This is a genomic window from Polaromonas sp. P5_D5, from assembly GCF_054049435.1.
Genome location: NZ_JBFUMJ010000001.1, coordinates 449,878 through 503,527, shown reverse-complemented (window position 1 = coordinate 503,527; position 53,650 = coordinate 449,878). Strand labels below are relative to the sequence as shown.

At 62.8% G+C, this 53,650-nt stretch carries 55 protein-coding genes (1 of these 55 cut by a window edge); 20 read left to right on the top strand and 35 right to left on the bottom strand.

What is annotated here, in order from left to right:
• Positions 1 to 47 precede the first annotated feature (47 nt).
• The gene (locus tag ACXJKE_RS02420; protein ID WP_457278976.1) at positions 48 to 2,636 is read right to left on the bottom strand and encodes an FtsX-like permease family protein; all 2,589 of its coding nucleotides are present in this window, start codon (positions 2,634 to 2,636) and stop codon (positions 48 to 50) included.
• 194 nt (positions 2,637 to 2,830) lie between these two features.
• On the opposite strand from ACXJKE_RS02420, the gene ACXJKE_RS02415 reads away from it, so the two are divergent.
• On the top strand, positions 2,831 to 3,802 hold the full coding sequence (locus ACXJKE_RS02415) for a threo-3-hydroxy-L-aspartate ammonia-lyase (protein WP_457278975.1): 972 nt from the start codon (positions 2,831 to 2,833) through the stop codon (positions 3,800 to 3,802).
• Positions 3,803 to 3,831: 29 nt separating this feature from the next.
• On the opposite strand, the gene ACXJKE_RS02410 is transcribed toward ACXJKE_RS02415, so the two are convergent.
• The 4 genes from ACXJKE_RS02410 to nudK all read right to left on the bottom strand — a co-directional run bounded on the left by ACXJKE_RS02410 (position 3,832) and on the right by nudK (position 7,379).
• Entirely contained in the window at positions 3,832 to 4,479 is a 648-nt protein-coding gene (locus ACXJKE_RS02410) for an ABC transporter ATP-binding protein (RefSeq protein ID WP_457278974.1), read from the bottom strand.
• Positions 4,476 to 5,450: a tRNA (adenosine(37)-N6)-dimethylallyltransferase MiaA gene (gene miaA / locus ACXJKE_RS02405; protein WP_457278973.1), complete on the bottom strand. Its 975-nt coding sequence runs from the start codon at positions 5,448 to 5,450 to the stop codon at positions 4,476 to 4,478. Before miaA ends, ACXJKE_RS02410 begins: the two co-directional genes overlap by 4 nt.
• Positions 5,428 to 6,669, bottom strand: a complete 1,242-nt coding sequence (locus tag ACXJKE_RS02400) for a multidrug effflux MFS transporter (protein ID WP_457278972.1) — start codon at positions 6,667 to 6,669, stop codon at positions 5,428 to 5,430. Before ACXJKE_RS02400 ends, miaA begins: the two co-directional genes overlap by 23 nt.
• Before the next feature lie 62 nt (positions 6,670 to 6,731).
• Positions 6,732 to 7,379, bottom strand: coding sequence for a GDP-mannose pyrophosphatase NudK (gene nudK / locus ACXJKE_RS02395; protein ID WP_457278971.1), 648 nt, complete (start codon positions 7,377 to 7,379; stop codon positions 6,732 to 6,734).
• Between the two features lie 95 nt (positions 7,380 to 7,474).
• Between nudK and ACXJKE_RS02390 the strand changes: the two genes are divergently transcribed.
• A complete protein-coding gene (locus ACXJKE_RS02390; protein WP_457278970.1) occupies positions 7,475 to 8,233 on the top strand; it encodes a DeoR/GlpR family DNA-binding transcription regulator in 759 nt (252 codons plus the stop codon).
• A gap of 43 nt (positions 8,234 to 8,276) precedes the next feature.
• Here ACXJKE_RS02390 and ACXJKE_RS02385 read toward each other — a convergent pair whose 3' ends face one another.
• The 4 genes from ACXJKE_RS02385 to mutL form a co-directional block, all read right to left on the bottom strand.
• Positions 8,277 to 8,636, bottom strand: a complete 360-nt coding sequence (locus ACXJKE_RS02385) for a hypothetical protein (protein ID WP_457278969.1) — start codon at positions 8,634 to 8,636, stop codon at positions 8,277 to 8,279.
• Positions 8,637 to 8,663: 27 nt separating this feature from the next.
• Complete coding sequence (locus ACXJKE_RS02380) at positions 8,664 to 9,995, bottom strand: ammonium transporter (RefSeq protein WP_457278968.1); 1,332 nt, start codon at positions 9,993 to 9,995, stop codon at positions 8,664 to 8,666.
• A 106-nt stretch (positions 9,996 to 10,101) separates the two neighbouring features.
• Positions 10,102 to 11,052: an alpha/beta hydrolase gene (locus tag ACXJKE_RS02375; protein WP_457278967.1), complete on the bottom strand. Its 951-nt coding sequence runs from the start codon at positions 11,050 to 11,052 to the stop codon at positions 10,102 to 10,104.
• Positions 11,053 to 11,084: 32 nt separating this feature from the next.
• Positions 11,085 to 12,995 (bottom strand): DNA mismatch repair endonuclease MutL, encoded by a 1,911-nt coding sequence (gene mutL / locus ACXJKE_RS02370; protein WP_457278966.1) that lies wholly within the window; start codon positions 12,993 to 12,995, stop codon positions 11,085 to 11,087.
• A 165-nt stretch (positions 12,996 to 13,160) separates the two neighbouring features.
• On the opposite strand from mutL, the gene ACXJKE_RS02365 reads away from it, so the two are divergent.
• The 3 genes from ACXJKE_RS02365 (at position 13,161) to ACXJKE_RS02355 (ending at position 16,488) form a co-directional block, all read left to right on the top strand.
• Positions 13,161 to 13,799, top strand: coding sequence for a hypothetical protein (locus ACXJKE_RS02365; protein WP_457278965.1), 639 nt, complete (start codon positions 13,161 to 13,163; stop codon positions 13,797 to 13,799).
• A gap of 57 nt (positions 13,800 to 13,856) precedes the next feature.
• Positions 13,857 to 14,510, top strand: a complete 654-nt coding sequence (locus tag ACXJKE_RS02360; RefSeq protein ID WP_457278964.1) for a DedA family protein — start codon at positions 13,857 to 13,859, stop codon at positions 14,508 to 14,510.
• Between the two features lie 127 nt (positions 14,511 to 14,637).
• Positions 14,638 to 16,488, top strand: coding sequence for an AMP-dependent synthetase/ligase (locus tag ACXJKE_RS02355; protein WP_457278963.1), 1,851 nt, complete (start codon positions 14,638 to 14,640; stop codon positions 16,486 to 16,488).
• On the opposite strand, the gene ACXJKE_RS02350 is transcribed toward ACXJKE_RS02355, so the two are convergent.
• The 5 genes from ACXJKE_RS02350 to ACXJKE_RS02330 form a co-directional block, all read right to left on the bottom strand.
• Positions 16,472 to 17,728 carry an ROK family transcriptional regulator gene (locus ACXJKE_RS02350; RefSeq protein WP_457278962.1) on the bottom strand — a complete coding sequence of 419 codons (1,257 nt, stop codon included), beginning with the start codon at positions 17,726 to 17,728 and terminating at the stop codon, positions 16,472 to 16,474. The two genes, ACXJKE_RS02355 and ACXJKE_RS02350, sit on opposite strands and share 17 nt — an antisense overlap.
• A complete protein-coding gene (locus tag ACXJKE_RS02345; protein WP_457278961.1) occupies positions 17,725 to 18,177 on the bottom strand; it encodes an RbsD/FucU family protein in 453 nt (150 codons plus the stop codon). Before ACXJKE_RS02345 ends, ACXJKE_RS02350 begins: the two co-directional genes overlap by 4 nt.
• 146 nt (positions 18,178 to 18,323) lie before the next feature.
• Positions 18,324 to 19,133, bottom strand: a complete 810-nt coding sequence (locus tag ACXJKE_RS02340) for an ATP-binding cassette domain-containing protein (protein WP_457278960.1) — start codon at positions 19,131 to 19,133, stop codon at positions 18,324 to 18,326.
• Complete coding sequence (locus ACXJKE_RS02335; RefSeq protein ID WP_457278959.1) at positions 19,133 to 20,089, bottom strand: ABC transporter permease; 957 nt, start codon at positions 20,087 to 20,089, stop codon at positions 19,133 to 19,135. Before ACXJKE_RS02335 ends, ACXJKE_RS02340 begins: the two co-directional genes overlap by 1 nt.
• An 85-nt stretch (positions 20,090 to 20,174) precedes the next feature.
• Positions 20,175 to 21,164 (bottom strand): substrate-binding domain-containing protein, encoded by a 990-nt coding sequence (locus ACXJKE_RS02330; protein WP_457278958.1) that lies wholly within the window; start codon positions 21,162 to 21,164, stop codon positions 20,175 to 20,177.
• A gap of 129 nt (positions 21,165 to 21,293) precedes the next feature.
• Between ACXJKE_RS02330 and ACXJKE_RS02325 the strand changes: the two genes are divergently transcribed.
• The 3 genes from ACXJKE_RS02325 (at position 21,294) to ACXJKE_RS02315 (ending at position 24,239) form a co-directional block, all read left to right on the top strand.
• Positions 21,294 to 22,307: a PfkB family carbohydrate kinase gene (locus ACXJKE_RS02325; protein ID WP_457278957.1), complete on the top strand. Its 1,014-nt coding sequence runs from the start codon at positions 21,294 to 21,296 to the stop codon at positions 22,305 to 22,307.
• 118 nt (positions 22,308 to 22,425) lie between these two features.
• A complete protein-coding gene (locus ACXJKE_RS02320) occupies positions 22,426 to 23,748 on the top strand; it encodes an SRPBCC family protein (RefSeq protein ID WP_457278956.1) in 1,323 nt (440 codons plus the stop codon).
• 29 nt (positions 23,749 to 23,777) lie between these two features.
• Positions 23,778 to 24,239, top strand: a complete 462-nt coding sequence (locus tag ACXJKE_RS02315) for an aromatic-ring-hydroxylating dioxygenase subunit beta (protein ID WP_457279778.1) — start codon at positions 23,778 to 23,780, stop codon at positions 24,237 to 24,239.
• A 65-nt stretch (positions 24,240 to 24,304) separates the two neighbouring features.
• On the opposite strand, the gene ACXJKE_RS02310 is transcribed toward ACXJKE_RS02315, so the two are convergent.
• From ACXJKE_RS02310 to tsaE, 3 genes are all read right to left on the bottom strand, one after another.
• Positions 24,305 to 24,520: a glycine zipper 2TM domain-containing protein gene (locus tag ACXJKE_RS02310; RefSeq protein ID WP_457278955.1), complete on the bottom strand. Its 216-nt coding sequence runs from the start codon at positions 24,518 to 24,520 to the stop codon at positions 24,305 to 24,307.
• Between the two features lie 190 nt (positions 24,521 to 24,710).
• Positions 24,711 to 26,102: an N-acetylmuramoyl-L-alanine amidase gene (locus tag ACXJKE_RS02305; protein WP_457278954.1), complete on the bottom strand. Its 1,392-nt coding sequence runs from the start codon at positions 26,100 to 26,102 to the stop codon at positions 24,711 to 24,713.
• Entirely contained in the window at positions 26,099 to 26,587 is a 489-nt protein-coding gene (gene tsaE / locus ACXJKE_RS02300; RefSeq protein ID WP_457278953.1) for a tRNA (adenosine(37)-N6)-threonylcarbamoyltransferase complex ATPase subunit type 1 TsaE, read from the bottom strand. Before tsaE ends, ACXJKE_RS02305 begins: the two co-directional genes overlap by 4 nt.
• A 15-nt stretch (positions 26,588 to 26,602) precedes the next feature.
• Between tsaE and queG the strand changes: the two genes are divergently transcribed.
• Complete coding sequence (gene queG, locus ACXJKE_RS02295; protein ID WP_457279777.1) at positions 26,603 to 27,655, top strand: tRNA epoxyqueuosine(34) reductase QueG; 1,053 nt, start codon at positions 26,603 to 26,605, stop codon at positions 27,653 to 27,655.
• A gap of 204 nt (positions 27,656 to 27,859) precedes the next feature.
• On the opposite strand, the gene ACXJKE_RS02290 is transcribed toward queG, so the two are convergent.
• The 3 genes from ACXJKE_RS02290 to ACXJKE_RS02280 are packed head-to-tail and all read right to left on the bottom strand — an operon-like array spanning position 27,860 to position 30,124.
• On the bottom strand, positions 27,860 to 28,591 hold the full coding sequence (locus ACXJKE_RS02290) for a DnaJ domain-containing protein (protein WP_457278952.1): 732 nt from the start codon (positions 28,589 to 28,591) through the stop codon (positions 27,860 to 27,862).
• 47 nt (positions 28,592 to 28,638) lie between these two features.
• The gene (locus ACXJKE_RS02285) at positions 28,639 to 29,163 is read right to left on the bottom strand and encodes a hypothetical protein (RefSeq protein WP_457278951.1); all 525 of its coding nucleotides are present in this window, start codon (positions 29,161 to 29,163) and stop codon (positions 28,639 to 28,641) included.
• Between the two features lie 55 nt (positions 29,164 to 29,218).
• Complete coding sequence (locus tag ACXJKE_RS02280; RefSeq protein ID WP_457278950.1) at positions 29,219 to 30,124, bottom strand: AEC family transporter; 906 nt, start codon at positions 30,122 to 30,124, stop codon at positions 29,219 to 29,221.
• Positions 30,125 to 30,234: 110 nt separating this feature from the next.
• Between ACXJKE_RS02280 and ACXJKE_RS02275 the strand changes: the two genes are divergently transcribed.
• Together ACXJKE_RS02275 and xerD are read left to right on the top strand one after the other, a co-directional pair.
• Positions 30,235 to 31,215 carry a tripartite tricarboxylate transporter substrate binding protein BugE gene (locus tag ACXJKE_RS02275; RefSeq protein WP_457278949.1) on the top strand — a complete coding sequence of 327 codons (981 nt, stop codon included), beginning with the start codon at positions 30,235 to 30,237 and terminating at the stop codon, positions 31,213 to 31,215.
• An 89-nt stretch (positions 31,216 to 31,304) separates the two neighbouring features.
• Positions 31,305 to 32,207, top strand: coding sequence for a site-specific tyrosine recombinase XerD (gene xerD / locus ACXJKE_RS02270; RefSeq protein WP_457278948.1), 903 nt, complete (start codon positions 31,305 to 31,307; stop codon positions 32,205 to 32,207).
• 285 nt (positions 32,208 to 32,492) lie between these two features.
• Here the strand turns inward: xerD and ACXJKE_RS02265 are convergent, their stop codons facing one another.
• Together ACXJKE_RS02265 and ACXJKE_RS02260 are read right to left on the bottom strand one after the other, a co-directional pair.
• Positions 32,493 to 33,779, bottom strand: coding sequence for a class I SAM-dependent methyltransferase (locus tag ACXJKE_RS02265; RefSeq protein WP_457278947.1), 1,287 nt, complete (start codon positions 33,777 to 33,779; stop codon positions 32,493 to 32,495).
• Between the two features lie 98 nt (positions 33,780 to 33,877).
• The gene (locus tag ACXJKE_RS02260; protein WP_457278946.1) at positions 33,878 to 34,690 is read right to left on the bottom strand and encodes a ferritin-like domain-containing protein; all 813 of its coding nucleotides are present in this window, start codon (positions 34,688 to 34,690) and stop codon (positions 33,878 to 33,880) included.
• Positions 34,691 to 34,841: 151 nt separating this feature from the next.
• Here ACXJKE_RS02260 and ACXJKE_RS02255 point away from each other — a divergent pair, with 151 nt between their 5' ends.
• Entirely contained in the window at positions 34,842 to 35,366 is a 525-nt protein-coding gene (locus tag ACXJKE_RS02255) for a gamma carbonic anhydrase family protein (RefSeq protein ID WP_457278945.1), read from the top strand.
• A 161-nt stretch (positions 35,367 to 35,527) separates the two neighbouring features.
• Positions 35,528 to 36,496, top strand: coding sequence for an Hsp33 family molecular chaperone HslO (gene hslO / locus ACXJKE_RS02250; protein ID WP_457278944.1), 969 nt, complete (start codon positions 35,528 to 35,530; stop codon positions 36,494 to 36,496).
• Between the two features lie 32 nt (positions 36,497 to 36,528).
• On the opposite strand, the gene ACXJKE_RS02245 is transcribed toward hslO, so the two are convergent.
• From ACXJKE_RS02245 to ACXJKE_RS02220, 6 genes are all read right to left on the bottom strand, one after another.
• Positions 36,529 to 37,029 (bottom strand): hypothetical protein, encoded by a 501-nt coding sequence (locus ACXJKE_RS02245; RefSeq protein ID WP_457278943.1) that lies wholly within the window; start codon positions 37,027 to 37,029, stop codon positions 36,529 to 36,531.
• Between the two features lie 30 nt (positions 37,030 to 37,059).
• Positions 37,060 to 37,335, bottom strand: coding sequence for a septum formation initiator family protein (locus ACXJKE_RS02240; RefSeq protein ID WP_457278942.1), 276 nt, complete (start codon positions 37,333 to 37,335; stop codon positions 37,060 to 37,062).
• Positions 37,336 to 37,532: 197 nt separating this feature from the next.
• Positions 37,533 to 38,816: a phosphopyruvate hydratase gene (eno, locus tag ACXJKE_RS02235; protein WP_457278941.1), complete on the bottom strand. Its 1,284-nt coding sequence runs from the start codon at positions 38,814 to 38,816 to the stop codon at positions 37,533 to 37,535.
• A gap of 27 nt (positions 38,817 to 38,843) precedes the next feature.
• On the bottom strand, positions 38,844 to 39,149 hold the full coding sequence (locus tag ACXJKE_RS02230) for a DUF1330 domain-containing protein (protein ID WP_457278940.1): 306 nt from the start codon (positions 39,147 to 39,149) through the stop codon (positions 38,844 to 38,846).
• Between the two features lie 33 nt (positions 39,150 to 39,182).
• Positions 39,183 to 40,040, bottom strand: a complete 858-nt coding sequence (kdsA, locus tag ACXJKE_RS02225; protein ID WP_457278939.1) for a 3-deoxy-8-phosphooctulonate synthase — start codon at positions 40,038 to 40,040, stop codon at positions 39,183 to 39,185.
• A gap of 2 nt (positions 40,041 to 40,042) precedes the next feature.
• Positions 40,043 to 41,734, bottom strand: a complete 1,692-nt coding sequence (locus tag ACXJKE_RS02220; protein ID WP_457278938.1) for a CTP synthase — start codon at positions 41,732 to 41,734, stop codon at positions 40,043 to 40,045.
• Positions 41,735 to 42,035: 301 nt separating this feature from the next.
• Between ACXJKE_RS02220 and coaBC the strand changes: the two genes are divergently transcribed.
• From coaBC to ACXJKE_RS02200, 4 genes are all read left to right on the top strand, one after another.
• Complete coding sequence (gene coaBC / locus ACXJKE_RS02215) at positions 42,036 to 43,307, top strand: bifunctional phosphopantothenoylcysteine decarboxylase/phosphopantothenate--cysteine ligase CoaBC (protein WP_457278937.1); 1,272 nt, start codon at positions 42,036 to 42,038, stop codon at positions 43,305 to 43,307.
• A complete protein-coding gene (locus tag ACXJKE_RS02210) occupies positions 43,304 to 43,732 on the top strand; it encodes a hypothetical protein (RefSeq protein ID WP_457278936.1) in 429 nt (142 codons plus the stop codon). Before coaBC ends, ACXJKE_RS02210 begins: the two co-directional genes overlap by 4 nt.
• Before the next feature lie 3 nt (positions 43,733 to 43,735).
• A complete protein-coding gene (gene dut / locus ACXJKE_RS02205) occupies positions 43,736 to 44,182 on the top strand; it encodes a dUTP diphosphatase (protein WP_457278935.1) in 447 nt (148 codons plus the stop codon).
• A gap of 231 nt (positions 44,183 to 44,413) precedes the next feature.
• Positions 44,414 to 44,923, top strand: a complete 510-nt coding sequence (locus ACXJKE_RS02200) for a glycine zipper 2TM domain-containing protein (protein ID WP_457278934.1) — start codon at positions 44,414 to 44,416, stop codon at positions 44,921 to 44,923.
• 83 nt (positions 44,924 to 45,006) lie between these two features.
• On the opposite strand, the gene ACXJKE_RS02195 is transcribed toward ACXJKE_RS02200, so the two are convergent.
• Positions 45,007 to 45,531 (bottom strand): FKBP-type peptidyl-prolyl cis-trans isomerase, encoded by a 525-nt coding sequence (locus tag ACXJKE_RS02195; protein ID WP_457278933.1) that lies wholly within the window; start codon positions 45,529 to 45,531, stop codon positions 45,007 to 45,009.
• A 14-nt stretch (positions 45,532 to 45,545) separates the two neighbouring features.
• On the opposite strand from ACXJKE_RS02195, the gene ACXJKE_RS02190 reads away from it, so the two are divergent.
• The 3 genes from ACXJKE_RS02190 (at position 45,546) to ACXJKE_RS02180 (ending at position 47,771) form a co-directional block, all read left to right on the top strand.
• Complete coding sequence (locus tag ACXJKE_RS02190; RefSeq protein ID WP_457278932.1) at positions 45,546 to 46,775, top strand: JmjC domain-containing protein; 1,230 nt, start codon at positions 45,546 to 45,548, stop codon at positions 46,773 to 46,775.
• Positions 46,776 to 46,805: 30 nt separating this feature from the next.
• Entirely contained in the window at positions 46,806 to 47,321 is a 516-nt protein-coding gene (locus ACXJKE_RS02185; protein ID WP_457278931.1) for a hypothetical protein, read from the top strand.
• 219 nt (positions 47,322 to 47,540) lie between these two features.
• Positions 47,541 to 47,771 carry a hypothetical protein gene (locus ACXJKE_RS02180; RefSeq protein ID WP_457278930.1) on the top strand — a complete coding sequence of 77 codons (231 nt, stop codon included), beginning with the start codon at positions 47,541 to 47,543 and terminating at the stop codon, positions 47,769 to 47,771.
• A gap of 106 nt (positions 47,772 to 47,877) precedes the next feature.
• Here ACXJKE_RS02180 and ACXJKE_RS02175 read toward each other — a convergent pair whose 3' ends face one another.
• The 6 genes from ACXJKE_RS02175 to ACXJKE_RS02150 form a co-directional block, all read right to left on the bottom strand.
• Entirely contained in the window at positions 47,878 to 48,651 is a 774-nt protein-coding gene (locus ACXJKE_RS02175) for an MBL fold metallo-hydrolase (protein WP_457278929.1), read from the bottom strand.
• A gap of 48 nt (positions 48,652 to 48,699) precedes the next feature.
• Positions 48,700 to 49,845: an outer membrane protein assembly factor BamC gene (gene bamC, locus ACXJKE_RS02170; RefSeq protein ID WP_457278928.1), complete on the bottom strand. Its 1,146-nt coding sequence runs from the start codon at positions 49,843 to 49,845 to the stop codon at positions 48,700 to 48,702.
• A 31-nt stretch (positions 49,846 to 49,876) separates the two neighbouring features.
• Positions 49,877 to 50,761: a 4-hydroxy-tetrahydrodipicolinate synthase gene (gene dapA / locus ACXJKE_RS02165; protein ID WP_457278927.1), complete on the bottom strand. Its 885-nt coding sequence runs from the start codon at positions 50,759 to 50,761 to the stop codon at positions 49,877 to 49,879.
• Between the two features lie 105 nt (positions 50,762 to 50,866).
• Positions 50,867 to 51,478, bottom strand: a complete 612-nt coding sequence (locus ACXJKE_RS02160) for a class I SAM-dependent methyltransferase (RefSeq protein WP_457278926.1) — start codon at positions 51,476 to 51,478, stop codon at positions 50,867 to 50,869.
• A 100-nt stretch (positions 51,479 to 51,578) separates the two neighbouring features.
• A complete protein-coding gene (locus ACXJKE_RS02155) occupies positions 51,579 to 52,388 on the bottom strand; it encodes an SDR family oxidoreductase (protein ID WP_457278925.1) in 810 nt (269 codons plus the stop codon).
• Between the two features lie 191 nt (positions 52,389 to 52,579).
• Positions 52,580 to 53,650, bottom strand: the 3' portion of a protein-coding gene (locus ACXJKE_RS02150) for an MFS transporter (RefSeq protein WP_457278924.1). Its footprint extends 150 nt past the window's final position; the window shows 1,071 of its 1,221 coding nt (coding positions 151-1,221); its start codon lies beyond the right edge, outside the window; it ends in the stop codon at positions 52,580 to 52,582.

Below are 53,650 nucleotides of genomic sequence, written 5' to 3'. Positions count from 1 at the left end.
TTGCCCGCGGCGCATGCTTTCGCGGCAATGCCGCAAAGGGGCAAGGCTTACCAGTCTTCTTTCACCGCCAGCACGGCGTCCCGGCCTGCGGCCGCGCGGCCCGCCAGCCAGGCCGTCACGGTGCCGGCCACCACCACCGCGGCGCACAGCAGGGCCAGGCGCAACCAGGGCACCATCAGGTCCATGGTCCAGTGAAAGCTTTGCGGGTTCACCACGTACACCAGCACGGTCGACACCGCGAGTCCCAGGGCCAGCCCGGCCAGTGCGCCGATCACCGTCCAGGCCGCGCCTTCGCCGGCCACCACGGCCAGGATTTGCCGGCGTGTCAGCCCGAGGTGCGCCAGCAGGCCAAACTCCTTGCGGCGCGCCAGCACCTGGGCGCTGAAGCTGGCGGCCACGCCGAAGAGGCCGATGGCGATCGCTACGCCCTGCAGCCAGTAGGTGACGGCAAAACTGCGGTCAAAAATCCGGAGCGACGTGGCGCGCAGCTGGCTGACGGAGGCCAGCTCCAGCAGCGCGCCGGCGCCGGACTGCTGCTCGGCCAGGCCGCGCACGGCCTGCTGCACCTGGCTATCGCTGGCGCCTTCCTTCAGCCACAACGCGAGGTCGTTGGTGCGCCGGTCGCCGGTCAGGCGTTCGAAGTCCGCATGGGCGATGGCGATGGCGCCGAACTGGCGTGCGTAGTCGCGCCAGACGCCCGCCACGTAGAAAACGGGTATGTCGGAGCTCACCTTGCTTGCTATCAAATCAGGAGCTGCTCGCGCAGATTTTGATTGGGCCAGAGCCATAAAAGCTTGTGAAAGTGGGCGAAAAACGGTGCCTGGGCGTGCCCCGTACAGGTCCACCATCGGCTCGCTCACATAGATGCCAATGTGCCCGGGCGGCACCGGCAATGCCTGGCCCACCAGCGGCAGCGCGGTGGCCGGGTTGTCCAGCGGGCGGGCGATCAGGGTGACACTGGGCCTGGCGGTATCCAGCAACAGCTGCGTGGTGCGCAGGCTGCCCACCCGCGCCACGCCGGGCAGGCGGCCCAGCGCGTCCACAAACTCCGGCGAGAAGTACGCCGTGTCGCTGGCGGAGGTTCCCAGCGCCGTGCGCACATACAGGTCTGCCGGCAGCACCACGTCCAGCCAGTGCGTGACCGACTCGCGAAAGCTGGTCACCATCACCGTGAGCGCCACGGCCAGGCTGAGCGATGCCACCACGCCGCTCACGGCCACCGCGGCGCTTTCGCGCACGCGGCGCGCACGCTCCACAGCCAGCAGCGGTAGCAGCCGGTGAGCCACCCGGGGGCTGAGCCGGTTGTAGATCAGCGAAATCAGCCAGGGCAAGGCGGTGATGCCGCCGACCAGCAGCAGGCCTACCGACACGTAAGCCGCCAATGGAATGCCAAATAGCGGTGGAACCAGCGCCAGTAGAGCGCCAGCAGCTATCAAAATGATACTGAACCAGTGGCCGCCGCCGGTGCCTGCCGCAGCGCCGAGGCCCTTGAGGGTTTGCGCGGGCGGCAGTTTTTGCGCCGCACGAGCCGGCCACCATCCTCCCACCCCGGCGGCAGCAATTCCCAGCACACCGTAAGTGAGTGCGGCCCAGCCGTTCCATTGCAGGGTAGGTGCGACGCCGGAAAAGTAGCCGCCCCCCAGGTCCCCGCCCAGCAGCCGCAGCGCCAGCGCAGCCAGGCCGGAGCCCAGCGCGATGCCCAGCACGCTGCCGGCCACGCCCAGCAGCAGCGACTCGGCCAGCACCAGCTGCAGGCGTTCACGGCCGGTCAGGCCCAGCACGCCCAGCAGCGCGAATTGCTGCGCGCGTTTGGCCACGCTCAGCGAGAGCACCGAAAACACCAGGAAGGCGCCCGTGAACAAGGCCACCAATGCCAGCACCGTCAGGTTGACGCGGTAGGCGCGCGACAGGTTGCTGACGCGTTCGGCCGCATCGCCCGGCGCCGTGGCGGTGATGTTGGACGGCAGCTGCAGCGACTCGATCACACGGCGCGCATCGGCGCCGGCGCTGAGCCTGAGGTCGATGCGCGAGAGTTGTCCGGCCTTGCCGAAGAGCTCCTGCGCGGCGGCAATGTCCATCACGGCCAGGGGCCCGCCACCGGCGCCGACGCTGCCGGCCACAGAAACCCTGCGCAGTTCAAGGCCGCTTTGCAGGCGCAACTCCGGCGAGTGCAATGCTTGCTGCGCGGCGGGGTTCAAGAACACCTTGCCAGGCGCAAACAGGGCGAAGCGTCCCGCGTCGGAAGACGGCACCGGCATCAGCGACGGCGCGATGGCGGCTACCGCCAGCGCGTCGACGCCGATGATGCGCAGCGGCAGGCGGCCGGTGGGGGAGGTGCCGTCCAGCGCATACGTGCTGATTTCAAGCACCGGGCTGGCCAGCGCGACTTGCGGATGGTTGGCCACGCGCGCGTACACCGCCTCGTCAAAGCTGCCCTGCACGGCACGCAGCTCCAGGTCGGGTTGGCCGTTTACCGCGCGCACCGCCTGTGAGAACTCACTGAGTGCCGACGCATTGATGAGCTGTACTGAAAACGCCAGGGCCACGCCCAGCATCACGGCCACTACGGCGGCGGCGTTGCGCCAGGGGTGGTGTTGCAATTCCCGCCAGGAGAAGCTTGAGAGCAGGGCGCGCATGCGCTCATTGTGCCTTTCAGCGCCGCAGCGAAATCAGGCCCTGGGCAGATGAACGAACCCGCCATCTGTATCGGTACAGAATCAGGCTTTCTGGCTCTGTCGGGAAAACGCCTGGTCATTTAAGCTTGCGGTCTTCCGGATGCCCTGGACCCGGATCTTTCTGATTTCTCACCCGGAATGAAAGCGTATTCACCATGCAACTTCCTACTTACGACGACGTCACCGCCGCTGCCGCGCGGCTTGAAGGCCATGCGCACCGCACGCCCGTGTTGCGGTCCAGTACGGCCGATGCCCGCTGGGGCGCGAATTTCTTTTTCAAATGTGAAAACTTCCAGCGCATGGGCGCTTTCAAGTTTCGCGGCGCCTTCAATGCGCTGTCGAAGTTCGACGCGGCGCAGCGCCGGGCCGGTGCTATCGCGTTTTCGTCAGGCAACCATGCGCAGGCGATGGCGCTTTCGGCGAGGCTGCTCGGTATGCCCGTGGTCATCGTGATGCCCAAAGATGCACCCGCTGCCAAGCTGGCCGCCACGCAGGGCTATGGCGCCGAAGTGGTGCTGTACGACCGCTTCACCGAAGACCGCGAGGCGCTGACGAAACGGCTCGCCACCGAACGCGGCATGACGTTGATCCCGCCTTATGACCACCCCGACGTGATCGCCGGCCAGGGTACGGCCGCGAAAGAGCTGATCGAAGAAACCGGCCCGCTGGACCGTCTCTACATATGTCTGGGCGGCGGCGGGCTTACCAGTGGCTCGGCGCTTGCAGCCCGCGCGCTGTCGCCGCAGTGCAAGGTCTATGGTGTCGAGCCTGAAGCGGGTAACGACGGCCAGCAGTCGCTGCGCGCAGGCCGCATCGTGCATATTGAAACGCCAAAAACCATTGCGGACGGCGCACAAACCCAGTACCTGGGCGATTACACCTTCGGCATCATCCGGCGCGATGTGGACGACATCCTCACCGTCAGCGATGCGCAGCTGGTCGAGTCCATGCGCTTTTTTGCCGAGCGCATGAAGATGGTGGTGGAGCCGACAGGCTGCCTGGCATTTGCCGGCGCCTGCGCCGCGCTGCAGGCCAACCCTGCCGCACCTGGTGAAAAGGTGGGCGTGATCATCAGCGGCGGAAATGTTGATTTGAAGCGCTACGCGGAGTTGCTCGGCCAGGCCTGAAGCCTACGTCCCCTGCGAGGAGGCGCAGCTTACGGAAGAATTCCGTCAGCGCTCAGGTGCAGCCGGCGGTCGGCGCGCGCAGCGGCGGCTTCCGAATGGGTAACCAGCACCAGCGAGGCGCCGTGTTCGCGGGTCTGGGCAATCAGCGCATCCATTACTTTGGCCGCCGTCGTTGGGTCCAGGTTGCCGGTGGGTTCATCGGCCAGCAGCAGGCTGGGCCGGTGCACCAGGGCGCGGGCAATCGCCACGCGCTGCAGCTGGCCGCCGCTGAGCTGCTGGGGCAGCCGCCCGCCCATGCCCGACAGGCCGACCGCATCCAGCAGTGACTGCACGCGCGCATCGTCCGGCTCGTCGAGCAGCAGTAATGGCAGGGCCACGTTCTGCGCGACATCCAGGTGCGGCAACACATGAAAGGCCTGAAACACAAAACCGACATGGCGGCGCCGCAGCAGTGCTCGCTGGTCATCGGTCATGGCACCGAGGTCCTGGCCGTTCAGCAGTACCGTGCCTTCGTCCCAGGTATCAAGCCCGGCCATGCAGTTGAGCAGCGTTGATTTACCGACACCCGACTCGCCGATGATGGCGACGAACTCGCCGGGCTCAACATCCAGCGAGACATGGCCGAACACGGCGGTTGCGCCGTAGCGTTTGGCGAGGTCCCTGAGTTGAAGGCTCACGTTATCTGTCCCACGGAAGCGTCAACCAGCGCAAGCACCTGCTGCAACGCATCGGCCGCATCGCAGGCCACGACCTGGCGCTGCGGCATGGAGCGCAGCCAGGTGATCTGGCGCTTGGCCAGCTGGCGCGTGGCGAAAATGCCTTTATCGCGCAGCTCGGCCAGCGGGTAGTTGCCATCCATTGCTTCCCACGCCTGGCGGTAGCCGACGCAGCGCATCGAAGGCAAGTCTGGGTTGAGGTCGCCGCGTGCGCGCAGGGCTTTCACTTCGTCCATCAACCCGCCGGCCAGCATGGCGTCGAAGCGTTGGGCAATGCGCTCGTGCAGCCAGCTTCGGTCTTGCGGTTCAAGGGAAATAAGGGCTGTAGCCGTTGATGGCTTTGCGCCAGCAGCTATGTTTTTTGTAGCGGTTTGCTGATGAAAGAATGACAGCGGCTGGCCTGACACGCGGAAAACCTCCAGCGCACGCGAGATGCGCTGCGAATCGTTCGGTGCGAGCCGGGCGGCCGTGACCGGGTCCACGCGGGCAAGTTCGGCATGCAGCGCCGGCCAGCCCTTGGCGGCTGCTTCTTCGGCAATCAGGGCGCGCGTGGCGGGGTCGGCCCTCGGCATGTCGTCCAGCCCGTCGAACAACGCCTTGAAGTACAGCATGGTGCCGCCCACCAGCAGCGGCAGTTTGCCGCGCCCGCGAATGTCTTCCATCAGCCGGTTGGCGTCGGCCACAAACTCGGCCGCGCTGTAGGCGTGCAGCGGGTCACGGATGTCGATCAGGTGATGCGGCACAGCGGCCAGCTCGGCCGGTGTGGGCTTGGCGGTGCCGATGTCCATGCCGCGATAGACCAGGGCGGAATCGACGCTGATGATTTCCACTGCGTGGCGCTGCGCGATGGCCATGGCGGCGGCGGTTTTGCCGGAGGCCGTCGGCCCGGCCAGCGCGATGCCGCGCATGTCAGGCCCTGGCTGCGGCCTCATGGGCAGGCTCTCCGTATTTCTGGATCACGGTCCAGGCCGTGGCGGCGATCAGTACGCTCCAGAACCAGACGCCGTTGGTCAGCGGCCGCACCGTGCCGTCCATGTGGGTTCCCAGCCAGCCGCCCATGCCGAAGGCTACGACCATCATCAGAAAACCGTTGAGGGCCGAGGCAGCGCCCGCCGCCTGGGGGAAGGGGCCTACCGCGCCGCTCTGCCCGCAGGGCTGGTGCACGCCATGCCCCAGCATGAACAGGTAGTAGGGCAGCATGATGGCCCAGACGTTCTGGATGCCGGCCCAGGCCAGCACGCCCATCAAGGTTCCGCCGGCCAGCGTGAGGCACGCGGCCACAGCCACCGAGCGCCGCACGCCAAAGCGTGGCAGCAGCCGACGGCAGATGAAAGTGCCGGTGAGGTAGCAAAAACACATCGAAAACATGATGAGGCCGTAATGTGTTTTGGTCAGGCCCAGCACCTTGATAAACACGAATGACGAGGTGGCCAGAAAGGTAAACAGGCCGCCGTAGGACGCCGCGGTCAACACCGAAAACGCCAGAAACGTGGGGTTGCGAAGAATATGGACCCAGGTGCGCAGCAGTGTGGCCGGCTGCAGCGCACGCGGGTTTTTCTGTGCCAGGGTTTCTTCAAACCGCAGTGAGATGAGGGCCAGCGTGGCCGCGCCGAACACGGCCAGTGCCATCAGGGCCATGCGCCAGCCGAAAAGCTCCGACAGCAAGCCACCCAGCGGTGCACTGATGCAGGCCAGCACGCCCAGGCCGCTCAAGCCCTTGGACATGGCGCGGGCGCCTTCAAGCGGCTGGTACAGGTCGCGCACAATGGCGCGCGCGCACATCACTGCTGCGCCCATGGCGGCGCCCTGCACGATGCGCCAGGTGATCAGCATCGCCATCGACGGGGCGAGCGTGCTGCCGATAGAAGCGAGGGTATAGGCCGAGAGGCCCCACAGCAGGATGGGGCGGCGGCCGAAGCGGTCCGACAGCGGGCCCCAGATCAGCTGGGAGGTGCCGAAGGCCAGCAGCAGGGCACTGAGCGTGAGCTGCGCCTGCGACATCGGCGCGCCAAAGCCTTCGGTCAATGCGGGCAGGGCGGGCAGGTAGAGGTCGGTCGTGACCGGCTGGATGCCCAGCAGCATCGACAGGACCAGCACCACCATGCCGGGCGACATGGCGGGCACCACGGTCTTCGAAACAGAAACATCCATTGAGCTGAGCGTATCAGACAAACGCTGGCGCGGCCCCCCGGAGCGGCCGTCTCCAGAATGGCTCAGGACCCGGAGGAAGAGAACGGAGGGCGCAGAGGGAGCAGGCGGTCCAGGCCGGTGATTTTTGCGTGCTGCAGCAGCATGATGGTCTTGGCGTCTTCAATGGCGCCGCTGCGTACCATGGCCAGCGCGTCTTCCAGCGGCAGCTCGATCACCTCGATGTCTTCGCCTTCATTGGCGATGCCGCCGCCTTCTCCGGCCCGGTCTGAGTTTTCGTAGGATGCCACGAAGAAGTGCAACTTTTCAGTGACCGAGCCCGGGCTCATGTAGGCCTCGAACACCTTGTGCGGCGCCTGGATGCGGAACCCCGTTTCTTCGGCTGCTTCGCGGCGGATGCAGGTCTCGGGGTCGTCGCCGTCGAGCAGTCCGGCGCAGGCCTCAATGAGCATGCCGTCGGCGCAACCATTGACCCAGGCCGGCAGCCGGAACTGCCTTGTCAGCACCACGGTTTGCCGCCGGACGTTGACAAGAAGGATCGCTGCGCCGTTGCCGCGGTCGTAGACCTCGCGTGTCTGCTGCTGCCACGTGCCGCCGCGGCGGCGCAACTCGATGGTGAGTTTGCGCAACACATACCAGTTGTCGGACAGGCGTTCATCGCCGAGCACGCGCACGTGTTGTGCGGGCGGTGGAGTCAGGAAGGAAGGGCGCATTCGGGTTGGTTGATTTCGTGTAGTATCGTGCATTATCATGAAATTTCGTGCAATGTCCAGTTCCAGACCGCACAAGAAACCGGAGCCGAAACCCGATGCTGACCAGCCAACGCAAACACCTGCTGCTGACGCGCCTTGACCGTGACGGGCAACTGGTTGCCAAAGCCGTCAGCCAGGAATTGGGTATTTCGGAAGACACCATCCGGCGCGACCTTCGCGAGCTGGCCCAGGCAGGCAAGCTCCAGCGTGTCCATGGCGGGGCCTTGCCTGCTTCGCCGGCCGTCGGTAATGTGGCTGTGCGTGAGCAGATTGCGCCGCTGGACAAGCAGGCCATCGGCCAGGTGGCGGCGGCCATGGTCCTGCCCGGGCAGGTGGTGATCATTGACGGCGGCACCACAGCGTTGCAGATGGCGCGGCACCTGAGCGAAGACCTTCATGCGACGGTGTTTACCCACAGCCCGGCCGTCGCCATGGAACTGGCGCGCTGTCCCCACATCGTGATTCAGCTGCTTGGCGGGCGGCTTTTCCGGCACTCCATGGTGACCATGGGGGCCGAGTTGATGGAGCAGCTCTCGCGCCTGCGGGCAGATGTGTTTTTCATGGGGGCGACCGGCGTGCATGCGTCGGCGGGCGTGACCACGGGAGATTCCGAAGAAGCCGCCGTCAAGCGGGCGCTGCACCGCTGTGCCTCGGAGACAGTGCTGCTGGCATCGGGCGAAAAACTTGGCGCGGCCTCGGCCTGCCGCATCATGGCGTTGGCCGATGTGTCGGCGGTGGTGGTTCACAGGGGCACGCAAGCAGCGTGGATCAGCAGCGCCAGACGTGCCGGCGTGCGCGTGGTGAGGGCCGGCTGATCAAGCCTGGGGTATCAGGGCGCTGTCGGGGCGGCCAGGCTGTTCAGCGCAGGCCCGACTTGTACCGGGCGATGGCCTTGGCCCGCAGGTCTTCGCTGATTTCTGTTTCGCTTGCGGCGGGAGCGGCAGCCACTACGGCGGGCGATGCTGCGGACGCTGACAGCAACGGTTCGCTGCCGCTGCGGGGTCCGAAAATCTTGGTCTGCGCATAGGCCGCGTAGCTGCGCAGGCGCTCGTCCTTGCTGTTGAGCGCTTCCTGAATTACCTCAGTGGCGTACGGCAGGTCGTGCAGGAATTGATGGACGTTCAACGAACGGCCGAACTCCCGCTTCATGGGAATGACCATCCGCACCGCGTAGGCCATGAGATCGGAGTCGTCAGGCGGTGTCATGGTTAACAGCATGGTTTACGTGTCTTGATGGGTGGGAACTCAAGCACCTGAAATCATCTCGCCGTGCTGGGCAAGGTCAAGGCCCAGTTCTTCCTCTGCCGCGGTGACGCGAAGGCCTGCCAGGGGTTTGACCACCAGCAAAATCAGCCAGGTCGCGACGCCTGCGTAAGCTGCAACAGCGCAGGCTCCCACGAGGTTGGTAAACACGGTGGCGGTCACGGGTGCAATTTCCTTGAGCGCAAAGACCGGGGTCAGGACCGTGCCGATGATGCCGCCCACGCCATGCAGGGCAAATACGTCAAGCGAGTCGTCAATTCCTGTGGCACGCTTGAAGCGGGTCACGGCCAGGAAGCAGCCGACGCCGCCCGCAAAGCCCAAGACCGATGCGCCCATGACGCCGACAAAACCGGACGCCGGCGTGATGGCGACGAGGCCGGCAATGGCGCCTGTTGCCATGCCCAGCACGCTGAACTTGCCGCGCTGGACATATTCGCAAATGCCCCACATGAACGCGCCGACGCAAGCTGCCACCTGGGTGGCGAGGAGGGCGCCCACGGCGCGTGAACTGGCTTCAAAGGCCGAACCGGCATTGAAGCCGAACCAGCCCGCCCACAAGAGCCCGGCGCCGATGATGGATATCAAGAGGTTGTGCGGCACCATGGGTTCGGTTCCGAAGCCTTTGCGCGGACCCACGACCTTGGCCGCCACCAGGCCGCTGAAGCCGGCTGCGATGTGCACCACCGTGCCGCCCGCAAAGTCCATGTGCCCCATGCTGGCGAGCCAGCCGGTGGGTTGCCAGATCCAGTGCGCCACAGGGGCGTATACCAGGATGGTCCAGAAGGCCGCAAAGAAAATGGTGGCGCTCAGGCGCATGCGCTCCACGGTCGCGCCGATGATCAGTGCGAAGGTGATGATGGCGAATGCCAGCTGGAACAGGAAGAATGCGGATTCCGGCACGGAAGGCGCTGAAACGTGCGCGCCGACTTTTGCGCCCAATAGCCCTTCGCTTAGCGCGCGGCTCATGTCGCCGATCCAGGGGTTGCCGGGCGTGAAGGCCAGTGAATAGGCAATGCCCGCCCAAACCAGCGTGACAACCGTGGTGGCCGCAAAAGTGTGCGCCACGATGGAGAGCGCATTTTTGGCCCGCATCATGCCGCTGTAGAACAGCATGATGCCGGGAATGGTCATCAAAAGCACCAGCACGGTCGAGATGAGCATCCAGGCGGTGTCCGCGCCATTGAATTTCGCAACGGCAGGCGCCGCGGCAGCGGCGGCGGTCTGGGCGTGGAGAGGGGTAGATGCCAGCAGCGCCAGCGCAGGGGCCAGCAAAGTGAAGGCAGACGACCTGCGGGTAACCAGGACTTGGCTCATACATTCCCCTCTCGTTGTTTCAGCTGTTATCAGCTGCTATGTGGTACGGGGAATGTTACATCCGGCTACATGTATTGGGTAAGTAAAAAATACCCGTTTTTGGGCATTATTCCTTGTTCTGTAGCATTTCGGCTTGTTTTGGGGCGCGTTTGCCGCCAGCCACCTGCAATGCCTCATTGTGCGCACCGTCAGCAAGGCTCCTGTCCATCCGAAACAGCTGTGCCAGCGCTTGTCGGTACTGGGGCTGGCCGACCAGGTTGGTGTCGTGGTGCGAGCCACCCGGCACCAGCAAGAAGAGCTTGGGCTGCGCTGCAGCGTCATAAAGCTTGCGCCCCAGGTCCGGCAGGATCAGGCGGTCTTCGCCGCCATGCACCACCAGCAGGGGGGAGCCGATCTTGCCGACCTTGCGGACGGCCTCGAAGCGCTGGGTGATGAGCAGCGACACCGGCATCCAGCCCCACTGGGACGTACTCACCACATCGGCGATGGAAGTGAATGTGCTTTCGACAATCGTGCCGCTTTCATCGGCCACCTCCGTGGCCAGGTTGATGGCAATCGGCCCGCCCAGCGAGTGTCCGAAGATGTAACGGGGACGGTCGGGGTACTTTTTGGCCAGCCAGTCCCAGGCGGCGCGGGCGTCTTCGTAGGCCGATGTTTCCGACGGCAGTTCGTAGGTGCTTTTACCAAAACCGCGGTAGTCGATCCCCAGGACCGAGAAGCCGAGCTCCTGCATGCGGCGCATGCGCGGCGCGGAGCCGGTGACGTTGTAACGCGCGCCATGGAGGTACAGCAGCACGGGGGTTTTGCTTGCGGCATCCGACTCGTCTGCCGGCAGCCACAGGCCGTGCAGGCGGACGGGGTGGTCGCCGCCACTGCCGCTGGCGGCGTTGAAGTCAATCCAGACGTCTTCCATTCCCACCGCGGCGGCTGCAGCCCCGCCCCAGGTGCGGTCGCTGGGCTGAAAGATCCAGGCTCGCTGCTTTTCGTCAAGGGTGGCACAGCCCGCCAGCAACGCCAGCGTCATCAGGAAGGAAGTAAAGAGGTGCCAGCGTTTCATGCAAGTGAATGATTCGCCGGGCGCCGGAAAGTTCAGCGTCCGCGCATGAAGAGCGTGTCAAGCTCCCGGATGCTGACCTGCCGCCAGGTGGGCCGCCCGTGGTTGCACTGGTCGGAGCGCTCAGTGGCTTCCATCTGGCGCAGCAGGGCGTTCATTTCGTCGAGCGTGAGCTTGCGGTTGGCGCGCACGGCGCCGTGGCAGGCCATGGTGGACAGCAACTCGTTCCGGGCCCGCTGTATGACGGTGCTGGCGTCGTGCTGGGCCAGTTCGGCCAGCACGCTGCGGGCCAGTTCCACCGCATCGCCCTGCGCCAGGCTGGTGGGCACGGCGCGCACCGCCAGGGTTTTGGGCGAAAAAGGCGTGATTTCCAGGCCCAGCGTTGCCAATGCCTGGGCGTTGGCCTCGGCCGTGGCCACTTCCTGGGGGCTGGCGGCAAAGGTGGCCGGAATCAGCAGCGGCTGGCTGATGATGCTGGCGCCATCGGCACCGTCCATCTGGGTTTTCAGGCGTTCATAGACGATGCGCTCGTGGGCAGCGTGCATGTCCACAATGACAAGGCCCTGGGTGTTTTCGGCCAGCACGTAGATGCCCTGCAGCTGGGCGATGGCGCGGCCCAGCGGCCAGTCGCCGGAGGGCAGGGCGCTTGCGCCTTCAGGCACGCCCGCCATGCCATTTCCGACCGGGGGAATGGTGACGTACAGGGCATCCTCGCCAGCTTCCCGCTGGCTGGGCGCGACGGCTTGCGATGACGGCCACATGGCGTCAAAGTCGGAGGCCCTGTGACCGCCGTTTGCTACAAAATTGATAGCTGGTTGCGCCCATCCCTGTTGCGCAAAAGCCTTGTTTTGCTCAAGAAATCCGGTGGGCGTGACAGCAGCGTCTTCCGCGCCTGCCTGGACAGCTGCCGTGGAGCGCGGGATGGCCAGCGCGTTTTCGGTGGCGTGGCGCACCGCCTGGTGCACCTCACGGCTGTCGCGAAACCGCACTTCGATCTTGGTCGGGTGCACGTTCACGTCCACGCGGGACGGATCGATCTCGACATACAGCGCATAGACCGGCTGGCGGTGGCCATGCAGCACGTCTTCATAGGCGCTGCGCGCGGCGTGGGTCAGCACCTTGTCGCGTACGTAACGGCCGTTGACATACGCGAACTGCTGGTCGGCGCGCGAGCGGGCGGCATCCGGAATGCCGGCGACGCCCCAGACGCGCACGGCGGGCAGGCCGTCGGCGCGGCGCGCTGAACTCTCATAGCTGACGGTCACGGACTGCTCGACAAATTCGCTGCCCAGCACATCGGCCAGGCGCTGCTGGTGGGCGTTGTCGCCTGTCGCCGCGCGCCATTGTTCGACCAGCTTGCCTTCGTGCCAGATCGCAAAACCCACATCGGGCCGCACCAGTGCATGGCGGCGTACGGCTTCGATGCAGTGGGCCAGTTCGGTGGCATCGGTCTTCAGGAATTTGCGGCGCGCGGGCGTGGCGTAAAACAGCTCCCGCACTTCCACGCTGGTGCCGCGGTTGCGCGCGGCGGGCTTCAGTTCGCCGGTGCGGCCGTCAAGCTGCCATGCGTGTTCATCCGCGGCGGTTCTGGACAGCAGGCTCATGTCGGCGATCGAATTGATCGCCGCCAGCGCCTCGCCCCGAAAACCCATGGTGCCGACGGCTTCCAGGTCTTGCAATGAGGCAATCTTGCTGGTGGCATGGCGCCTCAGGGCGACGGGAAGTTCTTCGCGCGGGATGCCGAAGCCGTCGTCTTCGACCACGATGAGCCGTACGCCGCCGGCCAGCAGCCGCACAGTCACTTGCGTGGCGCCGGCGTCCAGCGCGTTGTCCACCAGCTCGCGCACGACGGACGCTGGGCGCTCCACCACTTCGCCGGCCGCGATCTGGCTGATCAATTCATCGGGAAGTTCGCGGATCGGGCGGCGGGCAGGAAGAGGGGTCATTGCTACTGATTTTACGGGTTGGGCTTTTTGGAGTGAGGAAGCAACAAGTCCGGCAACTGCCCCTTTCCCGGATCTTGTAAGATTTTGTTGCGACAACCATCATGGTTCCGATTTATTTTATTGATGTAAGGGAATCCCATGCGATTGAAAGCCCAAGCTTCTTCCTTGATCTTCGCCCTTTTTCTTGCCGGTATGGCGCAAGCGCAGGTGCAAACACCCAAGGTGCCCGTGTGCATACAGGATGAAAGCATCAAGGAGCGGTTTTTGCCAGTCGAACTTCTCACCGGCAACCCCATGACAGATAGCCGGGAACTGGTATTTGCAGCGGTTGATCGGGTGTATCCGTTTGTCGACGAGTTACCCGATGGTTCTGTGGGCAAGGCAGACGTGACACTCAAAGGACCCATGCAGTGGGAAGGCCAGGGCGGTACTGTCTACGAAATCTACGAACGCAAGGTCCCGCGTGCGCACGAGCGTTTTGCGCTGACGCCCGACCGTACAGCCATTGGCCGGGTGTATGACCAGCGTTTTGGCAATGCGACCAACGAGGGGAAGTTTCCGGTGGGCATGTGGTCGCAGGGCCAGGTACGCCGCTACAACACCACTTATTTTTCACCGAGAGGCACGCGCAACGAAGTGACGTCCGTCGAGATTGAAAAGCTTTCATGCGTGTATGACGGCACACCCGGTGCCGTGCAGTATGGCTGGAAAACCGGTTCGGGGACGAGCTACGGCTATATCTATGCGCCTGGCAAGGGTCTGGTACATGTCATGACGCGGGTCAGCGGCAACAGTGGCCGCTGAGGCCGGTGAGGCCGGTACGCGGCGGGCGCGGGTTTCATACCTGTCAAAATCACCGGTATGGAATTTGCCACCTTTCTCATTGATTTCATTCTTCATGTCGACAAGCACCTGGAAGCCTTTGTCACCAGCTACGGCGCGTGGGTGTATGCCCTGTTATTCCTGATCATTTTTGTGGAAACCGGCGTGGTCGTCATGCCATTTTTGCCGGGTGATTCACTGCTGTTTGTGGTGGGCGCGATGTGCGGCGTCGGCCTCATGAGTTTTCCGGTGGCGGTGGCGTTGCTGTTTGTGGCGGCTGTGCTGGGCGACCAGTGCAACTACGGCATAGGGCGAGCGTTGGGTCCCAAGGTGTTTCAGTGGGAAAACTCGCGTTGGTTCAACAAAAAGGCTTTTGACCAGGCCCATGCGTTTTACGAGCGGTACGGCGGTATCACCATCATCGCGGCGCGTTTCATGCCGTTTCTTCGTACTTTTGCCCCCTTTGTGGCGGGCGTGTCGGACATGACGCGCAGCAAGTTCACGCTGTACAACCTTGTGGGCGGTGCACTGTGGGTCGGCGGCATCGTGACGGCTGGTTATTTTTTCGGCAACATCCCGTTCGTCAAAATCCATCTCGACAAGATCATCTGGGCCATGATCCTGATTCCCGGCCTGATCGTCATTTTCGGCGCCTGGAAGGCCAGGCGCAAAGCAGGCAACGCCGGCGCCTGAAGGTGCGCTGATACGCATCCGCCCAAGAGGCCTGTTGTTGAACGGGCTTGATGCAACGCAGTCACGCGCAACTGCGCACGTGATAAAAAATGACAGTGCCGCCTTTCTGGCTGGCAGGAAAACCTGAATGAACATCACTCCCCTGGATATTGCCGCAGTGCACACGCTGCCGGAATTACTGGCCTTTCGCGTGGCACACAGTCCCGAGGCTGAGGCTTACCGTGAATTTGATGCCGTCACCGGGCAATGGCACAGCACCTGCTGGGCTGAGGCCAGCGAGCGGGTCGCGCAGTGGCGGCGCGCGCTGGCGGCCACGCAGCTGCCGGCCCATGCAAGTGTTGCGATCCTGCTGCCCAATGGCCTCCATGCCGTGAGCATCGACCAGGCGGCCCTGTCGTTGGCGCTGGTGCCTGTACCGTTGCATGCCATTGACAATGCCGGCAGCATTGCCTACATCCTGGCGGACTGCGAAGCTTCCCTGCTGATGGTGTCGTCGCTTTCACAGTGGCAGGCCATTGAGGCTGTCGGAACGCCCTTGCCGGCGCTGCGCTGCGTGGTGGTCGCCGTGCCTGAAGCGCCGTTGAGCGGGGTGGGTGGGGCGGTGGCAGTTGTGCCCCTGGCCGACTGGCTGGCTGCGGGGGAAGGGTACGCCGGCTTGCTGCCCGCACCGCAGGAGGACGACCTTGCGGCCATCGTCTATACCTCAGGCACCACGGGCAAACCCAAGGGCGTGATGCTGACGCACCGAAACATCGTGTCCAATGTACGGGCGATCCTGTCGCTGGTGGTACCGATGGTGGACGATGTGTTCCTGTCGTTCCTGCCGCTGTCGCACACGTTTGAACGGACCGCCGGTTATTACCTGCCCATTGCCGCCGGAAGCTGCGTGGCTTATGCGCGTTCCGTGCCCTTGCTGGCCGAGGACCTGAAAACCGTGCGTCCCACCGTGCTGATTTCGGTGCCGCGTATTTACGAGCGCGTATTTGCCAAACTGCAGGAGACACTGACGCAGTCGCCGCTTAAAACACGCCTGTTTCTGACGGCGCAGTCTGTCGGCTGGCGGCGGTTTTGCCGCGCACAGGGATTGCTTTTGGCGGAAAGCGAAAAAAGTCCGTGGGCATGGCTGGATCCCCTGGTCTGGCCCCTGCTGGAGCGGCTGGTGGCCGGAACCTTGCGGGCGCAGTTTGGTGGACGCGTGCGGGTGGCGGTGAGCGGTGGTGCGCCCTTGTCGCATGCGGTGGCACGCTGTTTCCTCGGGCTAGGCCTGCCGCTGCTGCAGGGCTACGGCATGACGGAGACATCGCCCGTGGTGTCGGGCAATGGTGTGGACGACAACGACCCGGCCACAGTGGGCAGGGCCTTGCCGGGTGTCGAGGTGCGCATCAGCGCCAACCAGGAACTGCAGGTGCGCGGCCCGCTGGTAATGAAGGGCTACTGGAAACGCCCCGAAGACACGGCCCGCGTGCTGACGGACGACGGCTGGCTGTGTACCGGAGACCAGGCCGTGATCGATGGCGGGCGTATCCGCATCATGGGACGCCTGAAGGAAATCATCGTGACGTCGACCGGCGAAAAAGTACCGCCGGGCGACCTCGAGGTGGCGATTGCCGCCGACTCCCTGTTCGACCAGGTCTTTGTGGTCGGTGAAAACCGCCCCTTCATCGCCTGTGTGGCAGTGGTCAACCCGGCGGAATGGCGGCGTGTGGCTGCGGCGCTGGCGGTGGACCCCGAGGACCCGGCCAGCCTGCACCTGCCGGCTGTGCACAAGCTCGCGCTGGAGCGCATGGCCGCCCAGGCGAAGGACTTCGCACGCTACGCGACGCCGCGTGCCGTGTACCTCACGCGGGAGCCGTGGACGCCCGAAAACACCCTGATGACGCCGACGCTCAAGCTCAAGCGCAACAACCTGATGGCTCGTTATGCGCGCGAAATCGAGGCGATGTACCGTCCCGAAGCGCGGATCAGCGGCCACCCTTGAGAAACAGGTCGCGGTCGGGTGCGAAGTTGGCATGCAGAGGCAGCATGGCACCGCCCAGTGCGCGAGCGTCGGAGCCAATGCTGCCGGCCATCACCTGGGCGGGCCAGAGACCTTCCCAGTTGTAGCGGCCGAGTGCTGCGCCCGTGGCTTCAATCAGGCGCTGCAGCAGCGGGCGGCAAAAGGAGCCATCCATCACCACGGCATCGATATCCAGCAGGGCCGTTGCGCTGACCACGCTGTGGGCCAGTGCATTGGCGGCGCTGGCCACCCAGGCCTGGGTGTCGGACTCGAACGGCGGCTGCAGGGCGCGTTCGTCGTAGGCTGCAGCCGGGTCAAGCCCGCGCGCCTTGAAACACTGCTCCAGTTCCCACAGCGAAGCCTGGCTGACCAGCTGTGGCGGCGCGCCGGGTGGCTGGGCCGCCTGCAATGGCAGCGACGCCACGGCGCCGGCGTTGTTGTGGATGCCTGCGTGAAGTTGTGAATTGATGACCAGGCCGCCGCCCACAAAGGTGTCGACAAACAAGTAGAGAAAGCTCTTGAGGTCGCGTCCGCGGCCCGACACCAGTTCGGCCACGCAGGCCGCCGAGGTGTCTTTGGCAAAACTCACGGGCAGGTCGGTCATGGCTTGCACTTCGGCGCTGAGGTCGATGTGGTTCCAACGGTCCGACTGCTGCGCCGACAGCCCCAGCATCCGGTGCCAGCCACCGAGCTGGAAGGGCGCGGCCACCCCCACACCGACCAGCCGCGGAGCCAGTGCACCGAGTTGCTCACGCAGGGTGCGCAGGTTCTGGCCGATCACGGGGAGCAGGGTGTCGGCATCGGGGAAGGCATAGGCCAGCGACAGGCGTTGGCGGACCTGCCCGGTGAAGTCGACCAGCAACCAGTCGGTGCTGCGCCGGCCAATCTTGATGCCCACTGAGAAGGCGCCGTCGGGGTTCAGCGCCAGCGGCACCGAGGGTTGGCCAATGCGCCCGCGCACGCGGTCGTGCCGGATCAGCAGGTCGTCTTCTTCCAGCCGGGCAGTGATCAGCCCGATGGTCTGTGCGGTCAGGTTGGTCAGGCGGGCCAGTTCGGCTTTGGGTACGCTACCGTGCAGGCGGATGGCCTGCAGCACCACGCGTTCATTGAACTGGCGCATGCCCACGTGGTTGGAGCCGCGCTGGCGCAGCCACACAGGCGTGGCTGCTTCGGATTCCGCGGGGGTAGCGGGAGTGGCCGCAGTGACAGGAGATTCGGTCATGGACGCAGATTTTCGCCGATGACCCCTTTGCGCAGGATGAAGTTGCCAAAAGGCTGCAATTCACCCGTCACCACAATCGCATAGGCCTGGCGTACCCGCTCATAAAACGCGTAGCGCTCAACGGCCTCGGCCTGCTGATGCGGCAGCCACCCCGGGGCCAGCAGCGCCAGTACCTCGCGCTGTAGCTCCGAACGGTAGGGTGCCTCGGTACCGCTGACCTGCATGTAAGCCACCGGGTGATCCACATCTTCAGCCAGAGGCAGCAGCGAAGCCACGGCCCGTGCTGTTCGCGCCATGCCGTGGCCAGGCAGGCGCAGCACGGGTTTGCCCGCGCCCACACTCATGGCCGTGAAATTGGCATCGGCCAGCAGCAGCGCGTCGTCATGACCCATCTCGGCCAATACCTTGAGCAACTCGGGCGTGAGCAGGGGGTCAATGCCTTTAAGCATGAGCGGGCCTCATGCGTTGCGGTGTGACAAGCGTGGAAGCTTCTTCTTCACCAGCCGGGGCCGCGGAACCGGCTTCGCCGGGCCGCAGGCGCAGCGCCCCCTCGGGGGGCAGCGAGGACACGTCAGTGCCGAGCGTGGGGGCTGTTTCAGGCAAGCGCGGACTCCGGCAATTCTTCGGCCGTCTTGGCGCCCGTCATCACGGCCACGGTGTCGCTCATGCTGATGATCTTGGGATTCACGACTGCCGCACGGCGGCCCAGGCGCTGGATGTGGATGCGGTCGGCGATTTCAAACACATGCGGCATGTTGTGGCTGATCAAGATGACGGGCAGGCCTTTGTCGCGCACCCGGCGAATCAGCTCCAGCACCATGTTGCCCTCTTTCACGCCCAGGGCAGCCGTGGGTTCGTCCATGATGACCACATGCTGCGCAAAGGCAGCGGCGCGCGCCACGGCCACACACTGGCGCTGGCCGCCGGAAAGTGTTTCCACGGCCTGCGTCATCGAACGGATCCCGACCTTGAGTTCCTGCATGCGGGCAATGGCCTGCTCCAGCATCTTCTTCTTGTCGAGCACACGCAGCCAGCGGCCCAGGGGACCGGGCCTGAGGAGTTCGCGGCCCAGGAACAGATTCTCCGCAATGCTCATGGCAGGGGCCACAGCCAGGTCCTGGTAGACGGTTTCGATCCCGGCACGGCGCGCATCGATGGGGGACTTGAAACGCATCGGCTTGCCGTCGAGCAGCAATTCACCTTCGTCGGGCACAGTGGCGCCCGACAGTGCCTTGATCAGCGAGGATTTGCCGGCGCCGTTGTCACCGATCACGGCCAGGATTTCGCCGGCGCGTAGTTCGAAGTCGGTACCGTCCAGTGCGGTGACCTGACCGTAGCGTTTGACCAGCCCTTTGGCCTGCATGATCAAAGGCGCAGGAGTTTGGAGGGGCGTTGGGGTGTTCATCAGCGAGGCCCTTTGCGCGACATCTGGTCGGCCGCGACCGCCAGGATCACCAGAATGCCGGTAATCAGTGTCTGGTAGACGGAGGCAACGCCCATCAGGGTGAGACCGTTGCGAAACACGCCCACAATCACCGCGCCGACGAGTGTGCCCAGAATGATGCCGCGTCCGCCAAACAGGCTGGTGCCACCCAGCACCACGGCGGTGATGGCATCCAGGTTTTCGGTTTGCCCGGCATTCGGATCGCCGACGCCGGTGCGCGCCACCGACAGGAGCGCGGCGATGCCGTAAAAGAGGCCGGCCAGTGCATAGACGGCCACCAGCACGCGGTCGACCCGGATGCCGGTCAGCCGTGCGGCTTCGGCGTTATTGCCCACTGCATACAGGTGCCGGCCCGGTGCGGTGTCACGCAAGACAAACCACGCCAGCAGGTAGAGGCCGATCATGGCGACGGTGCCCAGGCTGACCTCCGTACTGCCCAGATCGAAGGTGTTGCCCAGCGCCGTCAATTCCGTCGGGAGGTTGGGAACGATTTGCGCGTTGGAGTAAATCTGGGTGATCGCAAATGCGATGTTCAGTGTGCCCAGCGTCACGATGAAAGGGGGCAATTTGATGCGGGTGACCAGCAGGCCATTGAGGAGGCCGAAGCCGGTCGTGACCGCCAGGCCGCAAGCAATGGCCAGGTAGGGGTCGATGCCGTAATTCACGGCGAACTTGGTCATCACCATGCCGCCCAATGCCATCACCATGCCGCAGGACAGGTCGATGCCGGCCGTCAGGATGATCAGGGTCTGCCCAATGGCCAGCACGCCGACGACCATCACCTGCTGCAGCACCAGGGACAGGTTTGCGCCCGTCAGGAAGCGGTCTGACTGGGTGGTAAAAAAGATGCAAGTGGCCAGCAGGGCCAGCCAGGGGCCGAGGGCCCCCCACGGGATGTGGCGCGAAGACAGGTTCATCGGTAAGGGCCCAGGATGAGGAAAATGATTTTGTCATCCCGCACCGGGTTCGGTCCGGGATGACAGCTGGCAAGCAGCAGGTCGATTACTTGGTGCCCCAGCAAAGGTCCATGCCGGTTTTGACGTCTTTGCTGTCTATGCCCGGGAGAGCTTTGGCCGAGATCAGGGTCACGCCGGTGTCGGTGTAACCCGACGCTTTTTTGCCGCCCTTGGCGTAACTGACGCCTGCTGCCACGCCCAGTGCCGCCATGGTCAGGGGGTATTGCTGTGAAGTCGCGGTGATGACGCCGGCTCCCGTGTCCTTGATGCCCTGGCAGCCGCCGTCGACCGAGAGGATGGTCACGCCTTTTTCCTTGCCGGCCTTTTTCAGTGCATTGAATGCGCCGGCGGCGGCCGGTTCGTTGATGGTGTAGACCACGTTGATATCGGGATTTTTTTGCAGGCAGTTTTCCATGGCGGTCTGGCCTTTGGCCTGGTCACCAAAACTGTCAGCCATGCAGACCACGGCTGGGTCTTTGGACAGCTCGTTGGATTTCGCGTCTGCCGCTGCCAGGCCGAAACCCTTCATGAAACCGTTGTGACGCTGTGCGCCCACGGGGTGACCGGGGAACAAATCGAGCGTGGCGATTTTGGCTGGCTTGCCGGCCATGGCCGCTTTGGCGTACTGGCCAATCAGCACACCGGCCTTGTAGTTGTCGGTGGCAAACAGCGCGTCAGCTCCCGCAAAAGGGCTGTCCAGTGCAATGACCTGCACGCCCTTGGCCTGCAGTTTTTTGACGGTGGGTGCGATGGCATCTCCGCTGGCGGTGATCAAAATGGTCTTGGCGCCGGCGGCAGCCATGTTTTCGAGGGCCGTGATCTGTCCAGCGGTGTCGCCGTCCGATTTGCCGGCGGCGGTCAGCAGCTTGGCGCCGAGTTTTTTGGCCTCGGCTTCAGCGCCTTCCTTCATCTTGACGAAGAAGGGGTTGGTTTCGGTTTTGGTAATCAGGCCGATCACAGGTTCGCCCGCTGCAAAGGCCGATGTGGCGGCCAGCGCGAGGCTGGACAGTGTCAAGAGAGTGGTGGTCTTTTTCATCAAATTGTCTCCTTGTTGAATCGACATTCCAGGCCGCCAGGCACTGGAGTTCGCGGGAAAATACCCATGAGTGCTGGGCGTTGGTGAACTATAGTGGCGCTTGAGTTATTAAATCAAGTTGTTTTAGTTATGGATTACCCTGAGAAAAACCCTGAAAAAGTGCTGCAAGTTGCAACCGCTGGTGAAGCGTTGATTGACCTGATCGTTCAATCGGACGGACGTTATGAACCCTGCCCGGGTGGCGCTGTTTTCAACCTGACGCGCGCGCTGGCCCGGCAGGGCGTCAACACCCTGTACCTCAACCCTCTGTCGCGCGATCGCTTTGGCCGCCAGCTGGCCGCAGCGCTGACCGGAGATGGTGTGCGGCTGGCCTGTCCACAGCCCGTGGCACAAAGCACCTCACTGGCCGTGGTGGGGCTGGATGACGCAGGCCATCCTGACTATGTTTTTTACCGGCAGGAAGTGGCGGACCGTGCAGTCACGGCGGACAGCCTGATCCAGTCGTGTCAGCGCGTCCCCGGGCTCGAGATGGTGTACACCGGCGCCCTGGCGCTCGCGCCCGAGGATGCGGGCCGCTACCTGCCATGGCTGCGAGCCCAGCATCAGGCGGGCAGCGTGGTGGTGGTGGATGCCAACCTGCGGCCGTCGGTCATGCCGGACCTGCAGGCCTACAGGCGCAATGTGCACGCTGCGCTGCAACACGCCGACGTCGTCAAGGTCAGCGATGAAGACCTGGAAAGCCTGGAGATACCTGGCACCGATGTATTTGCGCGGGCGCAGCATCTGCTCGGCACGAGCGGTGCCGGCTTGCTGGTTCTGACCCTGGGGCCGCACGGAGCCTGTCTGTTGACACGCGATGGCCGGCAGTGGCGCGCCCGCGAATCCCGGCCGTTGGCGGTGGTGGATACCGTGGGGGCGGGTGACTGTTTCCTCGCCGGCTTCATGGTTGCCTTGCTCGCGCGGAAAACCGCTGCGAGCGGTACTGGCGCTTTGGTGGCGTTGGTCGGCGATGACGCGGGGCGCAGTTTGCTGGCCCATGCTGTGGCCAGCGCCAGCTTGTGTGTCATGCAGCGTGGCTGTGTGCCTCCGACCGGGGCGCAAGTGCAGGCCAGGATTGAACAGGCAACCTGCGTATTTGACTGACGGCCGCTACCGATGCCTTACTGAAAAGATCAGGGAAAGAAGTCAGAGATCGTAAGTAAGCGTATTATCTGTCCGAAATCCTGTGCGCAGGTACGCTGCAGGACCCGGAGACACTCAGATGAACGCACCCCATACCCTGTCACGCTGGAGCGACCCCGGCTCCAGTCGCGTGCCCTTCTGGGCCTACACCGATGCGCAGCTATACCAGCGCGAGCTGGAGAAAATCTTTTACGGCGCGCACTGGTGCTATGTGGGCCTGGAAGCCGAGATTCCCAATGTGGGCGACTACAAACTCAGCCATGTCGGCGAACGCCAGGTGCTGATGGTGCGGGACCGTATCGCGCCCAAAGACCGTGCCACCGACCACGGCATACGCGTTGTTGAAAACCGTTGCGCCCACCGTGGTGTGCGCTTTTGCCAGAACCCGCAGGGCAATGCGCGCAGCTTTGTCTGCCCGTATCACCAGTGGACCTACAAACTCAACGGCGACCTGGCGGGGTTGCCCTTCAAGGACGGCGTGAAAGAGGGTGATTGCGTCAACGGCGGCATGCCCGAAGGGTTCGATCTCAAGGATCATGGGCTGACCAAGTTGCGTGTTGCAGTGCTGCACGGCCTGGTGTTTGCCACTTTCAGCGACGACACCGAACCGCTGGAAGACTACCTCGGCCCGCAGATCATGCCGTGGCTGGACCGCATCTTCAAAGGCCCTGACGGAGCGCGCAAGCTGACGCTGCTGGGCTACAACCGCCAGCGCATTCCGGGCAACTGGAAGCTGATGATGGAAAACATCAAGGACCCTTACCATCCCGGCTTGCTGCACACGTGGTTTGTGACCTTCGGCCTTTGGCGTGCCGACCAGAAAAGCCGCATGGTGATGGACGGCGAGGGCCGCCATGCCGTGATGATTTCCCGCCGCAACGAGGGTGGGCAGAACGACGCTGTGACCGAAGGCGTGACCTCGTTCAAGGCCAACATGGCCCTGCATGACGACCGCCTGCTGGACGTGGTGCCCGAGCCCTGGTGGAAGATGCCCGACCCATCCAGCCCGGGCAGCGACATCACGCCCACCGTGACCATGATCACGCTGTTTCCCAGCCTGATCATCCAGCAGCAGGTCAATTCGCTGAGCACACGCCATATCGTGCCGCGTGGGCAGGGTGAGTTTGATTTCATCTGGACGCACTTCGGCTTTGCCGACGACACCCCCGACATGACGCAGCGTCGCCTGCGCCAGGCCAACCTGTTCGGCCCGGCCGGTTTTGTCAGTGCGGATGACGGTGAAGTGATCGAGTTCAGCCAGGCCGGCTTTGCACAGGCTGGCGACACCGGCTCAACACTGTGCGAGCTGGGCGGCACCGGCACCGAGATGACGGAGCACATGGTCACCGAAACCCTGATCCGCAGCATGTATGCCTACTGGAAGAAAGTCATGGGTCTATGACGGCGACTGAACAGGGACTGCAGCGCCTGATGCTGCAACTGGAGGTGGACCAGCTCAACGCAGCCTACGCGGCGGCGCTGGACGAAAAGCGGTTTGATGCGTGGCCGGAATTCTTTGTGGAAGAGGGCAACTACAAGGTGCAGGCCCGCGAGAATTTTGACCGCGGCCTGCCGCTGGCCCTGATGGCGCTGGAAAGCCGGGGCATGATGAAGGATCGGGTGTATGGCGTCACGCAGACGATCTATCACGGGCCTTATTACATGCGCCACATCGTCAGCCCGGCGCGCATCCTCTCGGAGGAAGGCGATGTCGTCAAGGCCGAGGCCAACTACGCGGTGTTCCGCACCAAGCCGGGCGGCGTGAGCGAGGTCTACAACGTCGGGCGTTATATCGACGAGCTCATCAAAAAAGACGGCGTCCTGAAATTCAGGAGCCGTCTTTGTGTGTATGACAGCGAGATGATCCTCAACTCGCTGATCTATCCGGTGTAGCAGGGATACTGGTGCAGGCAGCACCAACCCGGCAGGTGCCGGGGCCGCGTTGCCTGGCGTTTCTTTTAGCGCCTCTTACCGACCTCGTTACCGATCACCGCTCCGGCCGCCGCGCCGCCCACGGTGCCCAGGGTGCTGCCGAATACGGCATTACCGACCAGGCCACCGGCCACGGCACCAACACCGGTGCCTATCTGTGCATTGGTCGGGCTGGTGCTGCAACCACCCAGGCCGATCAGTGCCGCCGCTGCTACCGCTGACATCATCAATTTCGTATTCATCTTGTCCACCTTTGCTCAGAGTTTCAGGCTCTTGCTGGGGTATTCACATCGTGAAGTCCTGACCTTGCCTGTGATTTCACTGTAGGGGGACGGGTATGTGGAGGTTGTAGGAGAAGGTTGCCGCGGCGTGTCGGCTTGCCGCGGTCTTTGGTGGTAATTTTCGGCGCATAAATGCGCGCCGATGCGGTACTTAAACAGCGCGGTTGCGCGCCAGCGGCGGGTTGCGCGCGAAGTAGCGCGTGATGCCGCGCATCAAGGCGTCGGCCAGCTGTACCTGGTATTCGTCGCTGCGCAGTTTGGCTTCTTCGTCGGGGTTGCTGATGAAGGCGGTCTCCACCAGCACGCTGGGGATGTCGGGCGCTTTGAGGACAGCGAAGCCGGCTTGCTCGACCTTCGGTTTGTGCAGCTTGCCGACATTGCCGATCTCGCCCAGCATGGCACTGCCGAGCTTGAGGCTGTCGTTGATCTGCGCCGTGGTGCTCATGTCGAGCAGGGCTTTCTGTACCTGGGCGTCCTTGGCCTTGACGTTGATGCCGCCCACCAGGTCGGCGGAGTTTTCTTTATCGGCGATCCAGCGCGCGGCGCTGCTGGAGGCCCCTTTTTCGCTGAGCGCGAAGACGCTGGCGCCTTGCGGTCGTGCCGTAAAAAATGCGTCGGCATGGATGCTGATGAAAAGGTCGGCCTGCACGCGCCGCGCTTTTTGCACGCGCACATGCAGCGGCACAAAGAAGTCGGCATCGCGCGTGAGGTAGGCGCGCATATTGGGCTGCTGGTTGATACGGTCGCGCAGGCGGTGCGCGATCTGCAGCACCACGTCTTTCTCGCGCGTGCCGCCGGGGCCGACGGCGCCGGGATCTTCCCCTCCATGGCCCGGGTCCAGCGCGACGATGACGAGACGGTCGGTCTTGTTCTTCGCAATGACGGCCGCTTCGGGCGAGGTCTTGGCGCCGCCGGGGGTGGCAGGGCCGGTCGTTGGCCCGTGGGCCTTGTCCTTGTCTTTTTCCGCGACGACTGCCGGCGGTGGCTTGCCGTCGGCCTGCTTGCCCGACTGCCGCGCGATCAGGTCGGCGATAGGGTCGTTGGCGGGGGCGGGTGTGGTGCCCGGTTGCCTGTCGGCGAGCTTCTCGGCAATCAGGGCTTCGAGCGGGTCGGCGACCTGCGTCGGGTACAAGTCGAACACCAGCCGGTACTGGTAAGCCGCTACAGGCGGCAGGGTGAATACCTGCGGCTGGATGGGCTGCTTGAGGTCTATTACGAGCCGCACCACGCCAGGGGCGTTTTGCCCCACGCGTATGCCCGAGATATTCGGGTCGTCGGATTTCACCTTGGCGACCAGTTCGCGCAGCGCGGGAATCAGGTCTATGCCTTCGATATCGACGGCAAGGCGCGGCGGGTCGGCGATGAAAAATTGTTTTGCCTTGATCTCGCCGTCGGATTCGATGGTGAGCCGCGTGTAGTCTTTGGACGGCCAGACACGCACGGCCACGATGGTCGCGCCGCGCGCGATGTGCTGCACGCCCAGCAGAAGCACCACGCTGCCCAGTTGCAGGGCGCTGCGGCGGGTGACGGGCTGCCGCTTCATGCCAGCAATTCCGCGCCTGTGGGCGTGTGAGCCGTCAGGGTAACTGCGCGGGTATCGTCCGGCAGGACTTCCAGGTGGAGCCGCAGATCAGGTTGCGGCAGATGCGGGCCTGCTTTTTCCGGCCATTCGACCAGCTTGAGCCCGGTGCTGGCAAAGATGTCGCGTAACCCCGCCTCTTCCCACTCGCGCGGATCGTTAAAGCGGTAGAAGTCAAAATGCCAGATATTCATCTTCGGCAAAGTGTAGGGCTCGACCACTGCATACGTGGGACTTTTGATGCGGCCTTCGACGCCCAAACTCTTGAGCAGGTGGCGCACAAAGGTGGTCTTGCCGGCGCCAAGGTCGCCCTGAAGCTCAATGAGCGCGCGGCCAATCGCGGGATGACCCGCCAGTGTTTGCGCGAATGCCGCCGTGGCCGCTTCGTCGGGCCAGGGAATGTTTTTTACAATCAGCGGGTGCCCGCCAGCAATTCTTTGAACAGTCATCAATTCGTTTCTCAAATTCAAACTTGGGCGCGCGAGCTTGGATTTTCGCAAATTGGCGTGGCCGGTGTGGATTTATCCTCGGCCGAGCCTGGATTATCAGCCTGGCTGGCCGCAGGCTTCCATGGTGACATGCATTACATGGCAGCGCACGGGCTCAAACGGGCCCGGCCGGCCGAACTGATTCCGGGCACCGTCAGCGTCATCACGGCACGCATGGACTATCTGCCCGCATCGACGGCTGCCGTCCCAGGCGAATGGCAGGCCCTGGAGTTCAGCCGGCTCGAGCGGCCTGCGGAAGGGATCGTGTCGGTGTATGCACGTGGCCGCGACTATCACAAGATCATGCGCACCCGCCTGCAAAAGCTCAGCGAACGCATCTCCGGCCACGTCGGCCAGCTCGGTCACCGAGCTTTCACCGACTCCGCGCCTGTGCTGGAGGCCGAACTGGCAGCCCGCAGCGGCCAGGGCTGGCGCGGCAAGCACACCTTGCTGCTCAACCGGGAAGCGGGCTCCATGTTCTTCCTGGGGGAAATCTACGTTGACATTGCCCTGCCACCCAGCGAGCCGGTGACGCCGCACTGCGGCACCTGCCAGGCCTGCATTGACGTGTGCCCGACGCGGGCGATCATCGCACCCCACAAGCTCGATGCACGGCGTTGCATCTCTTACCTCACCATCGAACACGCGGGCCCGATTCCCCTGGAGCTTCGCCCGCTGATGGGTAACCGGATTTATGGTTGCGACGACTGCCAGCTGGTCTGCCCGTGGAATAAATTCGCCCAGCGCAGTGCCTTGCCCGATTTTGACGAGCGCAGCGGCTTGACGGGGCAGCAGCTCGTCACCCTGCTTGGCTGGACGGAAGCGGCGTTTTTGCGATTCACTGAAGGCAGCCCGATACGCCGTATTGGCCATGAGCGCTGGCTGCGCAACCTTGCGGTGGCCATGGGCAATGCCCTGCGGGTGCTCGATCCTGAGGCGGGACAGCCCCTGCGCGAGGCCCTGCAAATGCATGCCGCTTCTCCCAGCGAGCTGGTGCGGGAACATGTGGCCTGGGCCCTTGATCAGTAAATTTGAACGAAAATGGCCTGCAGCCCTTTGGAGACAAGCGCAAGCAGCTCCTAAATCAATAGCAAAGCATTTGGCATGTCATGCGCTTGAGCGATAAGCGCATATTAGACTTAAGGCTCGAACCGAGGTGCTGGCTTCGCGCCGGCCATCAGGCATCCGACACGAAGTGCCTGACCGGGCAGCCACAAAAGGCAGCGCGGTCTTTTAGCAGTCCCAGCGCCGGTAGTTCTGGTAGCACAACTCGCGAATACGGGCTTTGTCTCTGGCCAGCTGGTTTTGCGCTTCCCTTACCTTGTTTTGTTCACGTGATTGGGCTTCGTACTCCTTGCGCTGCGCTTCACGCTGTTCAGCACTGGCTCTTTGTGATTCCAGATAGCTGCGCTGCGCTTCCGCTGAACGGACATTGTTGATTGCGCGCTCGCTTTCCTGGCGGAATTGCCGCTCTTGCTGTGCTGCCTGCTTGGCAATCTGCTGTCTGTTCGCTTCTTCCGCAGCCAGACGGAGTTCTTCCTTCCTGGCATCCTCTTCCGCTTGTACCTTCAGCCGAAGTTCTTGTGCGGCCTGTTCCTTGCGCGCAGCTTCACGCTTGGAGCTGATGTAAAAACTCCCTGCGAACAGCATTGCAACTCCCACAGCCAGAATGACCACAACACGTGTGAGTCCCGACGATTCCTGCTCGACTTTGATTGTTCTGTCCAGACGTGCGGCCGCGGGCCTCGTTAGCGTACTGCTGAGCTTGCGATCATGCGCAGCCCTGGACTCGTCGTCTCGCAGTACCTGGTAGGCGGTTTTGACTTCCAGGAATCTGTCAACGGCTTGTGGGTCAGCCGCCAGCCTGGCCGGGGAGTAATGGATATTTGCCTTGTTAAAGGCCACTTCAATGTCTTCTTTGTTGGCGTTTCCGGGTACTCCCAGAACCAGATAGGCTGACTTCATGAAATCCCTGTGAGGTAGATATTGTTAGTGGTTATCCGCGACGGAGCCTAGCGCCGGCTTGACGTACTTACAGTTACTGTGATTCTTCTTGCTGTATGTGCTTCAGCTCCGGCATCGACACCTGTAAGTCGGGAATTTTCTGGATAGACGCTCGGTGTCGATATAGCAAGACGAGCTTTGCTTGTCCGTTTGCTGTCCATGCACTCGGCCTCAATGGCTCCCCTAATCTCTGCAGGATTGCCTTTCTTGGCAAACACGGAAGAAACCAGTTCTTTTTGCTGAATTTTTTCCAACCGACCAATAGTTTTGGCATCAATTTGGGCATGCAAGCCCTCAAGGGTTTCCTTGTGGGCTCTGGCCTGAATAATGGGCATGGCACGGGCTCCCAAATCTGCGCACTGCGTGTCGGCAGCGGCATTGACCTGTTCCTTGCTAAAGGAGCCAGTTAAGGAGGAATACTTTTTCTGGATCTCGGTGTCGCAGGGTTTGTCCTGGAATGTGGCTCCACATTTGAACAATTGCTGACTGCTTGCTGCAGAACACGCGATCGCCGCAAATACGGCGACCATCATTGGCCTGTAAATTCCCACGTATTTCCTCCCTGCCGGCGTCTGATGTCACAAATTTTTACATCAGTATACCGAGAGCGAAAGGCAGGCTAAGAATGCCCAGCATTGTTGAAAGTGTCACCAGGCCCGCCACGTAACCCCCGTTGTAGCCCATGCGCGCCGCCAGCACGTACGCGCTGGAGGCCGTCGGCAAGGCGGAAAACGCCAGCAGGATGGTGCTTTGTACGGACGACAGCCCGAAGGCTTTGCACAGGCCCAGGGCCACGACCGGCATCAACAGATGCCGTATCGACAGCACGGCCACTGCCAGCGTTTTGGCTTGCGACAGGTGACCGAACTGCATGCCGGCGCCTGCTGCCATCAGGCCCAGGGCCAGCGAGGCGGCTCCGATGCGGGTCACCGTGGGTTCGAGCCAGACAGGCAGGGTAAAGCCGAGCAGGTTGGCCACCAGGCCTGTGGCCGTGGCAAGGATCAGCGGATTGCGCACCAGCTCGCCCATGAAGCCGCGCTTGGCATGCCGCGCCATGGGCCACACCGCCGCCACGTTGAAAAGCGGCACGCATACACCAATCAGCACGGCGATCAGCTGCAGGCCCTGGCTGCCCGCCAGCCGGTCGGCCAGGGCCAGCGCAATGAAGGAGTTGAAGCGAAACGCCACCTGCGCGCTGGCGGCGTGCTCACGCGAGTCGATGTGCCTGCCCAGCCAAGGCAGGTGCGGCAGGCTGTAGGCCATCGCAATACCGGCTATTCCCAGCAGGATGCCGGCGCTGATGAGGCTGGAGGCGGCGCCCAGGTCCAGCGGGCTTTTGACGATCGAATGAAAAAGCAGGACCGGAAACAAAAAGTAATAAACCAGGCTCTCCACCTGTTCCCATACGGTGCGGTTGAGGGCGGTGTAGCGGCAGACGAGGTAGCCGCAAACAATCAGGGAAAAGTCGGGAAAAAGAAGCTGCGCGTAGTTCACTCGCCGAGAATAACCGCAATCCCCCCGGGTTTGCCCTTATGCGTAATCCACAACTGCGGGGCATGAATGTTGCGATTACCATTTCTGCTGTTTTTATTGAAGGACTGAACATGCAACGTCGTTATCTGTTTGCCTATTCCGTGGTGTCCGCGCTTGCGCTGGGCGCCGCCGCAGGCCCCGCATTGGCACAGGGTTATCCCAACAAGGTGGTCAAGCTCGTGGTGCCGTTTGCACCGGGTGGCACCACTGATATCGTCGCCCGCGTCATCTCCGAGCCACTGGGCAAGGCCTTGGGCCAGAGCGTGATCGTCGAAAATCGGGCCGGCGGCGGCGGCGTGGTGGGCGCACTTGAGACATCGCGCGCCGTTCCCGATGGTTATGCGTTGGGCGTGGCCACGGTGTCCACCACCGCGGCCAATCCGGCCATCAACCCCAAGATCCCGTACAACACGCTGACGGACTTCACGCCCATCATCAACATCGCCGCAACGCCCAACATCATTGCGGTACACCCGAGCTTTCCGGCGCGCAACTACAAGGAGTTTGTGGCTGAGCTCAAAAAGAACCCCGGCAAGTATTCCTATTCATCCTCGGGCACCGGTGGCATCGGTCACCTGCAGATGGAGCTCTTCAAGAGCATGTCGGGTACCTTCGTGACGCACATTCCCTACCGCGGCGCGGGTCCGGCCCTGAACGACACCGTGGCCGGGCAGGTGCCCATGATTTTTGACAACCTTCCATCGGCCCTGCCGTTCATCCAGCAAAAGCGCCTGATCCCCATTGTGGTGGCCGCGCCCCAGCGCCTGGCTGTGCTGCCGGATGTACCCACTTTCAAGGAAGTCGGCCTGGAGCCTGTGAACCGCATGGCCTATTACGGCATCATCGGCCCGAAAGGCTTGCCAAAGGACGTGGTCGACAAGGTCAGCGCCGGGGTGAAGAAATCGCTGGAAGATCCGGCGATACGCAAACGGATCGAAGACACCGGCTCCCTGATCATTGCGAATACGCCCGAGCAGTTCACGGCGCAGATCAAGGCCGAATTTGATGTCTATAGAAAAGTGGTCGACTCGGCCAAGCTCAAGCTCGAATAGAACTTTGAAGCCGGGCTGACCGGAAGCAAAGCTACCCGTAAGCCGCCGCGCATTCAAATGTGCGGCGGCTTTTTTGTTATGGTCACCCCATGCAGCCAGAAAGCCAGTCCAGTATTGATGGGTTTATTGACGCCTTGTGGCTGGAAGACGGGCTGTCCAAAAACACCCTGGCGGCTTACCGCCGCGACTTGTCGCTCTACGCCGGATGGTTGGCTGCCAGGGAGCAGGGAGGGCGAAAACTTGACGAGACGGCGGAGGCCGATCTCAACCGCTACTTTTCGGCCCGGCACGCTGCGACCAAGGCAACATCCGCCAACCGGCGCCTGACGGTGTTCAAGCGCTATTTTCGCTGGGCATTACGCGAGCACCTGATTGCTGCAGACCCGACGCTCAAACTCCAGTCGGCAAAGCAGGCGCTTCGGGTGCCCAAAGTCATGAGCGAAGCCCAGGTTGAAGCCCTGCTGGCCGCACCCGACGACGGCACGCCGCTGGGCCAGCGCGACCGCGCCATGCTGGAACTGTTGTACGCCAGCGGCCTGCGCGTAAGCGAGCTGGTGGGCCTCAAGACATTTCATGTGGGACTGAACGAAGGGGTGCTTCGCGTCATGGGCAAAGGCAGCAAGGAACGGCTGGTGCCCTTCGGCCAGGTGGCACGGGAATGGATTGTGAAATACCTGGCAGACGCGCGGCCGGCCATCCTGGGCGGGCAGCAGACCGACGACCTGTTTGTCACCGGCCACGGCAAGGGCATGAGCCGCGTGATGTTCTGGATGCTGGTGAAAAAATATGCGCGGCTTGCCGGCATCAACTCGCCGCTGTCTCCGCACACCTTGCGCCATGCATTTGCCACGCATTTGCTGAACCACGGCGCCGACCTGCGCGCGGTGCAGATGCTTTTGGGCCATGCCGATATTTCCACCACGACGATTTACACCCATGTGGCGCGTGAACGGCTCAAAGCGCTGCATGCGCAGCACCACCCCAGGGGGTAGTAGAGCCCCACGGTCGTTCGCTGCGTAACTCGCTGCCCCCGAGGGGCCGCCCACCCTACGGCCCGGCAAAGCCGGTTCCGGCGCTCATGCTGGCATGAATAGTTCCGCGGGCGTAATCGAGTAGAGAGGTATTTCACCAGCAGGTGCCGCGGAACCGGCTTTGCCGGGCCGCAGGCACCGTCCCCTGCAAGGGGAAAAGGGCTACACGAAGTGAGCCCGATAGGGGTGTGCCGATTTTTCGGCTTTGCCGGCCCCAGGCGCCGCCCCCTGCAAGGGGGGAACAGGCTACACGGAGTGAGCCTGGACGGGGGTGTACATGTAGTCCCGGTTGAACGGGTAGCTAGACTGGGCGCCGGTGACCGGTGTGTTGTGCACATCACCTGAGGGCCGCGCTGCCAGCATCTGGTGCAGCGAGATCCAGCCTTGCTCAAAGCTCATTGCGCTGCCTGCCAGGTAGAGGCGGTAGGCGCGCAAAGTCTTTTCCGCGCGTTCGGCGCCGCCGTCTGCGGCCAGTACCTGACGCGCGTCGTCCAGCCTGGCCTCCAGGGCGTCCGACCAGTTCCACAGCGTGCGTGCATAGTGGGGGCGCAGGTTTTCGGTGTCCACCATCTCCAGGCCTGCGCGTGACATGTGCTCCAGCACGGCGCTGACGTGCATCAGCTCACCGCCGGGGAAGATGTACTTTTCGATGAATTCGCCCATGCCGGCGCCGAGCTGGCGGTTTTCCAGGCCGCCGGCCGTGATGCCGTGGTTCATGACCAGCCCGCCCGGGGCCAGCAGGTGCATGATCTTCTGGAAGTAGGCCGTCATGTTGGCATGGCCCACGTGCTCAAACATGCCCACGGACGAGATCTTGTCGAAGGGCTGGTCTTCCGGCATGTCGCGGTAGTCGCGCAGCTCCATGCGCACGCGCCCCTCCAGGCCTTTTTCCTGAATCAGCCGCTGCACGTGCGCGTGCTGGTTTTTCGACAGGGTGATGCCGGTGGCATCGACGCCGTAATGTTCGGCCGCCCACATCAGCAACGCACCCCAGCCGGCGCCAATGTCCAGGAAACGTTCGCCGGGCTTGAGCATGAGCTTGCGGCAGATGTGGTCGAGCTTGGCTTCCTGGGCCTGGGCCAATGTCATGGCGTTGTCGCTGTAGTAGGCGCATGAATACACCCGCCGAGGGTCGAGCCAGAGCGCATAGAAGGCGTCGGACACGTCATAGTGGAACTGGATTTGCGCTGCATCCCGGCTTTGGGTGTGGGCGGCCAGGGACTTGGCGCGGTGCAGCAGGCCGGACCACCAGCCGGTGTCGCTTTGCACCGGGTTGCCGGGCAGCAGTTTGGTGACGGCGCGCATCACGTCGCGCATGGCGCCCTCGAGCTGGAGTTTGCCTTCGACGTAGTCCTCTGCCAGGGCGCCGATCTGGCCGGCCTTGAGGCGGGCGATGGAAGACCAGTGCGAAAACGCGAGCTTGACGGGGGCGTTAGGCTCTCCGAGACGCTGGCCCTGCGGCAGCTGCAAGGCGATGTCCGCGGGCAAGCCCGGCATTTGCGAAGGGATGTCTGGAACGAGATGCCGGATCATGCGCAAACTCCTTTTCAAGAGTTTTGCAGTCTAGCGCTGTTCGAAAATCCCTGCCGTGACTGTATGTGTAGGAATTCGCCGCGTCCTGGAACCTGTTGCTAGACCAGAAGCGCCAGTTCCGCCTCGTCAAAACCAGCCCGCCGGCGGGCGTCCAGGTTCAGCGGGCCCTTCAGGCGAGGCGCCCCATACTGCCTGGCCAGCACCGGGTAGGTCGCCACCGGATCCAGGCCCCGCTGGGCGCACAGGTAGCGGTACCAGCGGTTGCCGATGGCGACGTGGCCGATTTCGTCGCGCAGGATGATGTCCAGGATGTCCACGGCTCGCAGCGCGTCCGGCGTGCCGACCTTGCGCAGCTTGGCCTGCATGGGTGGGGTGGCGTCCAGGCCGCGGGCCTCCAGGGTGCGCGGCACCAGCGCCATGCGCGCCAGCACGTCGCCTTCGGTTTTGGCGGTCATGTCCCATAGCCCTGTGTGCGATGGGAAATCGCCGTAGTCGTAACCCATGGCCTGGAGATGGGCGCGCAGCAGGCTGAAATGGTGGGCTTCTTCGGCGGCTACCTGCAGCCAGTCCAGGTAGTAGGCCCGCGGCATGCCGGCAAAACGCCAGATGGCGTCCAGGGCGAGGTTGATGGCATTGAACTCGATGTGCGTGACGGCATGAAGCAGGGCCGCCAACCCCTCGTGTGTGAAAGGCGAGCGCTTGGGTACATCCAGGTGAGAGCGCAGTTCCGGCCGTTCCGGGCATCCGGGCAGACCCGGCGGCGCAGGAATCGCCAGCTCCGTTGCTATCAAAACAGTAGCTGCTTGCGCTTGCGCCTGTTGGGCCAGGCGCACTTTTTGCTCTGGATTTTTGGTGAGAAGGGCCTGCAGCGCTTGCTGGCGCAGTTCTGCAGGGGCCAGTAGATCCGTCATGAATCCATTGTCGTTGATACCTCGGGATGCCGGGATTGGTTGCCGGCGGTGTACGCTGAATGACAGGGGAAGCTGCCTCCTTACAATCGGTGCATAGCCGCCACGCTCTTTCCCGTTTGTGGCCTTTGGCTTTAATTTTGAGTGAGAACGCATGGCTATTTATCAATTGGACAAGCTGACCCCCACCGTTCCTGCGTCTGCCTGGGTGGCCGACAACGCCCAGGTGATCGGCGATGTGCGGCTTGGCGAAGACTGCAGCGTCTGGTTTGGCGTGGTGATCCGGGGCGACACCGAAACCATCACGGTGGGCCGGGGCACCAATGTCCAGGACAACAGCGTGCTGCATGCCGACATGGGCGTGCCCCTTACCCTCGGGGAAGACGTCACGGTCGGCCACCAGGTCATGCTGCACGGCTGTACCATCGGCGATGGTTCGCTGATCGGCATCCAGGCGGTTGTGCTCAATCACGCAAAGATCGGCAAGAACTGCCTGGTCGGGGCGGGCTCCGTGGTCACCGAAGGCAAGGAATTCCCGGACGGCTCCCTGATCATCGGCAGCCCCGCCAAAGCGGTAAGGCAGCTTTCCCCCGAGCAGATCGAGGGTTTAAAAATGATCGCGAAGCACTATATAGAAAATGCCCAGCGCTACAAGGCCGGGCTCAAGAAAATCGCCTGAACGGCACTTAAGCATGATCAAACCCAATAAATACACACAGAGCGCTAGCGTCGGAGTTCCCATTCCAGCAGGGGCCGCGGAACCGGCTTCGCCGGGCCGCAGGCGCAGCGGCCCCCTCGGGGGGCAGGGAGCTACACGAAGTGAGCGACCGTGGGGGCCCAATGTCTGAGTTGCATAAATTCATCTTTGAAGGCCTGCCGGTTCGCGGCATGCTGGTTCGCCTGACCGATTCCTGGCAGGAAATCCTCAAGCGCAGACAGGCGGCCGGCGGCTACCCGGCCGAGGTCATGCAGCTGTTGGGCGAAATGACGGCCGCCGGCGCGCTGATGCAGAGCAACATCAAGTTCAATGGTGCGCTCATTCTTCAGATCTTCGGCGACGGCCCGGTCAAGCTGGCCGTGGCCGAGGTTCAGCCCGACCTGAGCTTGCGCGCCACCGCCACGGTGACGGGTACGGTCGATGCGGGCAGTTCGCTGAGCCAGCTGGTCAACGTGAGCAATCAGGGGCGCTGCGCGATCACGCTGGACCCCAAGGACAAGTTGCCGGGGCACCAGGCCTACCAGGGTGTGGTGCCGCTTTTTGGCGATCAGCGCGAGAAGATTGAGAACCTGGCGGAAGTGCTTGAGCATTACATGCTGCAAAGTGAGCAGCTCGACACCAAACTGATTCTGGCAGCCGACGGCAAGGTGGCTACCGGCCTGCTGATCCAGCGGCTGCCGGTCAAAGGCCAGGGGAACCTTGAAGGCCAGATCGACCGGGACGCCAACGAAGACCAGATCGGCGTCAATGAAGACTACAAACGTATTGCCATGCTGGCCGGCACGCTCAAGCGCGAAGAGCTTTTAACTCTCGATGCCGACACGATCCTGCGCCGCCTTTTCTGGGAAGAGCAGGTCACCCGGTTTGAACCCGCCACCCCCAGTTTTGCCTGCAGCTGTTCGCGCGACCGTGTGGGCAACATGCTGCGCAGCCTGGGTACAGACGAAATCGAAAGCATCATTTCCGAACGTGGCAAGGTCGCGGTTGGGTGCGAATTTTGCGGCGCACAGTATGAATTTGACCCGGTGGATGCGGCGCAGCTTTTCACCAGCCAGACCAACCAGCAGCCACCCACGTCCACCGTGCAATAGTTTCGTCGGCCGCGCTGCGGCAGGGCAATGCTTCAAGCGGTTGCTGCAGCGCGCTCCGCCAGCAGGTCGCTGAGCAGGCGGTGCTCACAAGCAGGATCGCTGCACTTTTCGCAGACCCACACCCAGGCCTTCCTGCTTTTTTGGGGGCTTGCTGTCGCGCCGGGCGTGCTTCGGGTGAAAGTCGGGGCACGGGGCCGCAGACTTTGCGCGGCCTCCAGCGCCCGGGCAAGGCGCTGCTCTGCGGTCCCGTACATCACGCGATAGGGAATGCCCGCGTGCGACAGGGTTGCACGAATCGACTGGTCGGCGCTGTGTTGAAGTTGCCGGCGTTCATCGGCCGTTGTTGCCGCCTGCACTTCTTCCAGTCCCATGAGCAGCGTCAGCCCAAAGCTGGGGAGGTCGGCAGGAAGGGACGCGGCATCGGTCACGGCTACGGTGGCTTCGTGCCCCGAGATTTTCAGGGCGCAGTCCAGCGCAGCGGCAAGCTGTCTCTTTCCGGTAAGTGGAGCGCCGGTAACGGCAATTTTCAGCACGGGTACTTTCGCAGGCTGGATACCCAGGGCTTACTTGGTCACCTGCACGAAGATTTCATTCGGCTTGACCATTCCGAGTTCGATCCGGGCTTTTTCTTCGACCATTTCGAGCCCCTCCTTCAGGTCTCGGACTTCTGCAGCGAGCTGGTCATTGGCAGCCTGCGCCTGAACGTTTTTGGCGAGCTGCTCGGTCAGCCGGTGCTGCATGTCGCGCACGCTGGGAATGCTGCCCCGGCCGATCCAGAGTTGCGCGTGGAATATGGCTAGCAGCGCAATCAGGATGGCGGGGACGAGTCGGTTTCCCATGCCTATGCTTGAGGGTGATGATTAAAGGACAAGGTTTTTTCGCCGGGCCGCCCCAAGAAAAAACGCGCCCCCTCGGGGGGCAGCGAAGTACGCGAAGCGACGAGCGTGGGGGCTGACTTTTCGCCGGGCCGCCCCAAGAAAAAACGCGCCCCCCCGGGGGGCAGCGAAGTACGCGAAGCGACGAGCGTGGGGGCCATTTACCGGAGGTTATAAAAGGCCGCGCGGCCCGGATAGGTGGCGATGTCACCCAGGTCTTCTTCGATGCGCAGCAGCTGGTTGTACTTGGCCATGCGGTCCGAGCGCGAGAGTGAACCGGTCTTGATCTGGCCCGCATTGGTGCCCACGGCGATGTCGGCAATCGTGGAGTCTTCGGTTTCGCCCGAACGATGGCTGATGACGGCGGTGTAGCCGGCGCGCTTGGCCATCTCGATGGCGGCAAAGGTCTCGGTCAGCGTGCCGATCTGGTTGATCTTGATCAGGATGGAGTTGGCAATCTGCTTGTCGATGCCTTCCTTGAGGATCTTGGTGTTGGTGACGAACAGGTCGTCGCCGACCAGCTGCACCTTTTTGCCCAGGCGTTCGGTCAGGGTCTTCCAGCCGTCCCAGTCGCCTTCGGCCATACCGTCTTCGATGCTGATGATGGGGTATTTGTCGACCCAGGTTGCCAGGATGTTGGTCCATTCGGTGGCGTCCAGGCTCAGGCCTTCTGCGCCCAGGACGTATTTGCCGTCCTTGTAGAACTCCGACGCTGCGCAATCGAGGCCCAGGGCAATTTGTTCGCCGGCCACATAACCAGCGGCGTCGATGGCCTCCAGGATCATCTGGATGGCCGATTCATGGTTGGCCACATTGGGTGCAAAGCCGCCTTCGTCGCCGACGGCCACACTCATGCCCTTGTCGTGCAGGATTTTCTTGAGCGCATGAAACACTTCAGCACCGTAGCGCACGGCCTCGCGAAAGCTTGGTGCGCCCACGGGAATGATCATCAGTTCCTGCAGGTCCAGGTTGTTGTTGGCATGCGCGCCGCCGTTGACGACGTTCATCATGGGCACGGGCATCTGCATGGCACCGCTGCCGCCGAAGTAGCGGTACAGGGGCAGGCCGGCTTCTTCAGCTGCTGCGCGTGCCACGGCCATGCTGACGGCCAGCGTGGCGTTGGCGCCCAGGCGCGATTTGTTGTCGGTACCGTCCAGGTCAATCAGCGTGCGGTCCAGGAAGGCCTGTTCGCTGGCGTCCAGGCCCAGCACGGCTTCGGAGATTTCGGTGTTGATGTGTTCGACGGCCTTGAGCACGCCTTTGCCGAGGTAGCGCGACTTGTCGCCGTCGCGCAACTCAATGGCTTCACGCGAACCGGTGGACGCGCCCGAAGGCACTGCAGCACGGCCCATGACGCCGGACTCCAGCAGCACGTCGCACTCAACGGTAGGGTTGCCACGGCTGTCGAGAATTTCGCGGCCGACGATATCAACAATTGCGCTCATTAGGTTCCTTTTTTTGTAGAGAGGGGATCAGACCGGGGCGGCAACGCCTTCGACCAGGACCATATTGAAAAACTCGGTGGCGCCAGCACGCTTGGCACGCGCGGCGCGGTACATTTCGTCGTCATAAAAGGCCTTGGCCTTTTCGTAGCTGGGAAAGCGCAGCATGGCGACGCGTGCAGGTTGCCAGGTGCCTTCCAGCGCCTCAAACTTGCCACCGCGCACCAGGTATTCGCCCCCAGCGGCCGCAACCGCGGCAGGCGCGGCCGCCATGTACTGCTTGTACTGCTCGGGGTCGGTGATCTTCATGTCGACAATGATGTAGGCGAATGTCATGGCTTGTGTAGGTTTCCGGGATGGATCGCTGGCTCAGGCGCTGAAGTTGTTTTCGAGGAAGCCGTTTTTCTTGGTGACACGATCCAGCTCGAACAGTGTTTCCAGCAGCGCCTTCATGTGCTTGAGTGGCACAGCGTTGGGACCGTCGCACAGGGCTTTGGCCGGGTCCGGGTGGGTTTCCATGAACAGGCCAGAGACGCCGACGGCCACTGCGGCACGCGCCAGCACCGGCACCATCTCGCGTACACCACCGCTGCTGGTGCCTTGGCCGCCGGGCAGCTGCACCGAGTGGGTCGCGTCAAACACGACCGGCGCGTTGGTCTCCCGCATGATGGCCAGGCTGCGCATGTCGCTGACCAGATTGTTGTAGCCAAAGCTGGCGCCGCGTTCGCAGGCCATGAAGTTGTCTTCCGGCAGACCGGCCGCCTTGACGGCCGCGCGCGCCTTGGTGATGACGTTCTTCATGTCGCCCGGGGCCATGAATTGGCCCTTCTTGATATTGACCGGCAGGCCGGACAGCGCGACGGCGTGGATGAAGTCGGTCTGGCGGCACAGCAGGGCCGGCGTTTGCAGCACATCGACGACCTTGGCGACCTGGGCGATCTGGTCTTCGGAATGGATGTCGGTCAGCACCGGCACGCCAATTTCCTTTTTGACCTTGGCCAGGATCTCCAGTCCTTTTTCCGTGCCCAGTCCACGAAAGGCCGTCTCGCTGGTGCGATTGGCCTTGTCGAAACTGCTCTTGAAGATGAAGGGAATACCCAGCGAGGAAGTGATTTCCTTGAGCGTACCGGCGGTGTCCATCTGCAATTGCTCGGACTCCACCACGCAGGGGCCGGCGATGAGGAAGAAGGGTTGGTTCAGGCCAATGTCGAATCCGCAGAGTTTCATGGTCAGGCTACCGCCTTGAGGGGCTTGGCGGCAGCTTTCGGGTCCTGGCCTGCCGTGGCGCGCTGTTGGAGTACGGCCGCAATATAGGCATTGAACAGCGGGTGGCCATCCCAAGGCGTGGACTTGAACTCGGGGTGGAACTGCACGCCGACAAACCAGGGGTGGACGTCTTGCGGCAGCTCGACGATTTCGGTGAGTTGCTCGCGCTGCGTTAGCGCGGAGATGACCAGGCCCGACGCACGCAGGGCATCGAGGTAGTTGACGTTGGCTTCATAGCGGTGGCGGTGGCGTTCTGTCACCACGTCACCATAAATTTTGTGGGCCAGCGTGCCGGCTGCGACGTCCGAGCTTTGCGCGCCCAGGCGCATGGTGCCGCCCAGGTCGGATTTGGCATTGCGTGTCTTGATCGTGCCGTCGGCGTCTTTCCACTCGGTGATCAGCGCGATCACGGGGTGCGGTGTGGCGGGGTCGAACTCGGTGCTGTTGGCGTCCTTCAGGCCAGCCACATGGCGCGCGAATTCGATGGTCGCTACCTGCATGCCCAGGCAGATGCCAAGGTAAGGCATCTTTTGCTCGCGGGCGAAGCGGGCCGCGCAGATCTTGCCTTCGACGCCGCGTATGCCGAAGCCGCCGGGCACCAGGATGCCGTCAAAGCGCGCCAGGCGCGAGACATTGTCCTGCGTGATGGTTTCGGAGTCGACATACTCGATGACCACCTTGGCGTGGTTCTTCATGCCGGCGTGGCGCAGGGCTTCGTTAAGCGACTTGTAGCTGTCTGAAAGGTCTACGTACTTGCCGACCATGGCGATGTGCACTTCGGTCTGCGGATGCTCGGTCTCGTAGACCAGGTCGTCCCAGCGCTTGAGGTTGGCCGGTGGCGTGTTCAGGCGTAGCTTGTCGCAGATCAGGCCGTCCAGGCCCTGTTCGTGCAGCATGCGGGGCACTTTGTAAATGGTGTCGACGTCCCACATCGAGATCACGCCCCACTCGGGAACGTTGGAGAACAGCGAGATTTTTTCGCGCTCTTCGTTGGGAATGCGGCGGTCGGCACGGCACAGCAGCACGTCGGCCTGGATGCCGATTTCACGCAGTTGCTTGGCGGTGTGCTGGGTCGGCTTGGTCTTGAGCTCGCCGGCGGCGGCGATCCAGGGCACGTAGCTCAGGTGAACGAAGGCGGTGTTGTTGGCGCCCAGGCGCAGGCTCATCTGGCGCACGGCTTCAAGAAAGGGCAGGGACTCGATGTCGCCGACGGTGCCGCCGATTTCGACGATGGCCACGTCGACCGCATCAGCCGTCTCGTAGCCGGCGCCGCGCTTGACGAATTCCTGGATTTCGTTGGTGACGTGCGGGATGACCTGCACGGTCTTGCCCAGGTAGTCGCCACGGCGTTCTTTCTCAAGCACGCTTTTGTAGATCTGGCCGGTGGTGAAGTTGTTGGCCTTGCGCATGCGCGTTTCGATGAAACGCTCATAGTGGCCGAGATCCAGGTCGGTCTCGGCGCCGTCGTCGGTCACAAAAACTTCGCCATGCTGGAAGGGCGACATGGTGCCCGGATCCACATTCAGGTAGGGATCGAGCTTGATTAAAGTGACTTTGAGGCCTCGCGATTCGAGGATCGCAGCTAAGGAGGCTGAGGCGATTCCCTTGCCCAGGGAAGACACCACACCGCCGGTGACGAAGACAAATTTGGTCATGTCAGGTACGAACCGCAAGTTCGTAGAGGTGGTAAACGGAGATTATACGGGTTGCCCGCCGGGTTACTTCTTGCAGGGGATACTGAATTTCAGCCCACAGCTGTTCGGGCTTGCACGGTGGCTCGCAGCCCACGTAAGGCTGGCCGGTGTTGACCAAGCAAGCCGGGGCCGCGGAACCGGCTTAGCCGGGCCGCAGGCGCAGCGCCCCCTCGGGGGGCAGCGCATTACGCGAAGCGAAAAGCGTGGGGGCCTTTCCTCCAACTGAGATACATTGCGGAACATGACGAATCAAGTGAATCCCATGGGAAGCGGCCCGGACGGCAATGAAGCCCTGGACTTGGCCGGCAGACACATCGTGCTGGGCCTGTCGGGTGGCATTGCATGCTACAAGGCCGCTGAACTGTGCCGGGCGCTGATCAAGGCGGGTGCCACGGTGCAGGTAGTCATGACCGAAGCTGCCGAGCAGTTCATCACGCCCGTCACCATGCAGGCCCTGAGCGGACGGCCGGTCTACACCAGCCAGTGGGACAGCCGTGAAGCGAACAACATGGCGCACATCAACCTGTCGCGCGAATCCGATGCGATCCTGGTTGCGCCCATGAGCGCCGATTTCATGGCCAAGCTGCTTCATGGGCGTGCCGACGACCTGCTCAGCCTGATGTGCCTGGCCCGGCCCATCGACAACGTGCCGCTGCTGGTGGCGCCGGCCATGAACCGTGAGATGTATGCGCACCCGGCGACCCAGCGCAATTTTGTGCAGCTGGCCGGTGATGGTGCCACGGTGCTGGGCGTGGGTAGTGGTTTTCAGGCCTGCGGTGAGACCGGCGACGGACGCATGCTGGAGCCTGAGCAGATCCTCGAAGACCTTATTGCCTTCTTTGCGCCCCAGGTGCTGGCTGGACAGCGTGTGCTGGTCACGGCCGGCCCGACCTATGAGGCCATAGATCCCGTGCGCGGCATCACCAACCTGTCGAGCGGGAAAATGGGTTTCGCCATTGCGCGGGCGGCGCACGAAGCAGGAGCAGAGGTCACTCTTGTTGCGGGCCCGGTCGGGCTGTCAACGCCACGCGGGGTCAATCGCATTGACGTCAAATCTGCACAAAATATGCTTGAAGCCGTTACAGGGCGTGCGCAAGCAGCTACTATTTTTATAGCAACTGCGGCTGTCGCTGACTGGCGGCCGGCCGCGCCTTCAACGCAGAAGATCAAGAAAGACGGCTCCGGCCAGACGCCGCAGCTGGTGTTTACCGAAAACACGGACATCCTGGCCACTGTCGCCCAGTCACCCGCCGCCCAGGCCGGCCGGTTATTCTGCGTGGGTTTTGCCGCTGAAAGCCATGACCTGGCCGACAACGCCGGGGCCAAGCGCCTGCGCAAAAAAGTGCCGCTGCTGGTCGGAAACATCGGCCCCGACACTTTCGGTCAGGACCACAACGCGTTGCTGCTGGTAGATGCGGAGGGTAGCACCGCGCTGCCCAGGGCTTCCAAGCTCTCGCTGGCGCGCCGTCTGGTGCAGGAGATCGCCGCCCGGATGGCGGCCGGGCCATCGCACGGAAAGGCGGCTGCACCATGAATCACCCCTCGGACACACCGCCTGACGGTGATTTCGCCAGCTACGTGGAGCGCCTGACGGGGGCCAATGCCGCTGCGGGAGTGCGTGAGGATTTGCTCAAACCCCAGGCGGGTGTTTCCGCCAACCCCCGGTTTTCAGCGAGTTCAGGCACGCCTTCGGTGAAGGCTGCGCTGGCGCCTTTGGCTGGCATGTCCTTCCTCAGCCACGTTAGATGGGTAGTAGTGTTGTGGATCGCTACCCAGGCGCTCTCCGAAGTGCTGCCCGGCGCGGGCTTTTTGTTTTTGCCCGCGCTGCTGGTCTATGGGGCCTGGGTGGTCTTCAAGGCCAACCGCAACTCCTCGGGTGCGCTGGTCCAGCGGCTGCGCGAGCTCGCCCGGCAGGCCGCCGAAGAGGCGCAAAAAAATCAACAACCGAAGAAAAAATAATTCATGCTCATCGACGTCAAGATTCTCGACCCCCGCCTTCAGGACAACCTTCCTGCTTACGCCACGCCCGGCAGCGCCGGCCTGGACCTGCGCGCCTGCCTGGAGGCGCCCCTGACGCTGGCCGCCAACGCGTGGCAACTGGTACCGACCGGCATTGCGATCTACCTGCACAACCCCGGCTATGCCGCGCTCATCCTGCCGCGCTCGGGGCTGGGCCACAAGCACGGCATCGTGCTGGGCAACCTGGTCGGCCTGATCGACAGTGATTACCAAGGGCAGCTGATGGTCAGCGCCTGGAACCGCAGCGATGTGCCATTCACCATTGAGCCGATGGAGCGGATCGCCCAGCTGATGATCGTGCCGGTGGTGCAGGCGCAGTTCAATGTGGTGGCGGAATTTCCCGCCAGTGAGCGTGGCGAAGGCGGGTACGGCTCCACGGGCAAAGCCTGACCGCCTGAACGGCTGGCGCTGGCGGGCAAAAGGCGTCAGGGGAGGGTGTTTTCCTACAACCCCTGCGACACGGCTCCCACGCCGCGACAGCTCTAATCCCCACCTTGTATTTGCTGCGGCGTGCCCTTAATGGGTCATGGGAGTCTCCGCGCTCCTGGTATCGGCTTCTCGCTAGCGTGAAGCCGATGGCAGGGGCCGGGAAGCTCATGAACTTATTAACAGGAGAGACTCATGCAAAACACATTCCGCTTTATTTCCTCGGCTTCCGCTGTGCTGGCACTGGTGGGCTTGGCTGCTTGCGCGCCCATGAGCCCCAGCGGCGATTCGTCCTACCCGGCCACCACCTCAACCTATCCCGCTTCTTCGTCCTATCCCGCCAATCAGCAGAATGCTTATGTTGAGTACGGACGGGTCATCAATGTGGAAGCCATCCAGACTACGGAAAAGGGCCGCGGCTCTGGCGTGGGTGCTGTCCTGGGCGGTGTGGCGGGTGCTGTGGTGGGTCACCAGATCGGTGGCGGCAGCGGCAAGGATGCTGCAACCGTGGTGGGTGCGGTGGGCGGCGCAGTGGCCGGCAACGCCATTGAAAAGAACCGCAATGCGACCATTCGTGAAAGCTATCGCGTCTCCGTGCAACTGGACAATGGCAGCTCACGCGCCTACGACGTGCCCAGCTACGGCAACCTTCGCGTGGGAGACCGCGTAAAGATCGAAAACGGCCAGATCAACCGGGTCATGTAAAGCTGCGGTTCCTCCGCATATGAAGAGCCGGCTACTCCCGCAGGGAAGGGCCGGCTTTTTTACGCCTGGGAATTGCACGCGTCTCAGTGCAGCGTGCCACTTCCCGGTGTGATCGGCTCAAGTTTGAAAAAACCGGTACCAAGTGAGCCCTGGCCGATTTCCTCTTCGCTGGCTTCGCGCACGGCTTCAACCTTGAGGTTCAACCGGATGGCAATGCCCGCAAGGGGATGGTTGCCATCGAGCACGACGTGATCGGGGTAGATCTCGGTCACGGTGTAAATATGATCATGAGGCGCTTGCCCGCTGCTTCCTGGCGGAAGGGCCATGCCGTCGAAGGTCATGCCTTCTTCCAGTTCGGCTGGAAAAATCTTGCGGGGTTCGAGGAAAACCAGATTCTCGTCGTAGTCACCGAAGGCGTTTTCGGGCTCAAGGTGCAGCTCAAGCTTCTCTCCGGCTTCATGGCCTTGCAGTGCCTCCTCGATCTTCGCGAGGAGATCATCGCCGCCGAGTAAAAACTCGATGGGTTCGTCCAGCTCGTCCAGCACATCGCCCAGAGTGTCTTTCAGCGTCCATGTCAGGGCTACGACGCATTGCGGGGTGATTTTCATCCGACAATTGTCCCATGGATGTAAATCAATCTCTAGAGCTCCTCGCCGGCCTGAGCCCGGCGCAATTCATGCGCCGGCACTGGCAAAAAAAGCCGCTTCTCATCCGCCAGGCGCTGCCGGGGCTGCAACCTGTGCTCAGCCGCGCAGCACTGTTCAGGCTCGCGTCGCGTGAGCAAGTCGAGTCCCGGCTGATCGTCCAGCAGCCCAAGGGATGGCGGATGAAACAGGGGCCTTTTGCCGCGCGAAGCCTCCCGCCGCTGAGCCAGAAAGCCTGGACCTTGCTGGTGCAGGGGGTGGACCTGCATGACGCCGGCGCGCATGCGCTTTTGCAGAAGTTCCGTTTTGTGCCTGATGCCCGGCTCGACGACCTGATGATTTCGTTTGCCACGCCCGGCGGCGGCGTTGGGCCGCACTTTGACAGCTATGACGTGTTCCTGCTGCAGGCCAGCGGCCGGCGGCGATGGAAGATCGGGCGGCAGAAAGACCTGACGCTGCAGGAAGGCGTGCCGCTGAAAATCCTCCAGAATTTTGTTCCTGAGGAAGAGTTTGTACTGGAAGCGGGCGACATGCTCTACCTGCCTCCGCGCTATGCCCACGACGGCATTGCCGAGGCGTCGCTGCAGGCCGACGGAAAACCTGCAGATTGCATGACATATTCCATCGGATTCAGGTCGCCTGCACAGGGGGAACTTGCCGCGGAACTGCTGCATCGCCTGGCCGAGTTCACTGAGGACGATCGCCATGAGGGTGATGAATCTGCCGCGGAAGAACTCGGCCGCAAGGCACGGCCCCGCCTGTACCGCGATGCGGGGCAGGCCGCAACCCCAACACCGGCCGCCATGCCGTCAGAGCTCACGGCCTTCGCCGGCCAGGCGGTTCTGGACGCGTTGAAAGATCCCCTGGCCGTGGCTTGCGCCCTGGGCGAATACATGACCGAACCCAAGCCTTCGGTATGGTTTGATGAGGTGGAGTGCGAGTGGGATGCCGATGCGGCGCGGCAGGGGAGTGCCGGCGTGCATCTCGACACACGCACGCGGATGATGTATGACAGCGACCATGTGTTTATCAATGGCGAAAGCTATCGCGCCAAAGGTGCCGATGCTGCCCTGATGCACCGCCTGGCCGACCAGCGCAGCCTGGCCCCCCGGGAGCTGCGCAAGGCTGGCGCATCTGCCATCGCGCTGCTGGGCGACTGGCACGACGCGGGCTGGTTGCGGCAGACGCTGCCTGCGGAAGACGACTGACCTGATTGCCAAACAGCCTGGAGACGTTTTATGGATACGGAAAAAACCAGTTCTGCCCTGCCGCCCGCCTTGCTGGAAGGCCGGTTTACCGGCCGCAGCGATTTCACGGAGTTGATCAGGAAGTCGCTTTCAGCGGCAGCCGCACAGGGGTGGCGTGAAATCATTGTGTGCGATCCCGATTTCGAAGACTGGCCCCTGGGAGAACGTGCAGTCGTTCAGGCGCTGAATGATTGGTCCATGACGGGCCGGAAATTCACGATGCTGGCCAAAAACTACGATGAAGTGGTCAGACGGCACGCCCGGTTCGTCACCTGGCGGCGTACCTGGGCGCACATTGTGGAATGCCGTGCCAATACGTCGGGTGCGGCGGACGATATGCCCAGCGCCTTGCTCGGCCCCGGCTGGGTCTTTGAGCGGCTGGATGTGCAGCGCTGCACTGGCATTGCCGGCTCTGAGGTTGCGAGGCGGGTGGCGTTGAGGGAGCGCATCAATGAGCGTTTGCTGAAAAGTTCGCCGTCGTTCCCCGCCACCACGCTGGGGCTTTAAGGCGGGCATTTGTGCGTCTGAGGGCGCTACAGGCCTGTAAAGGCTGGCTTAGGGTTTTCCGGCTTGCGTTCCCATTTGTAATATCCGGCATATAATTTAAAGCTGGGTAGAAAGAGCTCGAGTCCTTTCCCCGGTCAAAAATAACTTGAATTCCGGTTTGGGTTTTCTTTTGGCAATTTCCGGAAATTGTTTTCTTAAATATCATCAAGGATCGTAAAAATGAACAAGTCACTCGTTTTGGCAGCTATCGTTGCCGCTGTTGCTCTGGCTGCTTGCGGCAAGAAAGAAGAAGCTCCAGCACCAGCTCCAGTTGCTGCACCAGCTCCAGCCCCTGCTGCTGACGCATCGGCTCCTGCCGCTGCCGCATCTGCACCTGCATCGGCACCTGCTGCTGACGCTGCTGCCGCTGCTGCCGCTGCTACCGCCGCTCCAGCCAGCGCTGCGAAGTAATTCTTCAGCGAGTCGAAAAAAGCCGCCGCGAGGCGGCTTTTTTTATGGGCGCTTGTTTGCCGCGATGGCCGGTATGCACCCGCATTGCAGGGCCCACGACCCTTCCTCAGATATGGATCCAGCGTGTGCCGACGTCGGGCCTGGCCACAATAATGTCTTCTGCGCCACAGCCCAGGGCCTCGGCCATCAGGGCTTGCACCAGCTCCGGCCGGTTGTTTTGCGCGCTGAGATGGGCTGCCACCAGGTGGCGTAGCCCCTGATGCATGACGCCGCGGGCGACATCCGCAGCGGCCGTATTGGAAAGATGCCCAAATTGGCCGCCCACCCGCCGCTTCAGGAATGCGGGATAGGACGATTGGGCCAGCATGTCGGAATCGTGGTTGCACTCCAGCATCAGGGCGTCGCAGCCCCCAAGGTGTTCCAGTACATGCGAAGTGGCATGACCGAGATCAGTGAGGATTCCCAGCTTTGCCGAGCCATCGGTGCAGCTGAGCTGCAAGGGTTCCCGGGCATCGTGGGGCACCGTAAAAGGCGTCAGCTGCATGCCGCCGAGGTCAATGGCTTTCCCGTCGCGCGCCTTGTGCAGCAACCCGTCAAAATCTGGTGCCCCTATGCCTGCGTGGGTGCCATGGCTCATCCAGACCGGGATCCGGTAGCGAAGCGACAGTGACCGCGCGCAGCCGATGTGGTCACCGTGCTCATGGGTGATGAACACGGCGTGGATGTCTTCGGGTTGCAGGCCCGCCTCACCGAGCCTGTAGAGCAGGTGCTTGAGCCCCAACCCGCAGTCGACAAGAATGCGAAGCGGCGTGATCCCCGACGCTTCAACCAGTGTGGCATTGCCTGAACTGCCACTGCCCAGGCTTTTGAACCTCAGCACACCGGTATGGAATCTTCAGTCGGGATGAACAGGATCACGAACCGGGATTTACCGCAGATCGTCGGCAATCACCTGGATGATGCGCTGGGCATTGGCCGATGCTTCAGGGGCACCCTGGGCATTGAGGACCGATACCGTGGTGCTTTCACCCTGGCTCTTGACGGCGATACGGTACTTCAACGGCGGCACGGCGGCTGGCGAGCCGCTGAACAGCTTGCTGAAGAAACCGGGCTCGGTTTTGTTCACGATGGGCTCGACGTAGCGCACGAAGTAGGTTCCCTGGCTGCGGTCGCGGTCTTCAACCGTGAACCCGGTGCGGTCCAGTGCCAGTCCGACGCGGCGCCATGCACGTTCAAAGCCTTCGTCGATCTGCACGACGGGCTGGCTGTTGACAGTGGCGATCCGCGAGGTTTGTTTGTCTGCACCGGCGGCCACCAGGGCCTTCGATTGCTCTTGCGTGACACCCAGCTTGACCATCAGGCGGCGCAGGAATTCGGCTTCCAGCTCCGGGTCGGCAGGGCGGGGTTGCCACATGGTGCTGTCGCCGCCGGTGGAGCCGGCCTTGACGCCGGTCAGCACCTCGACCATACCGCGGTGGCTGACATAGATTTCGGTGCCGCCATCAGGGCGGCGCTCCAGCCGTGTGCGGAACTTGTCGCGTTCACCTGTGGAGTACAGGCTGTCGAATACTTTGCCGATAGTGTTGCGGATGAAATCCTGCGGGAGCTTGGCGCGGTTTTCAGCGTAATCGGTTTCCATGATGCCGAGGTTTTCCTGGTCCTGGGACAGCAGGAAGCCGCTCTCCAGCCAGAAATCGCGCACGGGCGTCCAGAGCTTGTCTGCCGGCCGGTTCACCACCAGCCAGCGCTGGCTTCCTGCGCGTTCGATGCGAACGTCGCCCACGGTCACTGCGGCTGTCTGCACGGCCTGTGTCGGCTGGCCAACCTGGTAGCTGCTGGCGGACACCGCCGTACCGGGCACCACATAACGGGTTTCGCGGCTGAGTTGTGTCAGGTCGGGAGGGATCGCCAGGGAAGGGGCTTTGGCGCCGCTGCTTTTGTAGTCGACGCGTTCGCCTTCCATCACATCCCTGATGGAAGAGCAGCCGGCGAGCAGGCTGAGGGCAACCAGTGCAGACACGGTTGCGGCGCTCCGGGCTTTGGAAAATGCAGGATGTGTTGGCAATATCTTCACTTGGGTTCCCTTAAAAATCAGATCAGGCAAATCAGACCAGGCCGCAGATGCGCAGGGCGCTTTCCACAGCGGCTTCGTTCGATGTTTCCAGCGGTGTCATGGGCAGGCGCAATGTGCCGCCGCAAAGGCCCATCCGGGCCATGGCCCACTTGACGGGAATCGGGTTGGCTTCGACAAACAGGTTTCGATGCAGCGGCAGCAATTTAAGTTGCAGCTCCATGGCGCGGCGGGCATCGCCGGCCACGGCGGCCACGCACAGCTCGTGCATGAGGCGGGGCGCGACGTTGGCCGTCACGCTGACATTGCCCTGGCCGCCGCAAAGCATCAGCGCCACCGCGGTCGGGTCGTCGCCTGAATACACGGCAAAGCCCTTGGGCACTTCCTTGATCAGCCACTGGGCGCGCTCGATATTGCCGGTGGCTTCCTTGATGCCGACAATGCCGGGCACCTGGGCCAGGCGCAGCACGGTGGCATGCGCCATATCGGCGACGGTGCGGCCGGGCACGTTGTAAAGCACGGTGGGGAGGTCGCCAACCGCTTCCGCAATCGCCTTGAAGTGCCGGTACTGGCCTTCCTGGGTGGGCTTGTTGTAATAAGGGACGACCTGCAGCTGGCAGTCCGCGCCAACGCCTTTGGCAAATTTGGCCAATTCGATGGCTTCGGCCGTTGAGTTGGCACCGCAGCCAGCCATGATCGGCACGCGCTTTTTGGCCTGCTCAACTGACACCCGGATGATTTCGCAATGTTCTTCGACATTGACGGTTGGGGATTCGCCGGTGGTGCCGACCACGCCGATGCAGTCGGTCCCTTCGGCAATGTGCCAGTCAACCAGCTTGCGCAGGGTGGGGTAATCTACGCTGCCGTCTTCGTGCAAGGGCGTTGCCAGTGCAACGATGCTGCCAGTAATGGGTTTCATGCTCTGCTTGTAAACGTTCGCGGCCATGCAGGTATCTGGGGTGTTCCGGCCTGAACAGCTTCAAGCCGGCCCCGGAAAAGGCCAATCCTGCATTCTACCCAGAGCCTAGGTCAGTCTATAGCGGGGTGGACCCCCTTCCGCGGTATGAAGGGGGGCGGATAAACCCGCGGTGCTGGCTGAGTCGCGGACGGCGGCGATGCGCTGGACAAAGCGTGGCGGACGCTCCTCAAAACCCTCCTCGAAGGCCACCACTTTCAGGCCCTGGCAGACCTGCAGCAATTCACCGGGACGCAGTAAAAAGTCGGGGCGCGAGGGTTTGCCTACCGTTTCATTGCCCTGCGTAAAAGTTTCGTAAATCAGCACGCCACCCGGCGCCAGGCTGGCCAGCAGCGTGGGCAGGAGCGGCCGCCACAGGTAATTGGTGACGATGACGGCTTCAAACTGTCGTCCTTCAAAAGGCCAGGGACCTTCCTCAATGTCGGCCACCACGGCTTCAACGGTTTGGGCGGGGCGCGTGGGAAGAGCTGATGCTATGAATTCGATAGCTGCTTGCGCAAGATCCACAAGGGCCAGAGGGTGATTTCGTTCATAAAACCAGCGGGCATGACGGCCATGGCCGCAGGCCACGTCCAGCACTACGCCGCGCTCAGGCACCAGGTGCGACCAGCGCTGCACCCAGGCGGAGGGTGGTTCCGTGCCTTGCGCGGTACCGGTCATAGGGTTTTTCCGCCGGGCCGCCCCAAGGAAAAATGCGCCCCATAAGTGACATCAGGGGCAGCGCGCCGCAGGCTCGGAGTGACAAGCGTGGGGGCTGTATTCATGGTCTTACGTCATCTTTGAGCGCGGCGAGCGCCATCGCCTCGACCCGGCCCGGCGCGATCAGCTTGAGCCAGCGGCCCAGCTTGCCCTTGGCCGTCATGACCACCTCGCGTTCCCGGCGCGCCATGCCCTCAAGGATGAGCCGTGCGCATTCTTCCACGCTCATGGCGTCGTCTTCCTTCAGGCCGCTGGCACCGGCCGCCTCACCGGCCGCGTTGAAGCCGCGGTGGCGGATGCGGGTGGCGACCACGCCCGGGTAGGCCGTCGTTACGCTGACACCGGCCGTTTTAAGCTCGGCGCGCAATGCCTCGAAGAAGCCCGTCATGGCGAATTTGGTGGCGCTGTAGGCTGTGCGGCCCGGCACACCGATCAGGCCCGCCAGGCTGGAGACCGCCACGATGCTGCCGTGGCGCACTTTTAAGTAAGGCAAGGCGGCATGGGTGCACCAGACGCTGCCCCAGAGGTTGATGCGCATCAACTGTTCGTACCAGGCCAGGTCCTGGGCCTTGACGTCTTCAAAAAGGGCTTGCGCCGACATGCCTGCGTTGTTGATCAAGGCATCGATTTGCCCGAACCGGCCGATGGCGGCGGCCACCAGCTGGCGGCATTGGTCCTCTTGCGACACATCGGTTTTGACGGCCAGGGTCAGCGCCCCATGGGCAGCGCATTGGCCCGCAACCTCATTGAGCAGTGCTTCATTGCGCGCGGCCAGCACCAGCGCCACGCCGGCGCCGTGGGTTTTGGCCAATTGCCGCGCCATTTCAGCGCCTATGCCGTCAGAGGCTCCGGTAATTACTATTGTTTTCATAGCTGCTTGCGCCCGTCCTGATTGGGCCGCAGCCCAAAACACACATAAAACCCCTGGGAAGGGCCTTGCGCTAGAAGCAGGCCCAGACCTGGTTGGCGAGTGTGAACAGGAAATCCGGCCGTGTGTAGAGGGCAAACACCCCCAGCGACGCGATGATCGCAAGCGTCCACAGGCCGATTCTTTTGGCCATCTCAGGCCCCTTGGGGCACGGCCGCGCGTGCAATCGGTGATTCACGCACCGGCAGGTTCACCAGCGCGGCAAACACGCCCAATGCAATCGCGATGTACCAGACGATGTCGTAGCTGCCCGTGCGGTCATACAAATAGCCGCCCAGCCAGACGCCCAGGAAGGAGCCGATCTGATGGCTGAAGAAGATAAAGCCGCCCAGCATCGACAAGTGCTGGATGCCGAAGATCTGCGCCACGACGGCGTTGGTCGGCGGGATGGTCGACAGCCACAGCAGGCCCATCAGGCTGGCAAAGATGTAAACGCTCAAGGGGCTCAGCGGTGCCGCCAGGAACACGGCGATCACGATGGCGCGCGAGAGATAAATCGTCGCCAGGATCTTGCGCTTGGCAATTTTCTGGCCCAGGGAGCCTGCAATATAGGTGCCAAACACATTAAAGAGGCCGATCAGCGCCAGCGCATAGCTGGCCACCTGGGGAGACAGGCCCTTGTCCTTGAGGTAGCTGGGCATGTGCACGCCGATGAACACCACCTGGAAGCCGCAGACAAAGTAACCCGCCATCAGCAATTGAAAGCTCGGGTATTTGAAAGCCTCCCGCAGCGCCTGAAGGATGGTCTGCTCGCGTTTGGCAGGCTGCCCGCCGGTAAAACCGCCTTCGCGCAGGCCCAATGCCAGCGGCGCAATCAGCAGCACCGCGCCGCTCAGCACCAGCAAAGCCTCTTTCCAGCCCAGGCTGCTGATCAGCAAACCTTCGGTCGGCACCATCAGGAACTGGCCGAATGAGCCCGCCGCCGCGGCCACGCCCATGGCCCACGAGCGTTTGTCGGCCGAAATATTGCGCCCGATCACGCCGTAAATCACGGCATACGTGGTTCCGGCCTGTGCGGCGCCAATCAGCACGCCGGCTGTCAGGGTGAACAGGAAACCGGTGGGCGACAGCGCCATGCCCACCAGGCCCAGCCCGTAAAGCAGGGCACCGCCCACGATCACGCGGAAGGCGCCAAAGCGGTCGGCCGCCATGCCGGCGAAGATGCCGAACACGCCCCAGGACAGGTTTTGCACCGCCAGCGCAAA

What these genes read in the sequence shown, in the direction of transcription:
- ACXJKE_RS02315 (WP_457279778.1), top strand. Translation starts at nt 23,778, where the DNA reads ATGCTGCAACTGGAGGTGGACCAGCTCAACGCAGCCTACGCGGCGGCG.
- ACXJKE_RS02190 (WP_457278932.1), top strand. Translation starts at nt 45,546, where the DNA reads ATGGATGTAAATCAATCTCTAGAGCTCCTCGCCGGCCTGAGCCCGGCG.
- ACXJKE_RS02210 (WP_457278936.1), top strand. Translation starts at nt 43,304, where the DNA reads ATGAATCACCCCTCGGACACACCGCCTGACGGTGATTTCGCCAGCTAC.
- kdsA (WP_457278939.1), bottom strand. Translation starts at nt 40,040, where the DNA reads ATGAAACTCTGCGGATTCGACATTGGCCTGAACCAACCCTTCTTCCTC.
- ACXJKE_RS02345 (WP_457278961.1), bottom strand. Translation starts at nt 18,177, where the DNA reads ATGCTTAAAGGCATTGACCCCCTGCTCACGCCCGAGTTGCTCAAGGTA.
- mutL (WP_457278966.1), bottom strand. Translation starts at nt 12,995, where the DNA reads ATGACCCCTCTTCCTGCCCGCCGCCCGATCCGCGAACTTCCCGATGAA.
- nudK (WP_457278971.1), bottom strand. Translation starts at nt 7,379, where the DNA reads ATGCGCCCTTCCTTCCTGACTCCACCGCCCGCACAACACGTGCGCGTG.
- ACXJKE_RS02275 (WP_457278949.1), top strand. Translation starts at nt 30,235, where the DNA reads ATGCAACGTCGTTATCTGTTTGCCTATTCCGTGGTGTCCGCGCTTGCG.
- ACXJKE_RS02375 (WP_457278967.1), bottom strand. Translation starts at nt 11,052, where the DNA reads ATGAAACGCTGGCACCTCTTTACTTCCTTCCTGATGACGCTGGCGTTG.
- ACXJKE_RS02305 (WP_457278954.1), bottom strand. Translation starts at nt 26,102, where the DNA reads ATGAAGCGGCAGCCCGTCACCCGCCGCAGCGCCCTGCAACTGGGCAGC.
- ACXJKE_RS02340 (WP_457278960.1), bottom strand. Translation starts at nt 19,133, where the DNA reads ATGAACACCCCAACGCCCCTCCAAACTCCTGCGCCTTTGATCATGCAG.
- ACXJKE_RS02160 (WP_457278926.1), bottom strand. Translation starts at nt 51,478, where the DNA reads ATGACCGGTACCGCGCAAGGCACGGAACCACCCTCCGCCTGGGTGCAG.
- ACXJKE_RS02415 (WP_457278975.1), top strand. Translation starts at nt 2,831, where the DNA reads ATGCAACTTCCTACTTACGACGACGTCACCGCCGCTGCCGCGCGGCTT.
- ACXJKE_RS02220 (WP_457278938.1), bottom strand. Translation starts at nt 41,734, where the DNA reads ATGACCAAATTTGTCTTCGTCACCGGCGGTGTGGTGTCTTCCCTGGGC.
- ACXJKE_RS02330 (WP_457278958.1), bottom strand. Translation starts at nt 21,164, where the DNA reads ATGAAAAAGACCACCACTCTCTTGACACTGTCCAGCCTCGCGCTGGCC.
- miaA (WP_457278973.1), bottom strand. Translation starts at nt 5,450, where the DNA reads ATGAGGCCGCAGCCAGGGCCTGACATGCGCGGCATCGCGCTGGCCGGG.
- ACXJKE_RS02290 (WP_457278952.1), bottom strand. Translation starts at nt 28,591, where the DNA reads ATGAAGTCAGCCTATCTGGTTCTGGGAGTACCCGGAAACGCCAACAAA.
- ACXJKE_RS02285 (WP_457278951.1), bottom strand. Translation starts at nt 29,163, where the DNA reads ATGATGGTCGCCGTATTTGCGGCGATCGCGTGTTCTGCAGCAAGCAGT.
- ACXJKE_RS02380 (WP_457278968.1), bottom strand. Translation starts at nt 9,995, where the DNA reads ATGAGCCAAGTCCTGGTTACCCGCAGGTCGTCTGCCTTCACTTTGCTG.
- ACXJKE_RS02195 (WP_457278933.1), bottom strand. Translation starts at nt 45,531, where the DNA reads ATGAAAATCACCCCGCAATGCGTCGTAGCCCTGACATGGACGCTGAAA.
- ACXJKE_RS02320 (WP_457278956.1), top strand. Translation starts at nt 22,426, where the DNA reads ATGAACGCACCCCATACCCTGTCACGCTGGAGCGACCCCGGCTCCAGT.
- ACXJKE_RS02260 (WP_457278946.1), bottom strand. Translation starts at nt 34,690, where the DNA reads ATGACGGATCTACTGGCCCCTGCAGAACTGCGCCAGCAAGCGCTGCAG.
- ACXJKE_RS02335 (WP_457278959.1), bottom strand. Translation starts at nt 20,089, where the DNA reads ATGAACCTGTCTTCGCGCCACATCCCGTGGGGGGCCCTCGGCCCCTGG.
- ACXJKE_RS02325 (WP_457278957.1), top strand. Translation starts at nt 21,294, where the DNA reads ATGGATTACCCTGAGAAAAACCCTGAAAAAGTGCTGCAAGTTGCAACC.
- dut (WP_457278935.1), top strand. Translation starts at nt 43,736, where the DNA reads ATGCTCATCGACGTCAAGATTCTCGACCCCCGCCTTCAGGACAACCTT.
- ACXJKE_RS02350 (WP_457278962.1), bottom strand. Translation starts at nt 17,728, where the DNA reads ATGACCGAATCTCCTGTCACTGCGGCCACTCCCGCTACCCCCGCGGAA.
- ACXJKE_RS02155 (WP_457278925.1), bottom strand. Translation starts at nt 52,388, where the DNA reads ATGAAAACAATAGTAATTACCGGAGCCTCTGACGGCATAGGCGCTGAA.
- eno (WP_457278941.1), bottom strand. Translation starts at nt 38,816, where the DNA reads ATGAGCGCAATTGTTGATATCGTCGGCCGCGAAATTCTCGACAGCCGT.
- dapA (WP_457278927.1), bottom strand. Translation starts at nt 50,761, where the DNA reads ATGAAACCCATTACTGGCAGCATCGTTGCACTGGCAACGCCCTTGCAC.
- ACXJKE_RS02355 (WP_457278963.1), top strand. Translation starts at nt 14,638, where the DNA reads ATGAACATCACTCCCCTGGATATTGCCGCAGTGCACACGCTGCCGGAA.
- ACXJKE_RS02400 (WP_457278972.1), bottom strand. Translation starts at nt 6,669, where the DNA reads ATGGATGTTTCTGTTTCGAAGACCGTGGTGCCCGCCATGTCGCCCGGC.
- ACXJKE_RS02185 (WP_457278931.1), top strand. Translation starts at nt 46,806, where the DNA reads ATGGATACGGAAAAAACCAGTTCTGCCCTGCCGCCCGCCTTGCTGGAA.
- ACXJKE_RS02255 (WP_457278945.1), top strand. Translation starts at nt 34,842, where the DNA reads ATGGCTATTTATCAATTGGACAAGCTGACCCCCACCGTTCCTGCGTCT.
- xerD (WP_457278948.1), top strand. Translation starts at nt 31,305, where the DNA reads ATGCAGCCAGAAAGCCAGTCCAGTATTGATGGGTTTATTGACGCCTTG.
- ACXJKE_RS02240 (WP_457278942.1), bottom strand. Translation starts at nt 37,335, where the DNA reads ATGGGAAACCGACTCGTCCCCGCCATCCTGATTGCGCTGCTAGCCATA.
- ACXJKE_RS02200 (WP_457278934.1), top strand. Translation starts at nt 44,414, where the DNA reads ATGCAAAACACATTCCGCTTTATTTCCTCGGCTTCCGCTGTGCTGGCA.
- ACXJKE_RS02385 (WP_457278969.1), bottom strand. Translation starts at nt 8,636, where the DNA reads ATGCTGTTAACCATGACACCGCCTGACGACTCCGATCTCATGGCCTAC.
- ACXJKE_RS02230 (WP_457278940.1), bottom strand. Translation starts at nt 39,149, where the DNA reads ATGACATTCGCCTACATCATTGTCGACATGAAGATCACCGACCCCGAG.
- ACXJKE_RS02360 (WP_457278964.1), top strand. Translation starts at nt 13,857, where the DNA reads ATGGAATTTGCCACCTTTCTCATTGATTTCATTCTTCATGTCGACAAG.
- ACXJKE_RS02390 (WP_457278970.1), top strand. Translation starts at nt 7,475, where the DNA reads ATGCTGACCAGCCAACGCAAACACCTGCTGCTGACGCGCCTTGACCGT.
- ACXJKE_RS02265 (WP_457278947.1), bottom strand. Translation starts at nt 33,779, where the DNA reads ATGATCCGGCATCTCGTTCCAGACATCCCTTCGCAAATGCCGGGCTTG.
- hslO (WP_457278944.1), top strand. Translation starts at nt 35,528, where the DNA reads ATGTCTGAGTTGCATAAATTCATCTTTGAAGGCCTGCCGGTTCGCGGC.
- ACXJKE_RS02420 (WP_457278976.1), bottom strand. Translation starts at nt 2,636, where the DNA reads ATGCGCGCCCTGCTCTCAAGCTTCTCCTGGCGGGAATTGCAACACCAC.
- coaBC (WP_457278937.1), top strand. Translation starts at nt 42,036, where the DNA reads ATGGGAAGCGGCCCGGACGGCAATGAAGCCCTGGACTTGGCCGGCAGA.
- tsaE (WP_457278953.1), bottom strand. Translation starts at nt 26,587, where the DNA reads ATGACTGTTCAAAGAATTGCTGGCGGGCACCCGCTGATTGTAAAAAAC.
- ACXJKE_RS02180 (WP_457278930.1), top strand. Translation starts at nt 47,541, where the DNA reads ATGAACAAGTCACTCGTTTTGGCAGCTATCGTTGCCGCTGTTGCTCTG.
- ACXJKE_RS02310 (WP_457278955.1), bottom strand. Translation starts at nt 24,520, where the DNA reads ATGAATACGAAATTGATGATGTCAGCGGTAGCAGCGGCGGCACTGATC.